39 protein-coding genes (2 of these 39 cut by a window edge) are annotated in these 57,671 nt (G+C 70.6%); 24 read left to right on the forward strand and 15 right to left on the reverse strand.

The window, feature by feature from the left end; genetic code table 11:
* The 13 genes in view from AB0N07_RS12565 to AB0N07_RS12625 are tightly spaced (at most 6 nt apart) and all read left to right on the forward strand, a layout consistent with a single transcriptional unit that may run on beyond the window.
* Window positions 1–1,293 carry the 3' portion of a right-handed parallel beta-helix repeat-containing protein gene (locus AB0N07_RS12565; protein WP_365834214.1) on the forward strand. It extends 249 nt beyond the left edge of the window, so the window shows 1,293 of its 1,542 coding nt (coding positions 250–1,542); the start codon falls outside the window, past its left edge; the stop codon is at window positions 1,291–1,293.
* A 1-nt stretch (window position 1,294) separates the two neighbouring features.
* A complete protein-coding gene (locus AB0N07_RS12570; protein ID WP_365834215.1) occupies window positions 1,295–2,575 on the forward strand; it encodes an O-antigen ligase domain-containing protein in 1,281 nt (426 codons plus the stop codon).
* Between the two features lie 2 nt (window positions 2,576–2,577).
* On the forward strand, window positions 2,578–3,822 hold the full coding sequence (locus AB0N07_RS12575) for a glycosyltransferase (protein ID WP_365834216.1): 1,245 nt from the start codon (window positions 2,578–2,580) through the stop codon (window positions 3,820–3,822).
* Window positions 3,819–5,078: a class I SAM-dependent methyltransferase gene (locus tag AB0N07_RS12580; RefSeq protein WP_365834217.1), complete on the forward strand. Its 1,260-nt coding sequence runs from the start codon at window positions 3,819–3,821 to the stop codon at window positions 5,076–5,078. Before AB0N07_RS12575 ends, AB0N07_RS12580 begins: the two co-directional genes overlap by 4 nt.
* The gene (locus AB0N07_RS12585; protein ID WP_365834218.1) at window positions 5,075–5,869 is read left to right on the forward strand and encodes a glucose-1-phosphate cytidylyltransferase; all 795 of its coding nucleotides are present in this window, start codon (window positions 5,075–5,077) and stop codon (window positions 5,867–5,869) included. Before AB0N07_RS12580 ends, AB0N07_RS12585 begins: the two co-directional genes overlap by 4 nt.
* Window positions 5,866–6,513 (forward strand): PIG-L deacetylase family protein, encoded by a 648-nt coding sequence (locus AB0N07_RS12590; RefSeq protein ID WP_365834219.1) that lies wholly within the window; start codon window positions 5,866–5,868, stop codon window positions 6,511–6,513. Before AB0N07_RS12585 ends, AB0N07_RS12590 begins: the two co-directional genes overlap by 4 nt.
* A 3-nt stretch (window positions 6,514–6,516) precedes the next feature.
* Window positions 6,517–7,542, forward strand: coding sequence for an SDR family oxidoreductase (locus tag AB0N07_RS12595; RefSeq protein WP_365834220.1), 1,026 nt, complete (start codon window positions 6,517–6,519; stop codon window positions 7,540–7,542).
* Window positions 7,530–8,813 carry a DUF4910 domain-containing protein gene (locus AB0N07_RS12600; RefSeq protein ID WP_365834221.1) on the forward strand — a complete coding sequence of 428 codons (1,284 nt, stop codon included), beginning with the start codon at window positions 7,530–7,532 and terminating at the stop codon, window positions 8,811–8,813. The genes AB0N07_RS12595 and AB0N07_RS12600 overlap by 13 nt, the downstream gene beginning before the upstream one ends.
* A 5-nt stretch (window positions 8,814–8,818) precedes the next feature.
* Window positions 8,819–10,108 carry a hypothetical protein gene (locus AB0N07_RS12605; protein WP_365834222.1) on the forward strand — a complete coding sequence of 430 codons (1,290 nt, stop codon included), beginning with the start codon at window positions 8,819–8,821 and terminating at the stop codon, window positions 10,106–10,108.
* Window positions 10,105–11,052, forward strand: coding sequence for a glycosyltransferase family 2 protein (locus AB0N07_RS12610; protein ID WP_365834223.1), 948 nt, complete (start codon window positions 10,105–10,107; stop codon window positions 11,050–11,052). The genes AB0N07_RS12605 and AB0N07_RS12610 overlap by 4 nt, the downstream gene beginning before the upstream one ends.
* Window positions 11,049–12,269 carry a polysaccharide pyruvyl transferase family protein gene (locus AB0N07_RS12615; RefSeq protein WP_365834224.1) on the forward strand — a complete coding sequence of 407 codons (1,221 nt, stop codon included), beginning with the start codon at window positions 11,049–11,051 and terminating at the stop codon, window positions 12,267–12,269. Before AB0N07_RS12610 ends, AB0N07_RS12615 begins: the two co-directional genes overlap by 4 nt.
* Window positions 12,266–12,817, forward strand: coding sequence for a dTDP-4-dehydrorhamnose 3,5-epimerase (rfbC, locus tag AB0N07_RS12620; RefSeq protein WP_365834225.1), 552 nt, complete (start codon window positions 12,266–12,268; stop codon window positions 12,815–12,817). The genes AB0N07_RS12615 and rfbC overlap by 4 nt, the downstream gene beginning before the upstream one ends.
* A gap of 6 nt (window positions 12,818–12,823) precedes the next feature.
* Window positions 12,824–14,167 (forward strand): glutamate-1-semialdehyde 2,1-aminomutase, encoded by a 1,344-nt coding sequence (locus AB0N07_RS12625; RefSeq protein WP_365834226.1) that lies wholly within the window; start codon window positions 12,824–12,826, stop codon window positions 14,165–14,167.
* Between the two features lie 2 nt (window positions 14,168–14,169).
* On the opposite strand, the gene AB0N07_RS12630 is transcribed toward AB0N07_RS12625, so the two are convergent.
* From AB0N07_RS12630 to AB0N07_RS12655, 6 genes are all read right to left on the reverse strand, one after another.
* The gene (locus AB0N07_RS12630) at window positions 14,170–14,856 is read right to left on the reverse strand and encodes a phosphatase PAP2 family protein (RefSeq protein WP_365834227.1); all 687 of its coding nucleotides are present in this window, start codon (window positions 14,854–14,856) and stop codon (window positions 14,170–14,172) included.
* Window positions 14,857–14,990: 134 nt separating this feature from the next.
* Entirely contained in the window at window positions 14,991–17,183 is a 2,193-nt protein-coding gene (locus AB0N07_RS12635) for an RICIN domain-containing protein (protein ID WP_365834228.1), read from the reverse strand.
* Window positions 17,184–17,345: 162 nt separating this feature from the next.
* Entirely contained in the window at window positions 17,346–18,524 is a 1,179-nt protein-coding gene (locus AB0N07_RS12640; RefSeq protein WP_365834229.1) for an SGNH/GDSL hydrolase family protein, read from the reverse strand.
* A 157-nt stretch (window positions 18,525–18,681) separates the two neighbouring features.
* Window positions 18,682–21,099, reverse strand: a complete 2,418-nt coding sequence (locus AB0N07_RS12645; RefSeq protein ID WP_365834230.1) for a glycoside hydrolase N-terminal domain-containing protein — start codon at window positions 21,097–21,099, stop codon at window positions 18,682–18,684.
* A 90-nt stretch (window positions 21,100–21,189) separates the two neighbouring features.
* Window positions 21,190–23,049 (reverse strand): carbohydrate-binding protein, encoded by a 1,860-nt coding sequence (locus AB0N07_RS12650; protein WP_365834231.1) that lies wholly within the window; start codon window positions 23,047–23,049, stop codon window positions 21,190–21,192.
* A 128-nt stretch (window positions 23,050–23,177) separates the two neighbouring features.
* A complete protein-coding gene (locus tag AB0N07_RS12655; protein ID WP_365834232.1) occupies window positions 23,178–24,365 on the reverse strand; it encodes an ROK family transcriptional regulator in 1,188 nt (395 codons plus the stop codon).
* A 200-nt stretch (window positions 24,366–24,565) separates the two neighbouring features.
* Here AB0N07_RS12655 and AB0N07_RS12660 point away from each other — a divergent pair, with 200 nt between their 5' ends.
* Window positions 24,566–25,123 (forward strand): ABATE domain-containing protein, encoded by a 558-nt coding sequence (locus AB0N07_RS12660; protein WP_365834233.1) that lies wholly within the window; start codon window positions 24,566–24,568, stop codon window positions 25,121–25,123.
* Window positions 25,124–25,224: 101 nt separating this feature from the next.
* Here the strand turns inward: AB0N07_RS12660 and AB0N07_RS12665 are convergent, their stop codons facing one another.
* Window positions 25,225–25,929: a hypothetical protein gene (locus AB0N07_RS12665; protein ID WP_365834234.1), complete on the reverse strand. Its 705-nt coding sequence runs from the start codon at window positions 25,927–25,929 to the stop codon at window positions 25,225–25,227.
* 336 nt (window positions 25,930–26,265) lie between these two features.
* On the opposite strand from AB0N07_RS12665, the gene AB0N07_RS12670 reads away from it, so the two are divergent.
* The 4 genes from AB0N07_RS12670 (at window position 26,266) to AB0N07_RS12685 (ending at window position 42,117) form a co-directional block, all read left to right on the forward strand.
* A complete protein-coding gene (locus AB0N07_RS12670; protein WP_365834235.1) occupies window positions 26,266–27,471 on the forward strand; it encodes a glycosyltransferase in 1,206 nt (401 codons plus the stop codon).
* Between the two features lie 579 nt (window positions 27,472–28,050).
* The gene (locus tag AB0N07_RS12675) at window positions 28,051–32,031 is read left to right on the forward strand and encodes an amino acid adenylation domain-containing protein (protein WP_365834236.1); all 3,981 of its coding nucleotides are present in this window, start codon (window positions 28,051–28,053) and stop codon (window positions 32,029–32,031) included.
* On the forward strand, window positions 32,028–41,219 hold the full coding sequence (locus AB0N07_RS12680; protein WP_365834237.1) for an amino acid adenylation domain-containing protein: 9,192 nt from the start codon (window positions 32,028–32,030) through the stop codon (window positions 41,217–41,219). The genes AB0N07_RS12675 and AB0N07_RS12680 overlap by 4 nt, the downstream gene beginning before the upstream one ends.
* A gap of 25 nt (window positions 41,220–41,244) precedes the next feature.
* Window positions 41,245–42,117 carry a TauD/TfdA family dioxygenase gene (locus AB0N07_RS12685; protein WP_365834238.1) on the forward strand — a complete coding sequence of 291 codons (873 nt, stop codon included), beginning with the start codon at window positions 41,245–41,247 and terminating at the stop codon, window positions 42,115–42,117.
* Window positions 42,118–42,246: 129 nt separating this feature from the next.
* On the opposite strand, the gene AB0N07_RS12690 is transcribed toward AB0N07_RS12685, so the two are convergent.
* The 3 genes from AB0N07_RS12690 to AB0N07_RS12700 are packed head-to-tail and all read right to left on the reverse strand — an operon-like array spanning window position 42,247 to window position 44,636.
* Entirely contained in the window at window positions 42,247–42,825 is a 579-nt protein-coding gene (locus AB0N07_RS12690; protein ID WP_365834239.1) for a DUF6817 domain-containing protein, read from the reverse strand.
* A gap of 60 nt (window positions 42,826–42,885) precedes the next feature.
* Window positions 42,886–43,959 (reverse strand): endonuclease/exonuclease/phosphatase family protein, encoded by a 1,074-nt coding sequence (locus AB0N07_RS12695; protein ID WP_365834240.1) that lies wholly within the window; start codon window positions 43,957–43,959, stop codon window positions 42,886–42,888.
* A 23-nt stretch (window positions 43,960–43,982) separates the two neighbouring features.
* Window positions 43,983–44,636 carry a M15 family metallopeptidase gene (locus AB0N07_RS12700; protein WP_365834241.1) on the reverse strand — a complete coding sequence of 218 codons (654 nt, stop codon included), beginning with the start codon at window positions 44,634–44,636 and terminating at the stop codon, window positions 43,983–43,985.
* Between the two features lie 179 nt (window positions 44,637–44,815).
* Between AB0N07_RS12700 and AB0N07_RS12705 the strand changes: the two genes are divergently transcribed.
* Window positions 44,816–46,108 carry an MFS transporter gene (locus tag AB0N07_RS12705; protein WP_365834242.1) on the forward strand — a complete coding sequence of 431 codons (1,293 nt, stop codon included), beginning with the start codon at window positions 44,816–44,818 and terminating at the stop codon, window positions 46,106–46,108.
* Window positions 46,109–46,202: 94 nt separating this feature from the next.
* Here AB0N07_RS12705 and AB0N07_RS12710 read toward each other — a convergent pair whose 3' ends face one another.
* Window positions 46,203–46,589 carry a hypothetical protein gene (locus tag AB0N07_RS12710; protein ID WP_365834243.1) on the reverse strand — a complete coding sequence of 129 codons (387 nt, stop codon included), beginning with the start codon at window positions 46,587–46,589 and terminating at the stop codon, window positions 46,203–46,205.
* Between the two features lie 227 nt (window positions 46,590–46,816).
* Here AB0N07_RS12710 and AB0N07_RS12715 point away from each other — a divergent pair, with 227 nt between their 5' ends.
* The gene (locus AB0N07_RS12715; RefSeq protein WP_365834244.1) at window positions 46,817–48,463 is read left to right on the forward strand and encodes a sigma-70 family RNA polymerase sigma factor; all 1,647 of its coding nucleotides are present in this window, start codon (window positions 46,817–46,819) and stop codon (window positions 48,461–48,463) included.
* Between the two features lie 29 nt (window positions 48,464–48,492).
* On the opposite strand, the gene AB0N07_RS12720 is transcribed toward AB0N07_RS12715, so the two are convergent.
* From AB0N07_RS12720 to AB0N07_RS12735, 4 genes are all read right to left on the reverse strand, one after another.
* Window positions 48,493–49,275, reverse strand: coding sequence for a polysaccharide deacetylase family protein (locus tag AB0N07_RS12720; RefSeq protein WP_365834245.1), 783 nt, complete (start codon window positions 49,273–49,275; stop codon window positions 48,493–48,495).
* Between the two features lie 481 nt (window positions 49,276–49,756).
* Window positions 49,757–50,464 (reverse strand): response regulator transcription factor, encoded by a 708-nt coding sequence (locus AB0N07_RS12725; protein ID WP_365834246.1) that lies wholly within the window; start codon window positions 50,462–50,464, stop codon window positions 49,757–49,759.
* Window positions 50,465–50,612: 148 nt separating this feature from the next.
* Window positions 50,613–52,064 carry a cytosine permease gene (locus AB0N07_RS12730; RefSeq protein ID WP_365834247.1) on the reverse strand — a complete coding sequence of 484 codons (1,452 nt, stop codon included), beginning with the start codon at window positions 52,062–52,064 and terminating at the stop codon, window positions 50,613–50,615.
* Between the two features lie 102 nt (window positions 52,065–52,166).
* Window positions 52,167–53,612, reverse strand: coding sequence for a glyceraldehyde-3-phosphate dehydrogenase (locus AB0N07_RS12735; protein ID WP_365834248.1), 1,446 nt, complete (start codon window positions 53,610–53,612; stop codon window positions 52,167–52,169).
* A gap of 195 nt (window positions 53,613–53,807) precedes the next feature.
* Here AB0N07_RS12735 and gndA point away from each other — a divergent pair, with 195 nt between their 5' ends.
* From gndA to AB0N07_RS12755, 4 genes are all read left to right on the forward strand, one after another.
* Window positions 53,808–55,247: an NADP-dependent phosphogluconate dehydrogenase gene (gene gndA / locus AB0N07_RS12740; RefSeq protein ID WP_365834249.1), complete on the forward strand. Its 1,440-nt coding sequence runs from the start codon at window positions 53,808–53,810 to the stop codon at window positions 55,245–55,247.
* 138 nt (window positions 55,248–55,385) lie between these two features.
* Entirely contained in the window at window positions 55,386–56,891 is a 1,506-nt protein-coding gene (locus tag AB0N07_RS12745; protein WP_365834250.1) for a cytosine permease, read from the forward strand.
* Window positions 56,888–57,445 carry an isochorismatase family protein gene (locus AB0N07_RS12750; protein WP_365834251.1) on the forward strand — a complete coding sequence of 186 codons (558 nt, stop codon included), beginning with the start codon at window positions 56,888–56,890 and terminating at the stop codon, window positions 57,443–57,445. The genes AB0N07_RS12745 and AB0N07_RS12750 overlap by 4 nt, the downstream gene beginning before the upstream one ends.
* Window positions 57,442–57,671: the start of a peptidase E gene (locus AB0N07_RS12755; protein WP_365834252.1), read on the forward strand. Its footprint extends 493 nt past the window's final position; 230 of the gene's 723 nt are visible here — the first part of the coding sequence; its start codon is at window positions 57,442–57,444; its stop codon lies beyond the right edge, outside the window. The genes AB0N07_RS12750 and AB0N07_RS12755 overlap by 4 nt, the downstream gene beginning before the upstream one ends.

Genomic DNA, 57,671 nt, shown 5'->3' on the forward strand with positions numbered 1-57,671 from the left:
AAGAACAGCCCGCCGAACACCACGTTCTGGCTGCGACCGGGCAAGCACCGGCTCGACCCCGACCGCTACGCCCAGGTCATCCCCAAGAAGGGGGACCGCTACCTCGGCGCGCCCGGCGCGGTGCTCGACGGGCGGAAGACCAACCAGTACGCGTTCGCCGGCACCGCCGAGGGCGTCACCATCGGCTACCTGACCGTGCAGGGTTTCGTCCCGCCGCAGAACGAGGGCGTGGTCAACCACGACTCGGCCGACGGATGGGTGATCGAGCACTCGACGATCCAGAACAACCTGGGTGCCGGGCTGATGGCCGGAGCCCGCCAGCAGGTCCGCGGCAACTGCCTGCGCGCCAACGGCCAGTACGGCATGAACGCCTACAAGGGCAGCGGCCGTATCAGCGGCCTGGTCGTCGAGGGCAACGAGATCGTCGGCAACAACACCGGCGACTGGGAGCGGCGCCAGCAGGGCTGCGGCTGCACCGGGGGCATCAAGTTCTGGGCCGTCGACGGCGCCGACGTACGCGGCAACTGGGTGCACGACAACCGCGGAACCGGGTTGTGGGCGGACACCAACAACAACGACTTCCGCATCGAGGACAACGTGCTGGAGGCCAACGACGGCGCCGCGCTGATCTACGAGACCAGCTACAACGCGGTCATCCGCAACAACACGATCCGGCGGAACAACTGGGTCGAGGGCCGCAAGGCGGCCGGCCGCGGCGACACCTTCCCGTTCGCGACCCTCTACCTGTCCGAGTCCGGGGGCGAACCACGCGTCAAAGCCCGCACGAACAAGATCGAGATCTACGGCAACCTGATGGAGAACAACTGGTCCGGGATCACCCTGTGGGAGAACGCCGACCGGTTCTGCAACAGCCCGGCCAACACCTCCTCCGGTGACTGCACGTTGCTGGTGCAGAAGACCAGCCGCTGCACGAAGTCGACGATCACCAAGGCTCCGCTCTACGCCGACTGCCGGTGGAAGACCCAGCGGGTGGACATCCACGACAACCGCTTCGTGCTGGACAAGTCCGTCCTCAAGTGCACGACGAAGTGCGACCGCATGGCGGTGCTCTCCAACTACGGCACCTATCCGGACTGGTCGCCCTACAAGGGCGAGGCGGTGGCCGACGCGATCACCCTCAAGCAGCACAACCGCTGGCACGACAACGTCTACGTCGGGCCGTGGGCCTTCGTCGTCCACGACCCCAGCAAGGTCCTCGACTTCCAGAGCTGGCAGGGCCCGCCCTACCAGCAGGACGCGGGAAGCACGATCAGTGGACAGGCGGGTGGTTGAGATGAGCACGCTGTCCGGCGCCGAACCGCGCCCCGCCGGCGCACCGAGGATCATCGGGATCGTCTGGGGGCTGCTGATCCTCAACACGCTCGGCTCCGCCGGGGCGAAGACCATCGTCCCGCTGCCCCGCTCCCTCATCCAGATGGTCACGATGGGCGCCCTGGTCACCGCCTTCACCCTGGCGCTCGCGATCAACCTCCGGCTGCGGATCCGGCCCAGCGCCTACGTGCTCCTCCTCACTCTGCTGCTGGTGTCGAGCGTGATCTCCAGCGCGCACCTGGAGTCCGGGTTCGGCGCGCTCTTCCGCTGCTTCCGGCTGACGCTCTTCGTCGGCACCCTGTGGCTGCTGACTTGCTGGTGGAACGGCGGCCTGACGTTCGTCCGCCACCACATCCGGATGTACTTCGCGGTGCTCGGATCGGTGGCCGCGGGACTCGCCGTCTCACCGGGCGCCGCCCTGCCCGACCTCTACGGCGGACGCCTGGTCGGCGCGCTCTGGCCGCTCACCCCGCCGCAGATCGGACAGTACGCCGCGGTGATCATCGGGCTCACCGTGCTGCTCCTGCTGGGCCGCCGGACCGACAAGAAGAGCGCGGCGGTCGTCATCGTGCCGTCCCTCGTCCTGCTCGCGCTGACCCATACCCGTACGGCCACGCTCGGTCTGATCGTCGGGCTGGTGCTGGCGATCGGCTCGCTCCTGCTGACCAGCGCCGCCGCCCGGCGCTTCTTCACCTGGACGGTGCTGCTGGCCACGGTCGCCGCGGTGGGGTTCGCCTCCGTGCTCCAGTCGTGGTTCCTGCGCGGACAGAGCAAGGAGAACTTCTCCAGCCTCACCGGCCGCGCCAAGGTCTGGGACGCCCTGCTGGCCGCGCCCCGCTCGACCTCCGAGCAGCTGTTCGGCGTGGGCCTCGGCGACAAGTCGTTCGGCGGGCTGCCGATCGACAACAGCTGGCTGGCCGTCTACAACGAGCAGGGCCTGATCGGCGTGACGCTCGTCGCGGTGATCATCGTCGTGCTGGGCGGTGTCGCGTTGCTGCGGCCGCCGTCGCTGCAGAGGGCCTGCGCGATCTTCCTGATCAGCTACTGCGCGATGGCCTCGTACACCGAGGCCGGTCTCGGCGACGCCTCGCCGTATCTGCTGCATCTGGCCCTGGCCGCCTCGCTGCTGGCGGCACCGGCCGAGGCCACCGTCCTCTCGACGCCCGAAGTCCCCCGGCTTGCGACGCCGGAACTCCCCCGACAGCGCGTCCCGCGCTGGGCCCGCCGATCGGAGGCGACCTGAGCATGCACATCCTCGTGGTGCACAACCGCTACGCCTCGGCGCAGCCGAGCGGCGAGAACAAGGTCGTCGACCAGGAGGTGGAGCTGCTGCGCGCGGCCGGCCACCGGGTCGAGATGTTCGAGCGGCGCAGCGACGACATCGCCGCCATGTCCCTCCTTGCAAAGGCCGCGGTACCCCTGACGGTGCCGTGGAACCCGGCGGTGCGCACGGAGCTCGCCGTCAAGCTGCGCACCGAGCGCCCGGACGTGGTGCACGTCCACAACGTCTTCCCGCTCCTGTCGCCCGCGGTCCTCGCCGCCTGCGCCGACGCCGGCGTGCCCGCTGTGGCCACGCTGCACAACTACACCCAGGTCTGCCCGCCCGGCACCCTGCAGCGGGACGGTCGGCCGTGCACCGAGTGCGTCGGAAAGGCGGTGCCGCTGCCGGCCGTCCGGCACGGCTGCTACCGGAACTCCCGCCTCGCCACCGTGCCGCTCGCGGTCAGCCTGTCGGCCAACCGGCGGCGCTGGTGGTCCGGCGTGGAGCGGTTCTTCTGTATCTCCGCGGCGCAGCGCGACACCCTGGTGCGGTCCGGAATGCCGGCCGAGCGGCTGGCGGTGAAGCACAACTTCGTGCCCGACCCGGGCGAGGGCCGAGCGGGCGAGGGCGAGCATCTGCTCTATCTCGGCCGGCTCGCGGAGGCCAAGGGCGTACGGCTGCTCATGGCCGCGTGGGACGGGCTCGCGGCGAGCGGCGGTGTGGGCGTGCCGCTGGTGATCGCCGGCACCGGGCCGCTGGAGGCGGAGGTGACCGCCTGGGCGGCCGGCCGGGACGACGTGCGCTACGTCGGCCTGTACGACACGGCGGAGTGCCAGAAGGCGATCGCGCAGTCCGTCGCGGTGGTGGCTCCCTCGACGTGGCTGGAGGCGTTCGGCCTGGTGGTCGTGGAGGCGATGGCGGCGGGGGTCCCGGTCGTCGCGGCCGGGCACGGCGCCTTCGTCGAACTCGTCGAGGACGGCGTGACCGGGCTGCTGCACAAGCCGGGGGAGTCCGCCTCACTCGCGTCCTGCATACGCCGGGTCACGGCCGAGCCGGAGCAGAACCGGGAGATGGGCCGAGCGGCCCGCCTCCGTTACGAACAGGGTTTCAGCCCGGCGGTCGGCCTCGACCGCCTGGTTGAGGAGTACCGCACCGCGATCGCGGGGCGGTCAGCACAGACTCGCGGCGGGGGCACCCGCGCGAGCAGGGGGGATGGGAACAGCAGATGACACGATGCCGACTGTGCGGCTCGGAGGCGACGGCGAGCGTCGTCGACCTCGGGGCGACGCCCCCGTGCGAGAGCTTTCTCGCCGCGGACCAACTCGACCAGCCGGAACCGGCGTACCCGCTGCACCTGCGGGTCTGCACCGACTGCTGGCTGGCGCAGATCCCGCCGCTGATCACGCCGGAGGAGACCTTCAAGGAGTACGCGTACTTCTCCTCGTACTCGACCTCCTGGGTGGAGCACGCCCGGACGTTCGTCGCCGACGCGATGCAGCGGGTGGGGCTCGGCACCGAAGGCTCCGACGCCTTCGTGGTCGAGGTCGCCAGCAACGACGGGTACCTGCTGAAGCACGTGGTGGACCGCGGGATCCGCTGCCTGGGCATCGAACCGTCGGTGAACGTCGGCGCGGCGGCACGGGACAAGGGCGTGCCCACGCTCACCGAGTTCCTCAGCCCCGAAACCGGCGCGGCCGTCCGCGCAGAGCACGGCCCGGCAAACCTCGTCGTGGCCAACAACGTGTACGCGCACATACCCGACGTGGTCGGCTTCACCCAGGGGCTGCGCGCCCTGGTCGCCGACGACGGCTGGGTCTCCATCGAGGTGCAGCACCTGCTGACCCTGATCGAGGAGAACCAGTACGACACGATCTACCACGAGCACTTCCAGTACTACACGGTCGCCTCCGCGATCCAGGCGCTGGCGAGCGGCGGACTCGCGCTCGTGGACGTCGAGTTGCTGCCCACCCACGGCGGCTCCGTCCGGCTGTGGGCCCGGCCCGCCGAGGTGGCGGGCGAGCCGACCCAACGGGTGGCCGACGTACTGGCCAGGGAGAAGGCCGCCGGGCTGCAGGAGCTGTCCGGGTACACCGAGTTCTCCGCCCGGGTCGCCAAGGTGCGCCGGGACCTCCTCAAGTTCCTCATCGAGGCGGCCGAGCGCGGCGAGACGGTCGTCGGCTACGGCGCTCCCGGCAAGGGCAACACCCTGCTCAACCACTGCGGCATCCGCCCCGACCTGCTCGCGTACACGGTCGACGGCAACCCGTACAAGCACGGCAGGTTCACCCCGGGCACCCGCATCCCGATCCTCGCGCCCGAGCAGATCACCGTCGACAAACCGGACTACGTCCTCGTCCTCCCGTGGAACCTGCGGGCCGAGCTGACCGAGCAGCTGTCCTACGTGCACGAGTGGGGCGGCCGGCTGGTCTTTCCCATCCCGGAACTGAGCATTGTCGAGGCCGCGTCGGAAGAGGTCACAGCATGAAGGTCGTTCTGTTCTGCGGCGGTTACGGGATGCGGATGCGCAACGGAACCTCCGACGACGTGCCCAAGCCGATGGCGATGGTCGGCCCCAGGCCGCTGATCTGGCACGTCATGCGCTACTACGCGCACTTCGGGCACAAGGAGTTCATCCTGTGCCTCGGCTACGGCGCCCACCACATCAAGGACTTCTTCCTCAACTACGAGGAGACGACGTCCAACGACTTCGTGCTGCGGGGCGGGAAGACCGAGCTGCTGTCCACCGACATAGCCGACTGGACCATCACGTTCGCGCAGACCGGCATCGAGTCTCCGATCGGGGAGCGGCTGCGCCGGGTGCGCCACCACCTGGACGGCGACGAGATGTTCCTCGCCAACTACGCCGACGTGCTCACCGACGCCCCGCTGCCTCAGATGATCGACAACTTCGCCCGGCGCGACGCCGGTGCGTCGATGATGGTGGTGCCGCCCCAGTCCTCGTTCCACTGCGTGGACTTGGGCGAGGACGGTCTGGTGGGGGGCATCACCGCGGTGAGCGACATGCCGCTGTGGGAGAACGGCGGCTACTTCGTGCTGCGCCAGGAGGTCTTCGACCACATCCCGGAGAACGGTGACCTGGTCGCCGACGGCTGCGCCCAACTGGCCAAGCAGGGCCGCCTGGTGGCGCACCAGCACCGCGGTTTCTGGAAGCCGACCGACACCGTCAAGGAGCGGGCCGCGCTCGACGAGGCCTACGCCCGGGGCGACCGTCCGTGGGCCGTGTGGGAACGGGACAACGCCGGGGTGCACGCGTGATCCGCCTCGAAGCCGGGCGCCTGGACCGCATCGTCGCCGTGGGCGCGCACTGCGACGACATCGCCATCGGTGCCGGCGGCACGCTGCTCACGCTGTGCCAGGCGCGGCCGGGCCTCCGCGTCGACGCGCTGGTCCTCTCCGGCGGCGGCAGCGAGCGCGAGCAGGAGGAGCAGGCCGCGCTGGCCGCCTTCTGCCCGGGTGCCGACCTGCGGCTGACCGTGCACAAACTGCCGGACGGCCGGCTGCCCGTGCACTGGGACGAGGCCAAGGCCGCGGTGGAGGAACTGCGCGCGCAGACCGACCCGGATCTGATCCTGGCCCCGCGCACCGACGACGCCCACCAGGACCACCGCGGCCTGGCACAGCTGATACCGACCGCGTTCCGTGACCACCTGGTCCTCGGCTACGAGATCGTCAAATGGGACGGCGACCTCGGCCGGATGGCCGCGTACCAGCCGCTGTCGACGGAGATCGCCGAAGAAAAGGTGCGGCTGCTGCAGGAGCACTACGCCTCGCAGCGCCACCGGCCCTGGTACGACCGCGAAGCCTTCCTCGGGCTTGCACGGATCCGCGGCATCGAATGCCACGAGCGATACGCCGAGGCGTTCGCCGTCTCCAAACTCACGCTCAACCTGGGGGGTTGAACCATGCGCGTACTTCTTACCGGACACCAGGGCTACCTGGGCACCGTGATGGCCCCGGTCCTCGCGGCCGCCGGACACGAGGTCGTCGGCCTCGACTCCGGCCTGTTCGCCGACTCCGTACTCGGCGAGACACCCGCGGACCCGCAGGGGCACCGGGTGGACCTGCGCGACGTCACGGCCGAACACGTGGCCGGCGTGGACGCCGTCATCCATCTCGCCGCCCTGTCCAACGACCCGCTGGGCTCGCTGGCCCCGGAACTCACCTACGACATCAACCACCGTGCCTCCGTACGGCTGGCCCGGTTGGCCCGCGAGGCCGGAGTGCGGCGCTTCCTGTACGCGTCCACCTGCTCGGTCTACGGCGCCGCCGGCGGCGACGACCTGGTGGGCGAGGACGCCCCGCTGCGCCCGGTGACGCCGTACGCGGAGTCCAAGGTGCGGGTGGAGGACGACCTGCACGCACTGGCGGACGACGACTTCACCCCGGTGTACATGCGCAACGCCACCGCCTTCGGCTACTCGCCCCGGCTGCGCGCCGACATCGTGCTGAACAACCTGGTCGGCCACGCGCTGCTGTCCGGCGAGGTGCTGGTGCTCTCCGACGGCACCCCCTGGCGGCCGCTGGTGCACGCCGCCGACATCGCCCGCGCCTTCACGGCCGCCCTGACCGCGCCGCGCGAAGCGGTCCACGACCGGGCGTTCAACATCGGCAGCGAGACCAACAACGTCACGGTCGCCGAGATCGCCGAGCAGGTCGCCGAGGCGGTGCCCGGCGCGAAGGTGCGGATCACCGGGGAGAACGGGGCCGACCCGCGCTCCTACCGGGTCGACTTCTCCCGGTTCCGCGCCGCCGTCCCCGGCTTCGACATCGAGTGGTCGGTCAAGCGCGGCGCGCTCGAACTCGCCGACGCCTACGGGAAGTTCAAGCTGACCAAGGAGGACTTCGACCAGCGCTTCACCCGGCTCGCCGTGCTGCGCGCGGCGTCCGAGGCCGGCACCGTCGACGACACCCTGCGGTGGCGCCGATGACCCGTCCCGGCGAAGAGATGCACGCCCTGGTGGAGCGGATGTACCCGCTGTGCCGGAGCATCACCGGCGACGGTGTCCGCGCCACCCTGGACATCGTCGGCGAGTACCTGCCGCTGCAGGTGCACGAGGTGCCGACCGGGACCCAGGTGCTCGACTGGACGGTGCCGCAGGAGTGGAACATCCGCGACGCGTACATCGCCGACAGCGCCGGGAACCGGATCGTCGACTTCGCCGCGTCCAGCCTGCACGTGCTCGGCTACAGCGTGCCGGTGTCGGCGACCATGCCGCTGGCCGAGCTGCGGGAACACCTGCACACCCTGCCGGACCACCCGAGCTGGGTGCCGTACCGCACGAGTTACTACAAGCCGGAATGGGGCTTCTGCCTGGCGCAGGAGACCCTCGACGCGATGCCGGACGGCGAGTACGAGGTCCGCATCGACTCCACGCTCGCCGACGGCCACCTCACCTACGCCGAGCACGTGGTCCCCGGGCAGGTCTCCGACGAGGTGATCGTCTCCTGCCACGTCTGTCACCCTTCGCTGGCCAACGACAACCTGGCCGGCATCGCGGTGGCGACGTTCCTGGCCCGGGCGCTCGCGGAGGAAACGCCGTACTACACCTACCGGTTCATCTTCGCCCCCGGCACCATCGGGGCGATCACCTGGCTGGCCCGCAACGCGGAGCGGGTGGAGCGGGTCAAGCACGGCGTCGTGCTGGCCTGCGCCGGGGACCGGGGCCAGTTGACGTACAAGCAGAGCAGACGCGGCGACGCGGAGATCGACCGGGTGATGCGGCACGTCCTGACCGCATCCGAACGGCCGCACAGCGTCAACGAGTTCACTCCGTACGGCTACGACGAGCGGCAGTACTGCTCGCCCGGGTTCAACCTCGGCGTGGGCTCGCTCACCCGGACCCCGTACGCCGGTTACCCCGAGTATCACACCTCGGCGGACAACCTGGACTTCGTCTCCCCGGAGGCGATGGCGGACACCCTCGCGGTCTGCCGCGAGGCGTTCGCCGTCCTCGACCGCAACCGCAGCTACCTCAACCTCAGCCCCTACGGCGAACCACAGCTGGGCCGACGCGGGTTGTACGACGCGCTCGGCGGCCGCAGCGACACCAAGCAGGCCCAGATGGCCATGCTCTGGGTGCTCAACCTCTCCGACGGCGAGCACAGTCTGCTGGACGTCGCCGAGCGGTCCGGGCTGCCGTTCGACACCGTCGCCGCCGCCGCCGATGCCCTGCACGGCGCCGGGCTGATCAAGGCGTGACGCCGATGACCATGGAGGGGGAGAAGACGACGGCACCGGCCGGGTCCGCCAAGCGGGCCCTGGTCGGCCGGCTGTCCTGGGGGCTGGCCGACCAGGCGGCCTCCAGCGTGTCCAACTTCGCGGTGGGCATCTACGTGGCCCGCTCGCTGGGGGTGACCGCGTTCGGCGTGTTCAGCCTGGCCTGGGTGACCTACGGCGTGGTGCTCAACGTCTCCCGCGGCCTGTCCACCGACCCGCTCGTGGTGCGCTTCAGCGGCGTCTCGGACGTGTCCTGGCGCGGTGCGGTGGCCCGGTCGACGGGTACCGCACTCGGCGTCGGCACCGCCATGGGCGCGGTGTGTCTGCTGGCCGGGCTCGGTCTCGGCGGCCGGCTGGGGCCCGCGTTCGCCTGCCTCGGCGTCATGATGCCGGGCCTGCTGCTGCAGGACGCCTGGCGGTTCGGGTTCTTCGCCGCCGGCAACGGGCGCAAGGCGTTCGTCAACGACGTCGTGTGGGGCGTCGCGCTCGTCCCCGCCATGGTCGTCGCCGCCCATGTGGGCAGCGTGGCCGCCTTCGTGCTCGCCTGGGGTGCGTCCGCCGCCGTGGCCGCCGTCTACGGCTGCCTCCAGTCCGGCATCCGGCCCCGGATGGCCGAGGCACGCGGCTGGCTTCGCGAACAGCGCGATCTCGGCTACCGGTATCTGGTCGAGAACGTCAGCCTCAGCGGCGCCAGCCAGCTGCGGGCGTACGGGCTCGGCGCGATCGTCGGGGTCGGCGCGGTGGGTGCGGTGCGGGGCGCCGAACTCCTGATGGGCCCGTTCCTCGCCGTGCTGATGGGCCTATCGCTGGTGACCGTCCCGGAAGCGGCACGCGTGCTGCGCCAGGCCCCGCACCGCCTCGGCCCGTTCTGCCTCCGGCTGGGCGGCGGGCAGGCCGTCGCCGCGCTCCTGTGGGGCGGGGCCCTGCTGCTGATGCCCGACCGGCTCGGCGACCTCGCGCTCGGGGACGTCTGGCGCTCCTCCTCGCACCTCATCGTGGCGATCACCTTCAGTGTCGCGGGCGCGGGCCTCGGCACCGGGGCGGCGGCCGGGCTGCGCGCGCTCGGCGCGGCCCGGCGCAGCCTGCGCTGCCAGCTGTTCGCCTCCGCCTGCTATGTCGGCGGCGGGCTCGGCGGCGCTGCCGTGGCCGGCACGGTGGGCTCGGCCTGGGGTGTCGCCGCCGCGACCGTCAGCGGCTCGGCCGTGTGGTGGCTGCAACTGCGGTCGGCCCTGCGTGAGCGCGACCACAACTCCGTTCCCGAAGTGAGGACCTCATGACCGCCCAACCCAGGCTGAGCATCGGCCTGCCCGTGTACAACGGCGAGGAGTACCTCGCCGAGTCGCTCGACGCCCTGCTCGGGCAGACCTACGAGGACTTCGAGCTGGTCATCTCCGACAACGCCTCGACCGACGGAACCGAGGACATCTGCCGCAAGTACGCCGCTCAGGACTCCCGCATCAGATACATCCGGCTGCCCCGGAACGTCGGCGCCACACCGAACCACAACTACGTGTTCACCCAGTGCCGCGGCGAGCTGTTCAAGTGGGCCTCGCACGACGACCTCTACGCCCGCGACCTGCTGCGGCGCTGCATCGAGGCCCTCGACGAGCAGCCCGACGTGATCCTCGCGCACGCCGACCAGGCGGTCATCGACGGCGACGGCCAGGTGAGGGTGCCGTACGAGTACACGCTCGCCACCGACTCGCCGCACGCGCCGGAGCGCTTCCGGAGCCTGCTGTTCGAGCCGGGCGGCGACGACTTCTACGGGGTGATGCGGGCCGACATGCTGCGCCGGGTCAAGCCCCTCGACAGCTACCACCACGCGGACCGCACCTTCGTCGCCGAGATCACCCTGCACGGCCGCTTCCACCAGGTCCCGGAGCTGCTGTACTTCCGCCGCGACCACCCCAACCGCGCCGAGCGGGCGAACCCGTCCAAGCGCGCCCGGTGCGTCAACCTGGACCCGCGCCGGGCGGGCCGGCTGCACCCGACGCCCCGGCTGCTCGCCGAGTACATCTGGGGCTTCGCCGCGGCGATCCGCCGGGCCCCGTTGTCCCCGGCCGACCGGCGCGAGTGCTACCGCCACATGGGCGCCTGGATGACCAGCCGGGTCCGGCCCGGCGCCGGCGAGCGGGTGGAGGACCGCGCCCCGGTCGACCCGGCCGCTCTCACCGTCTCCGTCGACGCCCTCGTCGCGGGCCGCGAGGGGCGGCGGTCATGAAGACGTCGACACGCGTGGGCGTGTTCGGTCTCCTCGGCTCCGGCAACCTCGGTAACGACGGCTCGCTGGAGGCCGTCCTCGGATATCTGCGCACCGAGCACCCGGACGCGGTCGTGGACGCCCTGTGCGGCGGACCCGAGGCCGTGACGACCCGGTTCGGGATCCCCGCCACGCGGCTGCACTGGAACCGCGCCGAGTACCGGACCGCGTCACGTGTGGGCTCGATTGCGTCGAAGGGCCTGGGCAAGCTCGTCGACGTCTTCCGCACCGCCGCCTGGGTGCGCCGGCACGACGTGGTGATCGTGCCGGGCATGGGCGTCCTGGAGGCCACGCTGCCGCTGCGGCCGTGGGGCTTCCCGTACTCGCTGTTCCTGCTCTGTGCGAGCGGCCGGCTGCTCGGCACCCGGGTGGCGTTGGTCAGTGTCGGCGCCGCCGAGATCCGCAGCCGGCCGACACGGGCCCTGGTGCGCTGGTCGGGGCGGCTGGCCGCGTACCGGTCGTACCGGGACGCCCAGAGCCGTGACGCGATGCGGGCGATGGGCGTGGACACCGCACGCGACGAGGTCTACCCGGACCTCGCGTTCTCCCTGCCGACGCCGTCGGCGGGCGCGCCCTCGGGCTCGCCGGGCACGGTCTGCCTCGGCGTCATGGACTTCCACGGCGGAAACGACGACCGCGCCCGGGCCGACGAGATCTACCGGCGCTACCTCGACGGGACGATCCGGTTCGTCCGCGCGCTGGTGGAGGAGGGCAGGCCCATCCGGCTGCTCACCGGCGACCAGTGCGATGTGGCCGTGGTCGAGGCGATCCTCGACGCGGTGGACTCGCCGCTGGTCACTGCTGCCGAGCCGGCGTCACTGGCCGACCTGATGAAGGAGATGGCAGCTGCCGACACCGTGGTCGCGGTCCGCTATCACAATCTGATCTGCGCGCTGAAGACCGGCACCCCGGTGCTCGCCCTCAGCTATGCGGCCAAGAGCGACGCGCTCATGGACCGGATGGGCCTCGGTGCTTTCTGCCACCCGGCCCGCGAGGTCGACGCCGACCGGCTGCTCGAACAGTTCCGGACGCTGGAGAAGCGATCGACTGAGCTGCGACAGGTCCTCGCCGAGCGGAACCAGGCTGCCGCGCGGCAACTGGAGCACCAGTTCGCCGCCTTGAACGCGGTCCTGTTCCCGGCGGCCGGCCGGCCCCACACCCTGCGGAAGGCTCCATGAAAGCGACCCAAGTCCCCGAGATCACCGGCGCGTACCTGTTCGAGCCGACGCCGTACGCCGACGAACGCGGCTTCTTCAGCCGCACCTTCGACGCCGACGTGGTCAGCTCGGTGGGCCTCGACCCGAACGCCTTCGTCCAGGACAGCGTGTCCCGCTCGGTCCGGGGCGTCCTGCGCGGCCTGCACCTGCGCTCCGGCGCCGGCGAGGCCAAGCTGGTGCGCTGCTCGTACGGGGAGATCTTCGACGTCGTCGTGGACCTGCGCCCGGACTCACCGACGTACCGCAACTGGGCCTCTTTCGAACTGTCCGGCGAGACGCAGAAGACCCTGTACATCCCGGCTGGGTGTGCTCACGGCTTCCAGGCTCTTACCGAAATCGCCGACACCTCTTACCGTATCGATCGTCAGCACGATCCGTCCGAGGACGTGACGATCGCCTTCGACGACCCGGAACTCGCCATTCCCTGGCCGCTGCCGGTCACGTCGATGTCCCAGCGGGACCGTGAGGCGCTGAGCCTCGCCGAGCTCCTCAAGCACCAGGAAGGGTGAAGTCGGTTGACCGCCGAACACACCGAAGCGACCCCGGAGTTCGCTCTGCCCCGGTCACGGGCGGCGAACGAGCGCCTGCACGCCATGATCCCCGGAGGCGCGCACACCTACGCCAAGGGCGACGACCAGTACCCCGAGAATCTGGCCCCCGTCATCAGCCACGGCCGCGGCGCCCATGTGTGGGACGTCGACGGCAACCGCTACATCGAGTACGGCTCCGGCCTGCGTTCGGTCAGCCTCGGTCACGCCCACCCACGCGTGACCGAAGCGGTGCGGCGGGAGATCGACCGCGGCAGCAACTTCGTCCGGCCCTCCATGGTGGAGGTCGAGGCCGCGGAGCGCTTCCTGGCCACGGTGCCCACCGCCGAGATGGTGAAGTTCGCGAAGAACGGCTCCGACGCCACCACCGCAGCGGTGCGCCTCGCCCGCGCCGCCACCGGCCGCCCGCGGGTGGCCCTCTGCGCCGACCATCCGTTCTTCTCCACCGACGACTGGTTCATCGGCACCACACCGATGTCCGCCGGCATTCCGGAGGCGACGAACGAGCTCACCGTGGCGTTCCCCTACGGGGACCTGGCGGCCACGGAGGAGCTGCTCACCCGGTACCAGGACGAGGTCGCCTGTCTGATCCTCGAAGCCGCCACCCAGACCGAGCCGCCGCCCGGATACCTGGAGGGCCTGCGCGAACTGGCCGACCGGCACGGCTGCGTGCTGATCTTCGACGAGATGATCACCGGCTTCCGCTGGTCCGAGGCGGGCGCCCAGGGCCTGTACGGCGTCGTCCCTGACCTCTCCACCTTCGGCAAGGCACTGGGCAACGGGTTCGCCGTCTCCGCGCTGGCCGGGCGCCGCGAGCTGATGGAGCGGGGCGGGCTGCGGCACTCCGGCGAGCGGGTGTTCCTGCTGTCCACCACGCACGGTGCGGAAACGCACTCGCTGGCCGCCGCGATGGCCGTGCAGAGCATCTACGCCGAAGAGGGCGTCACCGCGCGGCTGCACAGGCTCGGCGAGCGGTTGGCGGCCGGGGTCCGCGAGGCCGCGGCCGGCATGGGCGTCGGCGAGCACATCGTCGTCCGGGGCCGGGCCAGCAACCTGGTCTTCGCCACGCTCGACGGGAACGGGCAGCCGTCGCAGGAGTACCGCACCCTGTTCCTGCGCCGGCTCCTCGAGGGCGGGGTGCTCGCCCCGTCGTTCGTGGTGAGCAGCGCGCTCAGCGACGAGGACATCGACCACACCGTCGATGTGGTGGCCCAGGCCTGTGCGGTGTACCGGAAGGCGTTGGACGCCGGTGACCCCACACCCTGGCTGGCCGGACGACCCGTGAAGCCGGTGTTCCGCCGCTTGGCGTGACGTCAGCGACGCTCCAGCCGGCCGGCGTCGGCCGTGCGAACGGCCCGCCGGTCGGCCGCACGGTCGACCAGCCAGGCGGCCGCCGGTACCACCGCGAGTGCGGTGCACCAGCCGCCGAGGGCATCGGTCGGGTAGTGCGCCCCCAGGGCGACCTCCGCCCACCCCATCGCGGCGCCGGCCACCAGCGCCGCCGCGAGCACGAGTGACAGGCCCGCCGCTCTGCCGAGGCCGAGCCGGCCGGTCGCGGGCAGCGCCGCCGTGAGGGCGAGCGCGGTGAAGAAGGCGGTGTGCCCGCTCGGGTAGGACAGATTGTCGGCACCGTGGATGGTGCGTCCCACCACGTGCTTGAGCAGCGTCGCCGTCCCCACGGTCAGGCCGACACCGGCCACGACGAGCACCGCGACGCGAGGACGCCGAAGCAGCAGACACCCCGCCACCGCGGCCAGGATCACCATCACCGATCCGGCGGGCTCCCCCAGGAAGTCCAGGGTCAGAGCGACATACCGCCACGGCGGCCGTACGCTGTCCGCCGTCGGCTTGATGATCCACCGGTCCACCCTGCCGGGCTCGCCGTGACCGGCGTACAAGACCCCGATCGCGGTGACCACCAGCACGGCGAGAACCGCGATCAGCCCGAGCAACGGGCGCAACGACCAGGGCAGTACGGCAGGCGCCGGCCGGCCGGTCACACGCACACCGCGGCCGGTCGGCCTGCGCCGACTTCCGGGCCCGCTCCTGCCAGGCGATCCAACGCGAGCCCCCCGTCGTGTCCGATTCTCCTCCAGCGATCATAAGCGCCGCGTGGACACCCGTTCTGAGCCCTTTACGACTCCTGGGGATAGTTGGTCAGGTTGGCCACGTTGGTGCTGGAGTTGGACGGGCCGCCCGTGTTGTTGATGACGTGGCTGATGGTGCCGGTGCCGCCGAGGGAGACCGTCACCATGCTGGTGAAGCGGACGCCCGAATTGTTCGGCGCCTCGATGGCGTGCGCGGCCACGACACCGGGGTTGACGTTGAAGTAGCAGTAGCTGCCGAGGCCGTACGCCTGGTGGCTGGTGACCGAGTCGGCGACCTTGTAGGCGGCGTAGCCCTGGGTGGAGCCGTTCATCCAGGCCGCCTGATTCGGCGGGTCGTACGGCATCTCGTTCTGGAAGAAGTACGTGCGGCCGCCGTTGCCGGTCCAGACGGTCTGGTACTTCTGGAAGTGCTCGACGAACAGGCCGTACATCGTCACGTTGTCACCGTTGACGATCATTCCGGTGTCCGCGGTGTTGCTGGTCCAGCCGACGCCGCTGCCGTGGTCGGCGCGCCAGATCCACATGTGGTCGCCGATGACGTTGTCGCTGTTGACGATCAGGCCGGTGGTCACCTTGCCGACGCCAGCGCCGCCGACGCGGAAGTAGACGTCGTGCAGGGAGGTCGGGTCGGCCGTGTGGGAGGCGGCGGAGCCGTTGGGTCCGACCTCCAGGAGGGAGGGCGAGTTGGTGGTGCCGGCGTCGAAGAGCAGGCCCGCGATCTTCACACCGTCGACATCGGCGACCTTCATGGCGGTGATGCCGTTGTCGGGGACGAAGGTGGCCAGGCCCAGACCGAGGACGACCGTGTCGGCGCGGTTGATCTGAAGGGTCTGGTCGAGGTGGTAGACGCCGGGGGTGACCAGGAGGTTCTTGCCCGCCGCGAGAGCGGAGTCGATCTGCGAGGCGGTGGCGCCCGGCTTGACGACGTAGAAGGAGTCCAGCGAGAGCGAGGAGCCCGAGATGCCGCCCGCCCAGCTGGTGCCCGAGGAGTTGGACCGCAGGGACGGCACGAACACCTGGTAGGCGCCGTTGGCGTCGACGTACAGGAACGGCTTCTCGCGGGAGACCGGGCTCTGGGCGACCGTCGTGTAGGGCGGGTTGGGGAAGCTGGTGGCGGGGACTCCCGTGCTGCCGGTGAAGACCATGTTCCAGTTGGAGCCGGTCCAGCTGCCCAGCTGGGAGTTACGGGTCAGCCACTGCTGCTGGGTGCCCGAGTCGACCTGACCGTCGATCTTGCTGTCGGCGATGAGTCCACCGCTGGACCAGCCGCCGTCGTCCAGGGCGAGGTTGCCGCGCAGGTGCATCCGGCGGTACGGCGCCGCCTGCGAGACCGCCCAGCGGTCGCTGCCGCCGGTGGGGTTGACCGACAGGTTCTCGGCACCGCGCCAGAAGTTCTGGGTGGCGTTGCCCTGGAACCAGTCGGCCTCGGCGTGCACGGCGCCATTGACGGTCACCGCGTCGGGGGACAGGCCGAGGCCCAGCACCTGCGTGTAGAAGCCGACGTTGACGTCGGCGCTGTAGGCGCCCGGCTTGAACAGCACGGCGTAGCGCTGGGAGCCGAACTGGTTGGTCTCCTGCTGCTGGAAGATCGAGTCGAGCCTGCTCTGGATCGTCGAGGACGACATCGACGGGTCGAAGACGACCACGTTCGGGCCCAGATCGGGGTTGGCGGCCGACTGGGTCACGGGTGCGACCTGGAAGCGCTGGGCCGCGGTGCCGTTGCAGGTGTACTGCGCGAACTGCACGCTGTCGGCGGTCGAGGCCCCGGGGTCGTCGAGGCACTTGCCGCTGTTGCGGTTGACGAAGTGGTAGGCGCCGCCGCCCTCGTCCACCGGCAGCCACTGCTGGTTGGCGCCGCCGCCGTAGGCCCACAGGTGGACCACTGCGTTGTCGGCCGTGGAGACGTCGGCGACGTCCGCGACCTGGTTGGTGTCGTTGGCGTTGTTGATCCGGACGTATCCGTCGCTCGTGGCGGTGAAGCTCCACTGCTGTGCGATGGTGCCGTTGCACGAGTACTGCTGCACGACGGTGCCGTTGGCGGTGGCGGCCGCCTTGGCGTCCAGGCACCGGCCGCTCGCGGCGTTCATCACGGTCGCGAAGCCGGTGGGCAGGGCCGTGGCCGCGGCCTGCGCGGGGGCGCCGGTGAGCAGGCCGGCGGACAGGGTCAGAGCGGTGACCGCCAAGGCGGCGGATAGGGGGAGCCGTCTGGGTCTGGGCATGACGGGGCGCCCTTTCGTGGGGGGTGGGTACCCGCGCTGCGTTCACCATGTGAACGGGCCGGTATGCGCGCGGGGTTGGGGTCGCTCGGTGAAACTAAAGGTACGGACCACTTCCGTCAAGGTGTGAAGTAAGAGCTGAGGAAAGGAATTTGCCGAGGACGGTCAGCTGCGCAGGAGCCGCAGATCGATGGCGTCCGACATGGCCTTCATGCCCGCGTCGTCGGGGTGGATGTGGTCGCCGGAGTCGTACGCCGGGTCGAGGGCGGTCGGGTTCGCGGGGTCGCGCATGGTCCGGTCGAAGTCGATGACTCCGTCGAAGGCGTTGCCGGCGCGGATCCACCGGTTGACGCTCTGGCGGATCGCCTCGGCGGCGGGCGTGTAGTAGCCGTTGCCCTCGTCGGGCATCAGGGTCGCGCCGATGACGTGGACATGGGCGGCGTGTGCCTGGTCGATCAGGGTGCGGTAGCCGGCGATGAGGTCCTGGGCGGTGAGCGGTCGGCCGTCGGGGCCGGCGTTGTTGCCTATGTCGTTGATGCCTTCGAAGAGGATGACGTCCTTGACGCCGGGCCGGCCGAGGGCATCGTGGCGGAAGCGTTTGAGGGCGCTGACGCCTTGCCACGGGTTCGGGACGTCGGTGAGGACGCGGTTGCCCCCGATGCCGGCGTCGACGACGCTCAGCCTCTGCGGGCCCGGTCCGGCGCCGAGCCGGCGTGCCAGGAAGTCGGGCCAGCGGGTGTAGGTGCCGGTCGAGGAGTGGTAGCCGTCGGTGATGGAGTCGCCGAAGGCAACGACGGTGCCTCTTGCGGTCGATGACAGAACGTCGAGACCCGCCAGGTAGTACCACGAGGTCGTGGTGGTGCCGAACGCGGCGGCGCCGTCGTCACCCGTGTGGTTCCCGGAGGCGATGTAGGAGGTGTCGAAGGCGTCGGAGTGCCAGGTCGACATGCCTGTCGCACCGGGGACGTAGAGGCTGACGAGCAGGTTCTCGCCGGCGCGGACCGGGATCGGGACGACGTCACTGACCGCCTCCTCGCCGGCCGGGATCGTGAGGTGGCGGGAGCCGGCGAAGGTGACGTTGCGGATGGTCCCGCGCGTCCCCTCACCGCCGTCGGCCTGGACGGCCACGTCCACCTCGCCGACATCGAGCGCGGCGCTGCCGTACCGGTTGGACAGGGTGACGCGTGCGCCCGAGCCCGCGACGCTGCTGTGCACCACCATCCGGATGGTCCGGTTGTCGAAGGACGGGCCGCCGGTCGTCATGCCGGGCGACCAGGCACTGACCATGGTCGCCTTGCCCTGCGACGCGGAGGTGGCCGCGCCTGCCACGGTGGCGGTGCTCAACGGAACGACCGTGAGCGCCATGCCGGTCAGTGCGCCGCACACGGACAGCAATGATCTGCGGCGCGGTCGCCGTCCCGCCGCTCTTCCCTCTGCAGAGGACATCGTCGTTCTCTCCGCTCTTGTCGTGGTCTCATCGGTGGGTGGGGGCGGACCGGACTCAGCCGAAGTTGCTCAGCGTGATGGACGCTCCGGGCTTGAGGCTGATCTTCCGAGAGGTGCTGCCCGCGAAGACGGTCGTGTCGCGGCCGCCGACGCTCCTCAGCGTCAGCTGTGTGACCTTGCCGCCTCGCCACTTGAGGTCGGCGACGAAGCCGCCGCGGACACCGACGCCGGACACCGAGCCCGATGCCGCCCAGGCGGCGGGCAGGGCGGGCAGCAACTCGACGTGACCCGGCCGCGAATAGACCAGCATTTCGAGCATCGCGGAGGGGGTGCCGAAGTTCGCGTCGATCTGGAAGATGCCTCGGCCGCCTCCCATGTCCATGATGTCGAAGAGGTTCGACGCGCTGCCGTTGCTGCCGTTCACGGACGGCTTCAGGTTGTTGACGACCAGCTGGTAGGCCTTCTCCGCGTTCTTCAGCCGGGCCCAGCACAGGCTGCGCCAGGCGTTGGACCAGCCGTAGCTGTTCATTCCGCGGGCGGTCAGCAGGGCCGTCGCGCCGGCGAGGATGTCTTTCGGCGTGGAGTCGTCCGGACGGATCCGGTCGCCGGGGAAGAGCCCGAACAGCGGGGAGAGATGACGGTGCGTGGTCTCGCCGAGGTTGTCGGGCGACATCCACTCCTCCAGCCAGCCGGTCGTCGGGCTGACCACCGGCAGGTACAGGCGTTCACGCAGGCCGTCGACGGTCGTGCCGTAGGCGAGGTCCTTGCCGAGTACGCGGGTGGCGGTCCGGTAGTTGCCGAAGAGGTTCCACACCGCTTCCTGGGCGTAGGTGATGCCCTTGGCGTCCTGCGGGCCCTGTTCGGGCGACCAGTCGCTGTCGTCGACGAGGACCTCGCGTGAGGCTCCCGAGGCGTCGGTGACGGTCGTCGTGATGAGGCGGGCCTCCCAGAACTCCACGGCGCCCTTGAGGAGGGGATAGATCCTTTCGAGGTAGGCGCAGTCCTGAGTGAACTCGTAGTGCTCGAACAGGTTCTGGCAGAGCCAGGCATTGCCGGCCGGGTGCCACCACCAACCGCTGCCGCCGTAAGGGTTGGTGGAGAAGGCCACCGACCAACCTGCGACCTTTCCAGTGGAGTTGCGGAACCTGTTGGTCGAGGTGTTGAACAGTCGCCGGGTGACGTCCGTCCACGAGGGCAGCTGCGCGAGGCAGTAGTCCGCGAAGGCGTCGAAGCAGTCCGACAGGCCTGTCCGGTCGGCCATCCAGTAGTTCATCTGGACGTTGATGTCGGTGTGGTAGTCGCCCATCCAGTCCGGGGCGTTGCCGTCCAGCCACGGACCCTGCAGGCCCATCGGCAGGCTGCCCCGCGAGCCGGAGATCATCAGATAGCGGCCGAACTGCAGGTAGGCCGCCTCGAGTTCGGGGTCGGGGACGTCGTCCCGGTAGCGGGCCTGTATCCGCTGCCAGGTGTCCAGCCTGCGCTGGGTGGTGGACGACGTGCCGAGGTCGATGTCCTGCTGCTCGAACACCGGGCGGAAGTCGGCGACATGGGTGTACAGCAGAGTGCTCGCGGAGTGGCCGGCGGCGGCCAGGACCTTGGTCCGCGCCAGGCCCTGAGGGTCCACGGACGGGTCGCGGAATCCGGCGGCCGCGTCAGGGGCGTAGTTGGTGCCGCCGCTGACCACGACGGTCAGGTCCTTGCAGTTGCGGAACGAGATCGACGTACCGTCGACGGCGACCGAGCCGGTGCTGCTGTGGGCCGTGACGGCGGCGCCGTACTTCAACCCATTGGCGAAGGCAGCACCGAACGAGGCATGGCGCCCTGCCCGGTTCGCCGTGGTGGTCTCGCCATGGCTGCCGGCGAGGGTGACGGTGCCGGTGTAACTGCCGCCGCCCTGCTGGGAGAAGTACAGGACGATGACGTCGTCGGGGCGACTGGCGAAGACCTGCCGCCGGTAGGTGACGCCGGACAGGTCGTACGAGGCGCTGATGAAGCCCTGGGCCAGGTCGAGGGTACGACGGTAGTTGTCGACCGAGCCCAGGTCGTGCGCGGGGATGTCGACGGTGAGCTCGGCCAGCAGGGTCAGGGAGCCGAAGTCGTCGCGGCCGTAGGGGAATTGGCCGTCGTCCTGCAGGGTGTCGTTGCGGCCGCCGGTCCACAGGGTGGAGTCGGTGATCGTCAGCAGTTCGGCGGCGGGATCATTGCTCGCGAGCGCTCCGAGGCGCCCGTTGCCGACCGGCAGACCCTGCTGGATCATCGAGGTGGGGGAACCTGGGGCCCGCCACCACAACTGGTTCTTCGCGGCGGCGGTCGGGGACAGCAAGGGGGAGGAAGCGGGCCGGAGGGGGGCCGCCGAGGCGGTGAAGGCGGGCAGACCGCCGAGGGCGGTGACCGCGCCGGCCGTGGAGGCGAGTGTCAGGAAGCGTCTGCGGCTCGGGTGGTTGTCGGATGGCTCGGGGTGCTGAGTGTCCACGTTGTGCACTCCATGTCCGGGGGGAACGGCGCATGCGGGAACGACGGACAGGGGCCGTCGGAAGGCGGACTGATCAGGACGGGAGGTTGATCAGGCGGACTTGGGTACGTCGATCCGGTCGATGTCGGGGGAGTAGTCCCAGCCGCTGTCGAACGTGATCGTGTTGGAGCCCGCCTTCAGGGCCAACTGGACGCTGACGGTCTCGACCGTGCTCCAGTCGCCGGTGGAGGGGAACTTCAGGCTGGTGCCGTGGCCGCTGTTGGAGTAGACGCTCACCGAGCGGGCATCGCCGCTGACATAGGCGACATTGACGGTGTAGATGCCGTCCTTCTTCACCGTGATGTCGTTGAACTGCAGCTTGCTGTCGAGGTAGAGGTTGCCGACCTTCTTGCCGCCGGAGCAGGCGTCGCACGAGGCGACGGACGCGTTCCCGGTCAGGGTGTTGTTGCCGGACTCGGCCTCGTAGCGGTTGGTCGCGAGAGGAGCGCCGCCGGGCTTGACCGTGAACAGCCGGGAGCCGTGCGCGGGCAACGTCGAGGTGATCCGGTTCTTGTACGTGCCGAGGTCCTGGTGGTTCCACAGGTCGCGCACGGCGGCTGCGCCGGTGAAGCCGAACGACGCCCAGTCCGCGGTGACGGCGGCCGGCGAGTCGCCGAGGTTGAACAGCGCGACGGTGTACGTGCCGTCGGGGTTCCTGGTTCCCCAGACCTGCTGGTCGCCCATCGGGGTGACGGGACGTGCGACGGGCGAGGTGTTCTGGTCCACGGCTATGACCTCCTCGTTGGTGAGCAGGGAGAGACCGTAGCTGTCGAGTCGGGTGAGGTCGTCACCGGTGAACAAAGGCGACTTGTCGATGGCCCACAGCGTCATGTAGCTCTGCCGCTCGGCCTTGGTGAGGCCGTCCATCGCGCCGTTGCCGACGTCGACCGCGTCGAGGTCGTTCCAGCCGCCGGGGCCTGCCTCGCGGCTCCACGCGGGGGCGTCGTTCCACCGGTCGTTGACCGAGTTCTCCCAGGTGACCAGGGTGTTGCAGTAGCACTCCACGTCGGTGTCGATGCGCCATCCGTCGGAGTACTTCTTCCAGTCCGCGGCGTGGGAGATGTCGAGCGACCAGGACAGCTCCAGGTGGATCGGCCGCCCGGTGTCGACGATGGCCCGGTGCCAGGCGGCGACGTCCGCCACGTTGTTGTGGTTGTCACCGGACTTGGACGAACCGGGGCCCACCCCGTCGAGCTTGAGGAAGTCGTAGCCCCAGCCCGCGAGCAACTGCGCCTGCGAGTCGATGTACTTCTGCGCGCAGGGGTTGTCGAAGTCCAACTTGTAGGCGCTGTCCCAGCCGTTGGTGGTGCGCAGGTCCGGGTAGACGACGTCCGCGGTGGTACAGCCCGGGGCGTCGTGGACCGGCACCCTGCCGTCGCCGTACGCCCCCTTCTCCAGGCCGACGGGCAGATAGACACCGGCCTTGAGGCCCTTGGCGTGGATGTGGTCGGCGACCGACTTCATGCCGTGCGGGAAGCGCACCGGGTCGGGGGTCTGCCGGCCGTACTGGTCGAACTCGGAGGTCCAGTTCTTGTCCATCCACCAGCCGGCGTCGATGTTGACGTGGTCGTAGCCGTACTTCTTCAGCGTGGTGGCCAGGGCGTCCGCCTGCTTCAGTACGTTCGCCTCGGTGAGGTAGCTGTAGTTGCCGTCCGGGTTCAGGCCCGGGTACTGGGAGGACTGCATGCTCCAGCTGGACCAGCCCATGTACGGCTTGGCCGCTGGGCCGGCGTCCGCTGCGGATGGAGCCGAACCGGCCGACGTGGTCGCGGACTTGGAGGCGCCGGACGTGGCCTGAGCGGCGGCGGCCGGGAACGCGGTGCCGAGCCCGGCCGTGACGGCCAGGACCAGCACGGTTCTGAGGGAACGGCGCGTGAAGCCGGGGAGGGCTCTGGAGGGGGATGAGGGCATGGCTCGCCTCCTGCTTGTGCGGTGAGTGGAGTGGTGCGGCGGTACCGGGTGGGGGCGGGGGCGTCGGTGAGATCTGGGTCAGGGGAGGTCGGCGCCCGCGGCGGGCTGCGGGCTGCGGCTCTGCAGCGTCATGGCTGCTCCTCGTACGTGTCCGACCCCATGAAGGACTGGATCGCGGTGGCCGCGGCCCCGCGCGCCCACTCCTCGAAGGGCAGCGGACGTGTCATCACGTCACACTGCGAAGCGGTACCGAAGGCGGAGGCGGCGAACGCGTCCCGGATGCCTTCGGCGAAAAGGTCGTATGCGGCCAGGCCCTCCCCGGAGATGACCACGCGTTCGGGACCGAGGAGGTTCACCAGGGAGGCAATGGCCTTGCCGATGGCTTCGCCGGCCTGTGCATAGACCGCTCGGGCCCCGGGGTCTCCGCCGCGGGCCAGGCCCAACGCCTCGGCCGGTTCGGTGAGTTGCCTGCCCGTGGCCGCGCTCACCGCGCGAAGAATCGCGGGGTCCGCCGCGATCGCCTCCACACACCCGCGGTTGCCGCAGTGGCAGAGCGGACCCCTCGGGTCGAGGGACAGATGCCCGATCTCGCCGGCCACGCCGTGCGCGCCCGACACCACCCGGCCGTGCACCACCAGGCCGCAGCCGACGCCGGCGCCCACGGTCACCAGGGCGAAGTCCGAGAGTCCGACTCCGGCCCCGAACCAGTGCTCGGCGACCGTGAGCGCCCGCACGTCGTTGTCGACCGTGACCGGCAGCTCGGTAGCGGTCCCGGCGAGCTCTGCGAGCGGTACGTCACGCCACTCAAGGAAAGGCGAGTAGCGAACCAGACCGTCCGTGCGGTCCACGTCCCCCGAGATCGCGATGCCCAGCCCCCGTACCTGCACACCGAATCCGACGGCCTCGACGAGCAACTCCTGTACCAGCGCGGTGATGGCGGACAGCACAGCCTGCGGCTTTCGGCCCGTGAGGGCCACGTGCCGGGAGACCCGGATACGGCAGCACAGGTCGGCCAGCACGGCGATGATCTCGTCGCCGGTCACCTTCACGCCGATGAACAGCGCCCTTCCCGCGTCCACCGACACCAGGTTGGCCGGACGCCCCACCGCGGGCCGCGCCTCTTCGTCCGCGCCCTCGACAAGATAGCCGAGCTCCATCAGCGGCCGGACCGCCTTGGTGACCGCGGCCGGAGAGAGCTTGGTGCGCCGCCCCACCTCCGCCCGGGTGAGCGGACCGTGGGAGAGCAGCGTGGTGAACACCAGGGAGGCGGCCGGAGTCAGGGTGTGGACCGACTCGCGGGCGAAGGTCGGGCGCATGGCCGGAAACCTAAGGTCGAATCTTTTCCGCTGTCAATAAAAAAACCACACTTGCTCTGAGGCCTGGCGGAAACGGAACTGAGTCGATGAAAGCCTGGGATGCCCACTTTCAGGTCATGGAATCGAAGGTGTAGACGTCGAGCTCGTCGTGTCGGGGGCAGGACGTTGTACATCCAGGTGTCACCCGTCAGTATGGTTACGTGAATCACGCCTTTCCGTGCGGGACGCTTCCTCTGGACTTCGTCGGCACGTTGCGCGCGCGACGCAACGGCGAACCGCTCGAGAAACTCGCAACCCCCGAACTGCTCGACGACTGGTTCCTGGAGTCCGGGATGCTCGATCTGGCACCCGGCGCGAGCGAGACCGACCTCTCCGTCGCGGTGGAGCTGCGTGAGGCGGTCTACGCCCTGGTGGCGGCCCGGATCGAGCGGCGGCCGCTGCCTGCCGAGGCGGTCGCCGAGGTGAACCTGCAGGCATCGGGTCTCCCCTTGACCGTGCGGCTGGGCCCCGATGGTGCGACCCGTACCGGCACGGCTGGCCAAGGACTCGCCGCCCTCGCCCGCGAGGCCGTCGAGATGATCGGCGGCGCAGAAGCCGCGCTGTTGCGCGAGTGTTCCCGTCCCGAGTGCACCCAGGTCTACCTCGACCGCTCAAGAGGCCACCGACGGGAGTGGTGCGCCATGCGAACCTGCGGCAACCGGGTCAAGGCCGCCGCCTACCGGGCACGCCGGCACGGCGCGACGACAGCGGAGGCATAGACGGAACCGCGGAAACCCTCCGGCCAGTCCTCGACCTCCCCTTCAGGCACCGGAACAACGCAAACGCTGCCTGCCGCGGCGCTGACACTCCGCGCCGGACGTCAGCCCGCGGGAGTGTTGTAGTTGACGATCCCCTCCACCATGAGGGCGACCGCACCGGCCAGCGGGTTGGCCGTCCCCATGCACACGACGTCGGGCAGCTTGTGCGCCTCGCTCTCGGTGACCGCCACCATGCCCCAGAACGCGTTGAAGCCCGAGGGATCCGCCGGCTTGTCGGTGGCCGCCCCCACGGTCAGGACCCCTCCCACCTCGGTCACGGCCAACGCGCCCATCTGCCGCAGCGTGTCGTGATCCCGTTCCTCGGCGGCCACCACACTCCAGTCCGCGACCTCCAGCCGCCGGAAGGCGTCAAGGAGCTTGCCCGGTGTGTCCGAGCCTGTGACAACGATGTCGGGCAGCACGAGGGCCACCGGCCCCCGTGTCAGCGGCAGGGCGGACCGGATCGCCCCGTCGAGACCGGGTCCGAACGACTCCGCCTGGTAGACGAAGGCCATCTGGAAGATGTCGGCATAGCGAGCGAGATGACTCACCGTGTCGAGCTTGTGCGGCCCGAACACGACGACCAGGCGTACATGGAGTCCGCTCTTGGCGAGTTCGACGACGGCTTCCAGGCTGCGGTCCAGCACCGTGACCCCGGGAGCCAGACAGTGCAGCTCCTTCGGGTAGGGCGCACCGAAGCGTGTTCCGTGTCCGGCGCAGGGCAGGATGACCGAAACATCGGGTACGGGTGTGAACGAACTCTGCATCGCGTAGCACTCCGATTATGAGGATGAGGGGGCCTTGCACACCGCGCCGAGCACAGGCTGCCCAGATCCGGCCACCACTGAACCTCCCGTCCCACGCGCACCGTTGGCACCGGGACGGTCGTTTCCCGTAGCTCCCGAAGGCCCAAGTCCGCTGCGACATGGCCGAGTTCACCTGGGCGACCGAGCGGGACGGCCGTCGGCCGCCCGGGCCGACACGCGGCCTACACTGCTGCCGATCATTCCCGGCGACCGACACATCGCCACCGCCGACCAGCATCCTGAGCCTGGGCGGAAACGGCAGAAACGCATGCAAGAACCGACGAAAGAGGATGCTGAATGCGGGTGCTGTTGTCCACATACGGGACACGTGGCGACGTCGAACCGCTGGTGGCACTCGCGGTGCGGCTACGGGCGCTCGGCGCGGCGGTGCGGATGTGCGCCCCGCCGGACGAGGAGTTCGCCAAGCGGCTCGCAGGTATCGGCGTGCAGTGGGTGCCGGTAGGGCCACCGGTCAGGGAGTTGATGCGTGGGAAGACCCTGCCCTCGGCGGCGGAACTGGCCCGCTACCGCAACGAGTTGGTCGAGACGCAGTTCGACGCCTTCCCCGGGGCGTTCGACGGATGTGACGTGGTGGTGGCGGCGGGCCTGGGACAGGTCGCGGCGCGTTCCGTGGCCGAGGCCGCTGGTATCCCCTACGTGTACGTGAGCTATGCGGCGGTCCACCTGCCGTCACCGCACCACGCGCCGCCGCCCCGGCCGGGCTGGCCGGAACCCGAGGCCGCCGACAACCGGACCCTCTGGGAGTTCGATGCCCAGAACGTCGACGCACAGTTCGGTGAGGCACTCAACCGTCACCGGGCAGCGCTCGGTCTGCCGCTGGTGAACAATGTGCGCGATCACATCCTCACCGACCGTCCCTGGCTGGCCGCGGACCAGGTCCTGGGGCCGTGGCGGGAGACCCCCGGCCCTGACGTCGTGCAGACGGGCGCATGGACCCTCCCGGACGAACGCCCCCTCCCGGCGGACTTGGCGGGGTTCCTGGACGCGGGCAGCCCGCCGGTCTATGTGGGCTTCGGCAGCATGTCCCCGGCCGAAGGCATCGGCGGTATGGCCGTCGATGCGATCCGCGCACAGGGTCACCGCGTGCTCGTGTCCCGTGGCTGGGCGGACCTCGATCTCCTCGACGACGGGGACGACTGCTTCGCCATCGGTGAGGCCAACCATCAGAACCTGTTCCGCAGGGTGGCCGCCGTGGTCCACCACGGCGGCGCGGGTACGACGCTGACGGCGGCCCGGGCGGGCGTGCCGCAGGTGGTCATACCTCTCCAGCTGTCCGACAACCCGTACTGGGCCGGCCGGGTGGCGGCTCTGGACCTCGGTGCGGCCCTCGACGCTCGGGCCACGACCGCCGAATCCCTGGGCGTCGCACTCAAGACCGCGCTGTCGCCCGAGACCCGGGCGCGTGCGAAGTCCCTGGGAGCCCGGCTCCGTACCGATGGAGCGGAGGTGGCCGCGCACCGGCTGCTCGACGAGTCGCGGTGAACGGCGCCGGCTTGTAGTACGCGGGCCGGTCCGGGCGCAGGGCCCCGTGCGGGGCGAACCCGTCCGGGGCTACGGCATGGGGAGGGCGGCGGCACCGCGGTTGATCACCCTGCCGCGGCTGGCGTCCGGGCTCATGGACGACGGCGTGTACGTGGTACGCCGTCCCTGACGGAGAAGGCGCACCACGACCGGAGTGGACCATTGGTCCCGCGTGGTCCACTACGTGTGGATGGACCCTTGATGTCGCATGCCGAATGTAAACAGGATTCCGCAATTGAATGGGTGTGGCACTGGTCACAGTTGACCGCTCAATCGGAGCGCATTTAGCATCATCGCAAATGAGCCACCGTGCCAGGCGGTCGAATAAATACGAGCGTCCATAACCTTCGCTTTGCGCACACTTCGGGAATTCACTCAACGGTGTCACAAGGGCGTTGAACAGGCAGGACAGTCCGCCGACTCGGCATTGCCTTCAGGTTGCACGCCGATCGCAGGGCACGCATTCTCGACGCCGGTCCGATACTCCGGGAACGCCGGAACTGTTTTCTGTCACGCTTCTCTTCTCGTGAAGGGTAATCCGTGTCTTTGCCCCGAATCGCAGTCAGTAAACATTCCGGCGAAGAAACAGAATCCGCGCCCTTGTCGCTGGCGCAGGAGCGTCTGTGGGTCATGGCGCGCATGGACGGGGACGCCGGCGCCGCCTACAACGAGCCGATGCCCTTCGACATCCGGGGGCCGCTGGACCGGGACCTGCTCATCAAGGCGCTGGATCTGCTCGCGGCCCGGCACGAGGCCCTGCGTACCCGGCTGGTCCCCTTCGAGGGGTCGGCTCTCCAGGTCGTCGATCCGCCGGACACGGGGTTCCCGGTGACCTTCGAGGATCTGACGGATCTGCCGGACCGGGCCGAACGGCTCGCGCGCATACGGGCAAAGGTGGAGGGCGCCCCGTTCCGCCTGGGTGAGGAGCCCATGGTGCGCGGCTGCCTGATATCGCTCCAACCGCACCATCACGTACTGGTCCTGACGGCGCATCACCTCGTCTTCGACGGCTGGTCCCGGTCCCTGCTGCTGAGGGAGCTGGGCCTGGTGTACTCCGCGCTCCAGCAGGGGCAGGAGGTCTCGCTGCCCGCACTGACCTGGCAGTACAGCGATTACACGCGCCGGCAGTGGGAGTGGATGTCGACAGACGAGCCCCTCGCGCACGCCGACTACTGGACCACCGCGCTGGCCGGCACCCCGGCCGTGGTCTCCCTGCCGACCGACCGGCCCCGCCCGCCCGAACAGGACTTCCGCGGCGCCCGGTTGCCCGTGACCGTCGACGAGGGCCTGACGCGGGCCCTGCGCGCGCTGGCCGCCGACAACGATGTCTCCCTTTACGCGACTGTTCTCACCGGCTGGTCCGTGCTGCTGTCCCTGCTCTCCGGGCAGGACGACATCGTTGTCGGCGCCCCCACCTCCAACCGCCGACGCGGGGATGTCGAGGGGCTGATCGGCTTCTTCGTCAACACCGTCGCCGTGCGCGCGGACCTCTCCGGCTCGCCCGGTGTCAGGGATGCCCTGAAACGGGTGAACCAGCGGATCCGTGACGCCCTGCACCACGTCGACCTGCCCTTCGAGCGAGTCGTCGAACTGGTCAACCCACCGCGCAGCCCCGCCTGCACCGTCCTGTTCCAGACCATGTTCGCCTGGGTTCCCTCCATGCGCAGGGAACTCCAACTGCCGGGTCTGAGGGTCGAGCTCCGCGAAGACGCCGCCCACGTTCCCGCGAAGTTCGACATGGTCCTGGCCCTGGCCGATGAGGGCCGGCACCTCACCGGTGAGATCGACTACGCGGTGGCGCTCTTCGACCGGACGACGGTCGAACGGTACCTGCGCCAGTTCCTGCGCGTGCTGCGCCTGATGACCGAGCGGCCCGACGCCGAGATCACCGACCTGACGCTGCTCGACGAGGACGAACAGCGGGCGCTCCTCGCCGACTTCAGCACGGGGCCCGCGGTGCCCGACACCCCGTCGCCGGGCGTGCTGGAGCGCTTCGCCGCGCAGGCCCGCGAACGCCCCGCGCAGTGTGCGGTGGTGGCCCACGACGGGGAGCTGGACTACGCGGTACTCGACCGCCGGGCCAACCGCCTCGCCCATGCGCTGATCGCCCGCGGTGCCGGCCCCGACCGTGTGGTGGGCCTGCACGCCGGACGGACCACCGACCTCGTCGTCGGTGCCCTCGGGATCCTCAAGTCCGGAGCCGCCTACCTGCCCCTCGACCCCGGCCAGCCCCCGGAGCGGCTCGCGGCCATGGTGAGCGACGCCGCACCCGTCCTGGTGCTGACCGACCGGGGGGACGACGACGGACAACCGTGGGAGCGCCTGACGAAGGTGGAGGCGGAGGGGACGCACGACGAGGCACCGGACGTCGCCACGGACCCGGCCCGGCTCGCCTATGTCATCTACACCTCGGGATCGACCGGCCGCCCCAAAGGTGTGGCGGTGACGCACGGCAGCGTCGTCAATCTCCTCGACCACTGGCGTGAACTCATGGGGGACGCCCCCGGCGAGGCATCCTCGGCCTGGTCGAGCATCGGCTTCGACGCGTCGGTGCACGAACTCCTCGTCCCGTTGACCACCGGGGCCGTGCTCCACCTGGTTCCCGACGAGCTCCGCGGTGACCCCCGGGCGTTGCTGGACTGGATGCGCGAACGCAAGGTAACCCAGGCGTTCCTGCCGCCGTCCTACGTCCTGTGGATCGGCGAGGATCCGGCCGCACGCCTGGCCGGCTCGAGCCTGCGCCAGCTCCTCACCGGAGTGGAATCCCTGCCCGAGAACACCCTGCACCGCATGCGTGAGCTGCTGCCCGGCCTGCGCGTCTGCTTCGGCTACGGCCCGACCGAGGCCACGCTCTACTCCACCGCCTACACCGACCCGCAGCCGTACGAGCGGCCGTGTCCCATCGGACGGCCGCTGCGCGGCACCCGCCTGTACCTGCTCGACGGCCGGATGCGCCCGGTGCCCGTGGGAGTTCCCGGAGAGGTCTACCTCGGCGGAGCGAGTCTGGCCCGTGGATATCTGAACCGCCCCGACCTCACCGACGAACTCTTCGTGCCCGACCCGTTCGTCCCCGGTGAACGCCTCTACCGCACCGGCGACTTGGCGCGCTGGCTGCCTGACGGCAACGCCGAGTACGTCGGCCGCCGCGACGACCAGCTCAAGCTGCGCGGCTTCCGTATCGAACCCGGCGAGGTCGAGGCGGCGCTGCTGGCGGTCCCCGGGGTGCGGGAGGCCGTCGTCCTGGCCGATCGCGACGCACCCGGCGGCCCCCGGCTGGTCGCCGGCGTGGGATGCGACGCCGGGGCCGCGCGGATGCCGTACGAGTGGCGGGCGGCCCTGGGGGACCGTCTGCCGGACTACATGATCCCCGCCGTGGTGGTCGAGTTCCCGCGTCTGCCGTTGAACCGCAGCGGCAAGGTGGACCGGAGCGAGGTGCTGCGCGCCGCGGCCGCGTCCCTCGCGGGGCGGGTCAACGCGGCCGCCCCCCGCGACCATGTGGAGATGGCGCTGTACCGGGTCTGGCGCGAGGTGCTGCTGCACCCGGACATCGGAATCGGTGACAACTTCTTCGAGCTGGGCGGAACGTCGATATCGGCGATCAAGATGGCGTCCGCCGTGCAGGAGGAACTCGGCGTCGCCCTGCCGGTCCGGGACGTCATGCTGCACCCCACCATCGAGGCGCTCGCCGAGCGGGTGCGCGGCAACGGCCGCGGCGCAGCGCAGCCCGGCAGTCTCGTCGAGTTCCGTGCGGGCGACGGCCGACAACGTGTGGTGTGTGTGCACCCGGCCGGTGGCACCGCGTTCTGCTACCTGCCGCTGTCCGCCGAACTGGCCGACGACATCGGCGTGGTGGGGCTCCAGGCGCCCGGCATCAATCCCGGCGAGTCCACCCTGCCCGGTGTCGAGGCGATGGCCGAGGAGTATCTGCGGCTCGTCGGCCCCCGTGCCGACGAGGCACTGGTGCTGTGCGGGCTCTCCTACGGCGGCCTGGTGGCGTACGAGATGGGGCGCCGTCTGAGGGCCGCCGGACACGAGAAGGTGAGCGTGGTCCTCCTCGACACGCACGGTGCCCAGGACGACGGGCAGCGGGCCGCGCTCGCCCCGGTCGGCATGGCGGAGTTCCGGGACAAGCTGGTGCGCTTCAACGGCATGTATCCGGGCATCGACGACGACCAGGTGGCCCGGTACCTGAACGTCTACAACCACCATCGCGAGACGGCCCGCGACTACGCCGTGCCCGTGTCGTCCGCCCGTGTCGTGCTGATGCAGGCGACGGCCGTGGAGGACGACGACGCGGACGTCGAGGACGCCGCCGCCCGTCTCCGCGCGTTCTGGCGGCGGCGCGCCGGCGGTGAGTTCGTCGTCGAGCCGGTCGCCTGCGGCCACTGGGACATGCTGGAGAGCGCCGAACTGCCCCGCGTCGCCGCCGTCCTCACCGCCGAACTGCACCGGATGACTGCCGCGCCCGGCCAGGGCCGGACCGAGCGCACGACACCTTCAGGCACGTCGGAGGCACGATGAAACCGCGCGTCGAAACGTCCCCCGCCGACGTGGCCGAGGACCCCGGCGCCCCGGCCGGGATCGCCCTGGAGATTCACCGCCGAGCCCTTCGCGCACCACGCGCCGAGGCGGTCGTCGACGGCGACGTCAGCCTCGACTACGGGACGCTGAACGCGGCGGCCGCCCTCGTCGCCCAGGAGCTGGAGCGCCGGGGCGTCGCCGCGGGGCAGGCGGTGGCGGTGGCGCTGCCGCGGTCGTGGCGGCTGGTCTGCGTGATGCTGGGCATACTGCGGCTCGGGGCACAGGTCGTGCCGCTCGACACGCAGAGCCCCGCCGAACGCCGTCACTTCGTCCTCCGGGACTCCGCCGCGGTCGCCCTGGTGCACGAGACGGCCGGGAGCGCCACCGAACTCCCGCAGGACGTACAGACGCTCGCGGCACACGCCCTGCTGCCCGGACTTCCGGACGCCGCTGCCGCCGTACCGGCTCCGTCCGCCCCCGGCGAGGTGTCCTTCCTGTTCTACACCTCCGGAACGACCGGACAGCCCAAGGGAGTCGAGGTCCGTGACGCCGGAGTGCGGCGACTGGCACAGCCCGGCTACATCCGCGTCGAACCCGGGCTGCGCTTCGGCTGCCTGGCCAACCCGGCGTTCGACGCGCTGAGTTTCGACGTCTGGGTGCCCCTGCTGACCGGCGGCTCCTGCGTGATCCTCAGCGACGGTGACCTGCAGACCCCCGAGCGGTTCGCCGCGGCGCTGCGGCGCGGCCGCGTGCACACCTTCTTCATCACCGCGTCGCTGTTCAACGCGATGGCCACGGCTGTGCCGGACTGCTTCGCCGAGGCCGGCCAGGTGCTCGTGGGCGGCGAGCAGCTCAACCCCCGGGTGATACGCCGCTGGTACCGGGACAACCCAGACAGCGCCGCCCGCCTGTTCAACGCGTACGGGCCGACGGAGTCCACCACCTTCGCCCTGTGCCATCCGATCCCGCCGGACTTCGACGGGGACGTGGTGCCGATCGGCCGGCCCTTGCCGCAGAGCGGCGCGGTCCTGGTCGTACCGGGCCAGGAGCGGGTCGCCGCGCCCGGCGAGGTCGGCGAACTCCTCCTGAGCGGAGCCGGACTCGCCGCCGGATACCGCAACCTTCCCGAGGAGACCGAGCGCCGTTTCGTGCGGCTGCCGTGGCTCGACGGCGGCACGGAGCGCTACTACCGCACCGGCGACCTCGCACGGGCCGACCACGAGGGCCTGGTGGCGTACGTCGGACGCATCGACCGCCAGGTCAAGGTCCGCGGCTTCAGGATCGAGCCCGGCGAGGTGGAGTTGCGCGTGCTCACCCACCCGGCGGTCCAGCGGGCCCACGTGTGCACGCGCCGTGCGGGCCCGGAGGGGCCGAGCGAACTGCTGGCGTTCGTCGTCCTCCAACAAGAGCTGTCCTACGAGGAGTTCGAACGTCACCTGGCAGCCCGTCTGCCCGTCTACATGCGCCCCCATCAGATCCATCTCGTGGCCGAGATACCGCTGAACGCCAACGGCAAGGTCGACCAGGCCGCTCTGCTGCGGCAGTCCGGCCGGCCCTGGCGGCCCGCCGCCTCCGGCCCCGACGCACCGGCCATGACGGAGCCGGAGCGCCGGGTCGTCGCTCTGGCCGAGGAGATACTCGGCACCACCGGCCTCGGGCCCGGTGACCGCTGGATCGCCTGTGGCGGTGACTCCTTGAAAGCGCTTCGGTTCTGCTTCGCCGTACGACAGCGCTGGGGCCGCGAGCTGACGCAGGCGGCCGTCCTGCACGGCGACCTGGCCGCCGTCGCCCGGTCCCTCGCCACGGCCCGTCCCGGCGAGGAGAGCGCGGTGCCGGCACCGGTGGTCTCCGGCGCCCGCTCGGCCCCCGCCACCAGCGAACAGCAGCGGCTGTGGCTGCTGCAGCGCCGCGCTCCGGGCTCTCGGGCCTACTCCGTCCACCAGGTCTTCCGCGTGGACGGACCCGTCGACACCGCCGCCCTCCGGCGAGCACTGCGCGTCCTGGTGGTACGGCATGAGGCGCTGCGGACGGGTTTCACCCTCGGCCCGGACGGCCTGGAGCAGGGTGTCGGTGAGCCGTACGACCCCTGGCACGAGCCGGGCCACGGGCGGGCCTGGGACGAGGAGGAAGCGCGCACCTTCGCCGACACCTTCTTCGCCGAGCCCTTCGACCTCGCCGTCCCCCGCATGCTCCGTGCCTGCTGGCTGCCGGGCGACGGCGGCGGCAGGCTCCTGCTGCACCTGCACCACATCGCCGTGGACGGCTGGTCGTTGAGCGTCCTGCTGCACGACCTGTCGGCCGTCTACGCCGGACGCGGCCGTGACGAGGAACCCGCTCCGACCCCGCTGGACTTCGCCGTCTGGCAGCGCGACCGGTTCGCGAGCCCGGCCTACCGGGCGCAGCGCGGCGAACTCCTGGCGTTCTACCATCAGTTGGCCGAGCCGCAGGAGCCGCTACCGGACCGGGACACGGATCCGGCCCCGCGGGCGCGTCTGCTGCACACGCAGCTCGACGCCGTTCGGCGGGACCGAGTGGGCGAGTTGTGCGCCGAGTTCGGACTGACCCGGTTCCAGATCCTGCTGAGCGTGTTCTCCTGGTGCCTGTACGGCGTGAGGGGCCTGGTCCGCCCGCGCATCGCCGCCCCGGTCGCGGGCCGCCCGGTGCGCGAGTTCGAGAACAGCGTGGGCATGATGGCGAACACCGTGCTGCTGCCGCTGACCGTCGCGCCCGACGAGGACCTGCGCTCACACCTCGCCCGCACCGGCACCGGCACGGGGCAGGTGCTGGGACGCCAGGACGTGGCGCTCACGGATGTCCTGACCGGCTGGGAGAGCGTCGGCGACAGCACACCGTTCGACTTCCTGTTCGTCCTGGAGAACACCGACTTCGGGGCGCTGCGGCTGCCCGGCTGCACCGCCCGGCCCCTGTGGTGGGCGGCACCGGAGGCCAAGTGCCCGATGACGGTCTCCGTGGTCGAGCACGCGGACGGACTGGACGTGTTGTGGGAGTACGCCGAGGACCGGTTCACCGACGAGGACGTCGAGGCGATGGCGCAGCTGCTCGGGCGGGGCGTGGACGCGCTCGCGGCCGGTGGCGGCTCCCCTGCGCGTGAACTCGTCGCGCCCTACCGGCGGTCCCTTCCGCGGCACGGGCGCGGACCCGCCCCGGAGCCCGGCTTCAGCACGGTCGCCGAAGGCTTCGGCCGGCAGGTCGCCCGCACTCCGCACGCCCCCGCCGTCGTCACGGCCGACGGCGCCACACTGAGCTACGCGGCCCTCGACGCCCGTGCCGCGGCCCTCGCCGCGGAACTGGCCGACCGCTACCCGATCCCGGCCGACAGCACTCCCTGCCGGGCGGCCCTGTACCTGGCTCCCTCCGCCGAACACGTGGTGGCGCTGCTGGCGCTGGCCCGGCTGAACGTCACCGCCGTCCCCCTCGATCCCTCCTACCCGGCCGACGTGCTGCGCCGCGTCCTGGACCAGACCGACCCGCTGTGCGTCCTGACCACGCGGGACAGCTCGCCGGCGCTGGAGACGCTGCTCCCGGACGGTGTGGCGCGCCACCTCGTCGTACCGCCGCACGACGACGCCCACCCCTCGCACACGCCACCGCACAACGGCGCCCGCCCCCTGTACACCCTGTTCACCTCCGGATCCACCGGCGTCCCCAAGGGCGTCCAGATCCACGACCGCACCCTGTGCGATCTGATCAGGTGGCAGTCCGGTCCCGGCGGCCTCACCGCCCCCGCGGCCACTCAGCAGTTCTCGATGCTGGCGTTCGACGTGTCCTTCCAGGAGATCTTCGGGACCCTGTGCACAGGTGGCACCCTCCAACTCATCCGTCCCGAGTGGCGTCAGGACGCTCCCGCACTCCTGGACCGGCTGGAGTCCGCGGGCACCGAGCGCATCTTCATGCCCTACGTGGCCCTGCAACTGCTCGCGGAGTACGCCGTCCGCCTGAACAGGTATCCCTCCCGGCTGCGCGAAGTGGTCACCGCGGGCGAGCAGTTGGTGTGCACGGACAGCATCCGGCGCTGGTTCGCCGGCCTGCCCGGTGCGCGCCTGTTCAACCACTACGGGCCGACCGAGACACATGTGGTCAGCGCCCTGTGCCTGGAGGGAGATCCCGGGCTGTGGCCCGAGCGGCCCGCCATCGGGCGCCCGGTGGCCGGCGCCGATCTGCGGGTGGTGGACGCCCAGGGCGACCCGGTCCCGGCCGGGTGTCCCGGCGAGCTGCTGATCGGCGGGACCATGACCACCCGCTGCTACCTCGGCGAACCCGCACGCGACGACACGCGGTTCGTCGAACTCCCCGGCGCGGGACTGTTCTACCGCAGCGGTGACCGGGCGTTCTTCGACCGTGAGGGCCTGCTGCACTACGCGGGCCGCGACGACCAGCAGATCAAGGTGAGCGGGCACCGGCTCGAACTCGGCTCCGTCGAGGCGGCCCTGCTGCGCCATCCGGCGGTGGTCAACGCCGTCGTCGCAGCCGAGGGCGGCCGGCTGACGGCGGGCCTGGAGGTCCGTGGCGACGCACCGTCCGCCGACGACCTGACCGCGCATCTGTCCGCCCTGCTGCCCTCCTACGTCCGTGTGGACCGCTTCCGCAGGCTGGAGAGGCTGCCCCGCACACCCAGCGGCAAGCTGGACCGGCAGGCGGTCGTCCGGGCACCGGGGGAGGAGATACGCCGCTGCGTCATCGCCCGCGCGGGCCTGTCCGCCGAGGAGGAGCGCCTCAGCGCCGCCTTCGAGGAGGTCACCGGTTCGGTGATCGCACCGGACCAGACCTTCTTCGAGGCGGGTGCCTCCAGTCTCGCTCTGATGCGCTTCCACCTGCACTGCACCACGGCACTCGGTCTGCGCTTCGGCGTCGCGGACCTGTTCGAGCACGTCACCGTCCGCTCCCTGGCCCGCCACCTCACCGCCCCGCAGCCCCTCACCCCGTCAGCCACGAAGGACGACGGGGCCCTCGACCCCGGCGAGCCGGTCGCGGTCGTCGGCATGGCGGTACGAGTGCCCGGCGCCCCGGACCTGGGCGCCTTCTGGGAGCTGGTCGTCTCGGGGGGCACCGGAATCCGCCGCATCGACGCGCCGGAGGGAGTCGTCGGCGCGCACAGCACACTCGACGGCATCCTCGACTTCGACCCGGGCCACTTCGGCATCAGCCCTCAAGAAGCACGTGTGATGGACCCCCAGCAGCGTCACCTGCTGATGGCCGGCGTGCAGGCCCTGGCACACGCCGGAGTGGCGGACACCCCGGCCACGCGGGTGGGCCTGGTGGCCGGTGCCGGGGAGAACACCTACTTCCAGTCCCTGCTGCGCGAGGCGGACCCCGACCGGCTGCCCGACGGCTTCCAGCTCGCGCTGCACCATGAGAAGGACTTCCTGGCCACGAAGGTGGCGTACCACCTCGGGCTGACCGGTCCCGTCTTCAGCGCCCAGACAGCCTGCTCCAGCTCCCTGGTCGCCGTGCACCTTGCGGCCGGTCTGCTCAGGCAGGGCGAGGCGGACGTGATGCTGGCCGCGGGAGTGCTCATCGACCCCGGGCTGACCGGCGGCTACCGCTACCGCTCGCAGCACATCTTCTCCGCGGACGGCGACTGCCGGCCCTTCAGCGACGACGCCACCGGCACGGTCGGTGCGAGCGGCGTCGGCGTCGTCGTCCTCAAGACGCTGCGGCAGGCGCGCCGCGACGGCGACACCGTCCACGCGCTCATCACCGGCTCCGCGATCAACAACGACGGTGCGGCGAAGATGAGTTACACCGCGCCGTCCCTGGCCGGACAGCGGGAGGTGATCCGAAGCGCCCTGTCCCGCGCCGGACGCACCGGCGCCGACCTCGGCTATGTGGAGGCCCACGGCACCGGCACCCGGCTGGGCGATCCGATCGAAGTGGCGGCGCTGCGGCAGGCGTTCGACGTGAGCGAGTCCGGCCGCTGCGCACTGAGCTCCGTCAAGAGCCAGCTGGGCCACCTGGGCGCGGCCGCCGGCGTGGTGGGTCTCGTACGCGCGGTCCTCGCCGTGCGCTTCGGGATCCTCCCGCCCAACCTCAACTTCCGAGCCTTCAATCCGGAGATCGGCCCCGATCCCACTCCCTTCCACGTCCCGGCCGAAGCCACGCCCTGGCCCGAGGGACGTCGACGGGTGGCCGCGGTCAGCAGCTTCGGGATCGGCGGCACCAACGCCCACGTCATCGTGGAGCAGGACACCTCGCCCGGACCGGTGGCCGTCCGCGAGGTACCCGAGTGCCTCGTGCTGTCGGCCTCCAGCGCGGACGCGCTCGCCGCCGACGCCGCCCGGATCGCCGACCACCTCCAACGGCACCCGGAGCGCCTCAGGCCGGTGCTGCGTCATCTCCAGGCCGGGCGGGTCGCCCGCCGCCTGCGGGCCGCGGCCCCCGTGGCGGACGCCGCGGCGGCCGTGAGCTGGCTGCGCACGGTGGCCGCGGCAGGGGTGCCGCTGGGTGCCGCGGACCCGGACGCCGTGGCGGTCCGCGCGGCCGGCCGCACGGCCCACGAGCTCGCTGAGGCCTGGATCGCCGGACGCCCCGTCGAGTGGGGGGCCGGTGCCGCTCCGGCACCCTGGGACTTCCCGCCCCCGTCCTTCTCCCTCGCGGAGTACGACTTCGACCGGCTGTCCGAGGCCTCGCGCGAGACCCCGGCCGCCGCACCCCGGCGGCTGCCCCGGAAAAACTGGCTGCACCAGCCGCACTGGGTCCGGCTGCGCCGTGCCACGCTCGCGGACACCGCCGGGCCGGCGGGCCGCGCGTCCGCCGTGGTCGTCGTAGCCTCGAAGAACACTCCGCAGGCAGCGCTCGCGCCCTTCCACGCGGTGGCGTCGCGAGTGATACGGGTGCACCCGGCCGCCGCCTTCGCCCGCAGAGGACCGGACGCCTACGACGTGGACCCCGCCGATGCGGCGTCCGTGCGCCGGCTGCTCGACGCGCTGTCCGAGGACGGCGATGCGGCCTTGACCGACATGGAGTGGGTGCACGCCCTGCCGCTCGACGTGTCGGGGCCGGTCGGTCCCGGCACCCTGGAACACGCCCGTCACACCTGCCTGGACAGCACGGCGGCCCTGGCCCAGGCCCTGACCGCGCGGGCCGGTTCCCCACGCGTGTGGTGGCTGTCGTACGGAGCCCGGCCCGCGGCGGGAGCGGTGGAGCGGCCCGAACTGGCGCTCCTCGCCGGGCCGGTCGAGGTCGCCCCGCAGGAGTCCGCCCTGAACGGCCACTGGCTCGACCTCCCCGACGGCGACCTCACCCGCTGGGCCGGACCTGTGGCCGCGGTCGTCGCGGGAGCACGGGAGGCCCGTCGTTCCGGCGGATCTGCCCTGCCGCGCCAACTCGCGCTGCGGCAGGGTTACTGGTGGCGGCCTGACACCCTGCCCGTACCGGAACCGGAAGATACACGCTCCCTCGTGCCGTCCGGTGCGCACACCGTCCACCTGGTGCTCGGCGGCACGGGCGGCATCGGCCGCGCCATCGCCGCCTGGCTGCTCGAACACACCCGCGGCCGGGTCCTGTTGCTGTCGAGAAACCCGCGGCTGCCCGAGCAGCTGAGCGGATGGGCACACCGCATCGACCTCGTCCCGGCGGATCTCGCGACCATGCCCGTTCACGACGTGGCGGCGGCCGTCGGCGCCCACACGTCACGGCTGGACGGTGTCGTCCACGCGGCCGGTCTCGGACACGGCGGGCTGCTCGTACGACGTGACGCGACCGCGATGCGCGAGGCCGCCGCGGTCCGCGAGCGGGGCGCACTCGTCGTCGAGCACCTGATCGGGGCCTTCCGCCCGGAGATCGCGGTCTACTGTTCCTCGATGTCCGCCTTGCTCGGCGGCATCGGCCAGAGCGACTACGCGGCCGGCGCGAGCCTCCTCGACGGCTTCGCCCACCACCGGGCCACGGAGACGGAGACGACCGCCCGGATCGCCATCGACTGGGACATCTGGAACGAGACCGGAATGGCGACCCGGGTCCTGGACACGGACAGCCGCCATCAGGCCCATCTCGCGGTCGGTCTGACCGTCGAGGAGGGCAAAGCGGTCTTCGGCCACGCCCTCGCCCTGCAACTGCCGCAACTCCTCGTGTCGACGACGGACATCGATGTCTCCCGGGCCTTCTACGCCCCTGCCGGCATCGCGGACCGGTCCACGGCACCCGGGCAGGCGCGGGACACCGCCGCCGCCGACGGTGCCGGGGAGCGAGCGGACGCCGTGGCCCGGGTGGTCCGGGATCTGCTCGGCGTGGCCGAGCTGAACCCCGAGGACTCCCTCTACGACCTGGGCGCCGACTCGCTGACGCTGATCAGCCTGATCGCGCGGATCGAGGACGACTACGGCGTCGAGGTCGACCTCGCCTCCCTGAGCCACCGCGTCAGCCTCACGGAGGTCCTGAAACACGTCGAGGCGGCCCTCACCTCCGCCGAGGCGGGCACGGGCGCCTCCCGGGTCGCACTCGACATCTGGCAGGAGGGAACCGGTTCGGCCGTCCTGTGCCTGGTGCACCCCGTGGGCGGAGACGTCCAGGCCTACCGCTCCCTGGTGGCAGCGCTCGGACCCGGGCCGACGGTGTGCCTCATCGCCGATCCGGCACTGCGCGACGCCGAGATGCCCGCGTGGTCACTGGCCGAGCGGGCCCGGCACTACGACGCGGCACTGCGTGAGCGCTTCGGTGGCCCGGACCACCGGCTCCACCTGGCCGGATGGTCCTACGGCGCACGTGTGGCGATGGAGATGGCGTGCCTCGCCGAGTCGGCCGGCCAGCCGCTGCAGGCGCTCCACCTGCTGGATCCGCCACCGCCCCGGGCACAGGAGCTGGTCGCCGCCTACGACGAGGAACACCTGGAAACGCTGTTCGCCGCCGAACTCAGCGCCCAGGCCTCCTCGTTGCCGGCCGAGCACGCACAGGCGTACGCCGAGAGACTGGCTCGCTGCTGCCGCGCGAACCTGCGCAGTCTCGGGGAACATCGCGTACGGCCGCTCGTCTCGGTCCCCACGTATCTGTGGCTGGCCGGACACCCCACGGCGGGCATGCCCGCCCCCGCCACCCCTCAAGAGCCGCAGCACCAGTGGAACAGCTGCCTGCCCCCGTCGGCGGTACTCACACACCTGCCCACCGACCACTACGGCATCGTCGCGGCACCCCATGTGGACACAGTGGCCGAGACCATCAGGGCGAGCCTGTAAAACCCACCCCCCTTCGGAGGTTGACATGGAGTCGTACGAGCGCGAAGCGCTGGAAGCGGTGACCACACGTCCCGTGCACCCCTACCGCACCCTCACCGTCGAACGGATCACCCCCGTTCTGGGCGCGGAGGTCTCCGGCGTCGACCTGTCGCGGGAGATCCCTGCGGAGCAACTGGAGGAGATCCGGACCGCCTTCCGCGACCACCACGTCCTCGTCTTCCGGGACCAGACGATCACCACAGAGCAGCACAAGCGCTTCGCCGCCGCCTTCGGCGAACTGCGCCCCGTCAACCCACCGCCGCCGAACGGCGATCCCTTCATCCTGGAGATCCGCACGACATCGGCCGCGGCGAACGTGGCGGGCAACGGCTGGCACGCGGACGGCACCGCCGACGCCGAACCCTCCCTGGGCTCGATGCTCTACATCACCGAGATACCCGAGCCGGGGTGCGGCGGCGACACCCTGTTCGCCAACATGCACCTCGCCTACGACATGCTCTCACCGGCGATGCGCGCCCTGCTGGAGCCGCTGACCGCGATACACGACGGCGCGCAGGCACTGGCCGGATACCCACTGCCCCCGGACTACGTCGTCCCCAAGAGCGAACACCCGCTCATCGCCCGGCACCCCGAGACCGACCGCCGCCTGCTGTATGTGAACAAGGCCTACACCAGCCGCATCCCGCAGCTCTCCGCGGACGAGAGCCGGGCCCTGCTCGACCTGCTCTTCGACATCATCGCCCGCAGGCCGGTCCTGCACTGCCGCGTCCGCTGGACCCCGGGCACGCTCGCCTTCTGGGACAACCGGTGCGTCCAGCACCACGCGACGTACGACTACTACCCCTACGCCCGCTACGGCCAGCGCGTCGCCATCAACGGCGGTCCCGTCAAGGGCTGATGGCTTTCACAAAGGACGGAGCCGTCGCTTCCGATGCTCGTACTTGCCGGTGAACTTGTTCGCGGTACATGGAACCGTTGCCGGGCAGGGTGGACGGGTCCTTCTCGGGGAAGGAGCGCGGGGTGGAGCCTACGGCAGCTGCCCCAGTTGCCGGTCGACGGCGTCCTGCGCGGCAGGGGACAGCAGCGAGCCGGCGCGTTTGAGGAAGCCGTACAGCCCGGGGCCGTGCTGCTCGGCCAGTTCCGCGTTGTGTGCCAGTACGTCGAGTTCGTTGGCGGCCGTGATCTCGAGGAACGCCCTCAGATCGTCGGGGGAGGGTTGGTGCTCGCGGCCGGTGAAGCGGTCCCGGAAGGCGACCGCCGTGCTGCCCTCGATCCGTGGGTAGACGGTGGCGCGGTCGCAGCTGGCGTACAGGTACACCAACTCCTCCGCCGCCTCACCGATCAGGGCGATGAGCGTTACCCGTTCGGTGAGCGGCAGCAGAGTCGTGGCGAAGCCGTCTGTTCCGTAGGTCGCGTGACACAGTCCCGCTGTCTGGACGTCGGGGCCCGCTCCCCATGCGGCCAGCAGCCGCTGAACCCGCAGCAGATGCTGGAGCAGGGTGCCGCCCGGATGAGGCAGTCGGTCGGCTCCGTGGCGGCGCAGGAATCCCTCGATGGCTGACTGAGTCCTTCCCTCGATCGAGGGGTGTTGCCGGGCCGGTGGCATGGTCGGACGTCCTCTCACGCGGGGGGATCTCGCAGCGAAGGCCAGCCTATTGCGCCGTGTTCACCAGCTGATCCCGGCCGCCACCGGCAGGTGGTCGCTGCCGGTGGCCGGCAGCACCCACGAGCTGTCCGGCTTCACACCGCGGACCAGGATCTGGTCGATCCGCGCCACCGGGAACTCGGCCGGCCAGCTGAAGCCGAAGCCGTCCCCGGCCACGTCCTGGGCAGAGCGCAGCTGCGAGGTGAGGCCGGTGAAGGCGCGGTCGTCCGTGGTGCCGTTGAGGTCGCCGAGCAGCACCACCCGCTTGCTCTTCTCGGTGGCGACGGCCTTGCCGAGCATCTGCGCGTTCCTGTCCCGGGAGACCGTCGCGAAGCCTCCCCTGGGATTCACCCGTGCGGATCCCAGGTGGGCCACGTACACCGCCAGCGGACCGTGGTGCGTGGCCACCGTGGTGCGCAGCCCCCGGTTGTAGGCCAGCTTGACGGCGGCCGGTTTGGTGGCCGCCAGCGGCCCGTAGTCCATCCCGATGTCGACCGGCCGGCTGCCCGAGATCGGCAGCTTGCTCCACAGCCCGACCGTGCCCAGCACCGTGTGGTACGGGTACGCCTTCGCCAACCCCTTCTCGTAGACACCCTGCGCCTGCGGGGTGATCTCCTCCAGCGCCAGAAGGTCCGCCCCGGAGGCGACCAGGTCGCGGGCGGTGCCGGCCGGGTCGGGATTGTCGGCACTGACGTTGTGGCTGGCCACAGTGAGATCGCTGCCCGCGTGGGACTTGTCGCCGAGCATCCCGCCGAAGAGGTACAGCCACACCGTCACCGGCACCAGCAGCGCGGCCACGGCGGAGGCGGAGCGGCGCCAGAGCGCCCCGGCCAGCAGCACCGGGACGAACACGCCGAACCATGGCAGGAAGGTCTCCACCAGGCTGCCGAGGTTCCCGACCCGGTTCGGGATCTCGGCGTGCAGCAGCATGAGCAGGCCGAGCAGCAGTGCCGACGCCGCGAGGACCGGGCCGCGCTTCCAGGGCTCGGGCCGGGACCCCCGGCGGATCGTCCGCCGGATGGGCGCGCTCCAGGCATGGGAGCCGGTGTCCCGGCGACCGCCCTGTCCGGTCTCTGCCGTGTCCACCTGCGTCATCGTCTGTCCTCGCTCACTGCCGGTCACTGCTGCATCCTCGGGTCCTCGGTGGGGTCGGCATACATGGGCGGGCAGCCACGAGCGACCGCACTGGGCCGCAGCTCGTAGTGCCAGGTTTCGTTCCTGTAGATCTGGCACAGCCCGTATTCGGCGCCGTGCCGGGACAGCCACGCCGTCGCATCCGAACGCCCGAGGTCGACCGCGTCTCCCGACACGTGCGGAGAGGTCGCCGCGGTGGCCACCCATCGGGCGGCCTCGTTCTCGGATCCGTACTCGGCCACGGCCTGTCGAAGCAACTGGTTCTGGTACGCCTTCGAACGCCAGCCGCTGTTGACGTAGAACTCGATTCCGTCGTGCGCGGCAGCCGACGCCGCCCGGCGCAGGGCCTTGAGCAGATCCGGATCGAGCTTGGCCACAGCCGGAATCGCGTCGTCGAAGACCGTCACACCGTCGGGGACGATCCCGTCGGCCTGACCCAGCGCACCACTGTGCTCACCGCTATCGGCATCCGAAGGTAATGCGGCCGACGGAGGCGAAAGCGACGAGGAGGACGAGGACTTCGGCACCTGGTGGCCGAGGACCGCGGTGATCACCGCTATGACGGCCATCAGGCCGACGACGAGCAGCCCGCGCGTCCGGCGGTTCGCTGTGGGTGCCGATGGTGGGGTTCGAGTCATGCCACCAGTCAAGGCGGCACGGTGTTGCCGGCACGTATGTGGTTTTCGATACGCCGACGATATGCCGGCTCGGAGCGTAAATGGCGTGCGTGTGCGAGGAGTTGAGGACGAAGCTTGTCCGACGGAAGCCATCGGGGGCATGCCGAGCCTTCCCGTCTTCGGTCGTACGAGAGGTCCCTGTGCCGTTCTCTCCCTCCGCCGTGTCCGATTCCGGTCGACCTGCTCCGTCAAGCCTGTGGCGGGACGGCGACTTCCGCCGGCTCTGGGTGGGCCAGACGGTCTCCCAACTGGGCGAGCAGGCAAGCCTGGTGGTTCTGCCGCTCCTTGCCGTCCTGACGCTCAACGCCGACGCCGGCCGGCTGGGCGCCCTGCGCGCAGCGGGGCAGGCGCCGATCCTGCTGCTGTCGCTGTTCGTCGGCGCGTGGGTGGACAGGTGGCGGACCCGTACGGTGATGGTGCTGACGGACGCCGGTCGGGCCCTGGTACTGGGTGCCGCCGCCGTGGCCGGCCTCCTCGGACGGCTCGGCCTCCCGGCGCTGCTCGTGGTTGCCGTCGCCGTCGGGGCGTTGTCGGTGTTCTTCGACATGGCCTACCAGGCGTCTTTGGTACGGCTGGTGGACCGCGCTGAGCTGGTACGGGGAAACAGCGCGATCGAGGGCAGCCGGTCCGCTGCGCAGATCGGCGGTCCGGCCCTCGGTGGTGCGTTGGTGTCCGTGCTGTCGGCGCCGATCGCTGTCGCCTCCAGCGCGGTGTTCTTCGCCCTGTCGTTCCTGTCGATCCGACGGATGCGGCGTCGCGAGTCGGTCCCGGAATGCCCGGAACGTCCTCCGCGGCTGTGGCGGCGGATCCAGGAGGGCCTGCGCTTTGTCGCCGTTGACGCCTTGCTGCGGACCGTGTGCCTCGCGTCAGCCGCCTTCCAGTTGTTCTTCGCGGCTGCGATGACCGTCTATCTGCTGTTCCTGCCACGGGACCTGCACCTGTCGGGCACCGCGATCGGACTCGTCCTGGCGGCGACGGGGCCGGGCGCGCTCCTGGGCTCGCTGCTGGCCGCCCGTCTGTCGGGCCGCTTCGGATACGGCCCGGTGCTCGTGTCCGCGGCAGCGCTCGGCGACGGCGTGTTCCTGGTCGTGCCCGCACTGCACGGTTCCCCTGCGGTGACGGTTCCCGCGCTCGTCGCACTCAACTTCGTCTTCGGGACCTTCAGCCAGCTGGTGAACGTCACGATCATGGCCGTACGGCAGACCGTCACTCCGGACGGGATGCAGGGCCGCACGGCCGCGACGATCAACTTCGTCGGCATGGGGATGACCCCGCTCGGCTCCCTGCTCGGCGGCTTTCTCGCGGAAGTGCGGGGCGCGCACACGAGCCTCCTGGTGACCGCCGCAGGCATGCTGCTGTCGCCGGCGCTGATGGCCCTCTCCCCGCTCGCCCGCCTGGGACCGCAAGGTGCTCGTGTCGTTGACGGCGCTTGAGGAAGACGTGAAGGGCGGAGAGGGAACAACCCTCTCCGCCCTTCCGCCCGGTGGTCCGAGGCCCGCACGTCATGCCCGAACGGTCAGCCGCGGCCTACGCGTGCCCGAACCAACTGCCGCCCCACACCGCTCGGGTTCCGGCAGGACAGGTCAGACGGAAGTCCCACCGGCCGGAGTAGGAACGCCGGAACTCATGACGGCCGTCGGTGCAGTCCACATACACCGGGTACGTGTGGCTGTCGCAGGTCAGGTAGACATTTCGGTTGCCGTCGGTGCGCCCATTGAAGCAAGCCACGCCAAGCTCGCTCTCGTCCGGCGACGAGGCGCGCTGCACGAAGTCGAGCAGCGAGTGCTCCAGTGGGGCGCTGTCCTGGATGGTTCGCCCGTCGACGTTGGTGGCCTGGGCTTGCGCATCGCCGGACGTGCCTGCCGCGCCGGCCGGCACGGACGTGCCTGCCAGCGCAGTGACAGCGATCGCCACAGTGGCTGCAACGTTCCTCATGGACGTCAAGTTCTCCTCCACAGAAGGGACAACTGGCTACAGATGCAACGGAAGGTAGCGAATTACTCTCGGCACCTCCAGCCAGACATCCACCGGAACGCCACTGGTTGACTGAGCATGTGTCCGAAGAACTGTTATCCGAGAGCCACCCACCGGTCTCCCAGGTATCGGGCAGGATCGTTCGGCGTCGAGGACAGGACAGTTTCATGGGTACACAGCGCGCGGTGGAGCCGACGGCGCTGGTCGCCGCCGCCCGAGGGGGCGACCCGGAAGCTCAGGACGCCCTGGTCAGTGCGTACCTCCCGCTGGTGTACAACATCGTGGGCCGGGCGCTGAACGGCTCGGTCGACGTCGACGATGTGGTGCAGGAGACCATGCTGCGTGCCCTGGACGGACTGGGCGGTCTGCGCACTCCCGAGAGTTTCCGTTCCTGGCTCGTGGCGATCGCGATGAACGAGACCCGCAAGCACTGGCAGGACCGGCAGTTCGCCCCGGGCACCGTGGAGGAGGCCGAGGAACTCGCCGATCCGGGCGCCGACTTCGTGGACCTCACCCTCGTACAGCTCCAGCTCTCCGGCCAGCGTCAGGAGACCGCGCGCGCCACTCGCTGGCTGGAGCCCGACGACCGGGGACTGCTTTCGCTGTGGTGGCTCGAGTGCGCCGGAGAGCTGACCCGCGCCGAGGTGGCTGCCGCACTTGAGTTGTCGCCGCAGCACACTGCCGTACGGGTGCAGCGGATGAAGGCGCAGCTGGAGGCGGCCCGTGTGGTGGTGCGGGCGCTCGACGCGCAGCCGCCGTGCCTGGAACTGCGCGGCATGCTGGGCACCTGGGACGGGCGGCCCTCGGCGCTGTGGCGCAAACGAATAGCCCGGCACGCCCGTGGCTGTGGGCGGTGCTCCGGCCTGTGGAGCGGGCTGATGCCCGTGGAGGGGCTGCTGGCCGGGCTGGCACTGGTTGCTGCGGCGCCCTCGCTGCTGACGGGCGTGCGCGCCGCCTACGGAGGGACGGCCGAGGCCGGGATGGCGTTGCCCGCCACAGGGCCGCGGCCCTCCGGCAGCCGTACCGGATCGGGCCCGGAAGCCGGACACCGCGCGGCGCGCGGGCGGGCGGGATCCCGGAGCGAGGTGCGCCGACGCCGGCGCAACCGGCGCAGGGCCGTCGGCGGCACGGTCGTCGCGGCCTGTGTGGCAGGCGGCGCCTTGTGGTACTTCGGCACGGACCCCGGGGCCGGCAGCGAAGGGGCGAGCGCCGAGCACATCGCGGGCGCCCCCGGCGCGGACCTGTCGGAATCCAGTGCCGTCGAGACACCTCCGTCGGCCTCCACCTCTCCGTCTCCCTCCGCGTCACCTACGAAGAAGGCAAGCGCGTCGAAGAGCCCGCGCCCCGCGAAGAAGGACGCCCCGGCTCCCCGCCCCTCCGCTCAGCCCTCGCGGACGGCGACCGGCACACCCGAGGCGTCGTCGACGCCGTCCGGCACCGTCGCGCAGGTGGTCGCCCTGGTGAACAAGGAACGGGCGGCGGCCGGCTGCGGCGCGCTCACCGAGGACCCGCAACTGGAGAAGGCCGCTCAGGGCCACTCCGACGACATGGCCGCCCGCAACTTCTTCGACCACACCAACCCCGACGGCCTCGACCCCGGGCAGCGCATCAGCGCCGCGGGCTACAAGTGGTCCACGTACGGGGAGAACATCGCCCAGGGACAGCAGACGCCTCAGGCGGTGATGCAGGCCTGGATGAACAGCCCCGGCCATCGCGCCAACATCCTCAACTGCTCGTTCAAGGACATCGGCGTGGGCGTCCACAACGGGTCGGGCGGGCCGTGGTGGACGCAGGACTTCGGCGCCAGGCTCTGACGCGCCAGAGGCAGTTGCCCGGCCGGGGTTCAGCGCACCGGGAAGCCGAAGGAGCGCCCCTGCTGCTTCAGCCAGGGCAGGACTTCGCGCAGGGCGGCCACCGTCTGGGAACGGTCTCCGCCGGCGTCGTGGAAGAGGATCGTCGGGCCGTTGGACAGCTCGTTCTTGACGGTGGCGACGATGGCGGCGGTGCCGGGGCGTTCGAAGTCCTTGGAGTCCACGTTCCAGCCCAGCGGCCGCATCCCCTGCGCGGCGGCGAGATGCCTGCTGTAGGGGGTGAAGGCACCGCCCGGGGCCCGGTAGTACAGCGGCCGGACGCCCCCGGATGCCTTGGTGATCATGGCGGCGGCGTCCAGGATCTCCTTGGACTGGTAGGAGTCGGGCTTCTTGTCCATGGTGGTGTCGTGCGACACGGTGTGGTCGCACAGCCGGTGCCCGGCCGCCACCACCGCCTTCACCAGGTCCGGGTGCGCCTGGGCCTGAGTGCCGACCATGCAGAAGGTGGCTTTCACACCGTTGTCCTTGAGCACCTGCAGGACCTGCGGTGTCCAGACCGGGTCCGGCCCGTCGTCGATGGTGATGTTGACGCCCCGGGCGCCCTGGTCCGAGGCGTGGACGATGCTCACCGCCACCGGGGTCGTCCGGCCGGCGCCGGCCGCCGCTGAGGAGGGGTGGGCCGAGGCGCCCGAGTGCTGCCCGCTGAAGGGGCCGGCCTGTGCGGTCCATACCGAGGTGGCCGCTGCCACCGCCGTCACCCCGACCGCCGCCGCGAATACCCGGCCGTGCCATCCCCGCCCGCCATGCCGCGCCATTTCTGCCCCGCCCTTGTCATCCCGGTGTTGCTTGTTGCATCTGTCAGGACGGCAAAAGGTTGCTCCGGGATCCGTCTGTTACTGATCACGGACAATTCCGCGGGAGTTCCGAGACGCACGACCGGCGCATGGGGGCGGAGCAGGGGCGATGCCTGCGCCGGAGACCCAATTCTGCAATGCCCGGGCGGGGTTGGCCCGACCGACCGGCCGATGTCGCGCGTGACGGCCGCAACGAGGAACGACCGGTACGGCGAGGACCGCTGCAAGCCCGGTGCGGAGCCGGCCGGCGTGGCCGGAGCCGGTGTGGAGCGATGCGCACCGGTGCTGTCTGCGGAAGCAGGGCGAGTTGACCCGGCTCACCGTCAACGCGCCGGGTTAGTAACGGATTTCTCTCCGACCACCTCTCCGCAGTCGACAGCGCCGAACCGTCCTCGGCTCCGCTGCTGACGGCCCGTGGTGACCGCCGCTGTAGAACGCCTCCTCAGGCCGCCGGCCGAATCAGCCCGGACTCGTAGGCGAAGGCCACCGCCTGGACGCGGGCGCGGGCGCCGATCTTGGCGAGGATGTGGCTGACGTGGGATTTGACGGTCGTCGGGGCGATGGACAGGCGTACGGCGATCTCGGTGTTGGACCAGCCGGAGGCGACGGCGGTCAGGACGTCGCGTTCACGTTCGGTGAGGGTGTCCAGTCCGATCTCCCGCCCCGCGGAGCGGGAGGCCGGCTGCTCGCGGACCGCGTCGATGAGCGCACGGGTCAGGGCGGGGGTGATCGCCGCGTCTCCGGCGGCCACCACGCGGATGGCCGCGGTCAGTTCGTCCGGGGCGGCGTCCGTGAGGAGGAATCCGGCGGCCCCGGCGCGCAGGGCGGCGTAGGCGTGCCTCTCGTGCGGGGGCGAGGTCAGAACCAGGACGCGGGGAGGAGGCCCGCCCGCCGTGGCGTCCTCGGAGCCCGGGAGGAACCGCGGGAGGTGCGCGGGGCGTGCGATGCGCCGGATGGCTTCGATGTCGTCGGTACCGGCGAGGTGGCTGTCCATCAGGACGACGTCCGGACGGAGCGCGGAGCACATGCCGACCGCCTCGGCTGCGCTCGCCGCTTCGCCGACCACGGTCAGGTCGGGCTCGGCAGCCAGGAGCATGCGCAGGCCGACGCGTTGCAGGGACTGGTCGTTGACGATGAGTACGGAGACCATGTCTGTCCTTCCCGCCTCTAAACGAAACGGTTTCGTTCACTTTGGGGCCAGGATAGCCCCCTTCGTTAGCGAAACGGCATCGTTCTCCTTATGGTCTGGGTCACATCTCCCGACCGTCTTGGACGGACGTCGCTTCCCGGGGGAGCGGTCAGGGCTCGCGGTGCTCGTGTGCCGCTTGTTCCAGCGCCTCCGCCTCGGCCTCGGCCAGCCGCTGCTCGGCCTGCACGTCGATCGAGCGGGTCAGCAGCCAGTAGAGCGCCGCGGCGACCGGCAGTCCGATGAACAGCGAGATGTCGGCTCCGTCGAGTGCGTGCGCGACGGGGCCGGTGTAGAGGGTGCCGACGGAGAAGAAGGGGATCATGACGGCGAAGCCCACCAGGTAGGCGATGATGCCGTGCCAGCCCCAACGGCCGTAGATTCCGCGGGGGTTGAAGATCTCGGCGATGGCATAGTGGCCGCGGCGCACCACGTAGTAGTCCATCAGGTTGACCGCGGTCCACGGGATGAACAGATAGAGCACCAGCAGCAGGAAGTTGTTGAAGTTCTCAAGGAAATGGGAGGTCGCGGCCAGCGCGCCGACCAGCGAGAGCGCAGCGGTCAGCCCGATGGTCACCAGCCGTACGCCGAGCGTCGGGCGCACCCGCTTGATCGAGTCGATGGCGCTGATGAGGGTCAGCGAGCCGCCGTACATGTTCAGCGCGGTGACGGAGACCAGGCCCAGGACGGCGAAGAGCAGCACGATCGCGCCGAACCCGCTGAAGATCTTGTCGCCGGCCGCGTTGATCGACTTGATCGTCTCGAAGTCCTTGCCCGCCCAGGCGGCGAGCAGCGCCCCGAGGACCATCAGCCAGATGCCGCCGAGCGCCGAACCGAAGTAGGTCCAGTAGAAGGTCTTGCGGACGGTCACGTCCGGCGGGAGGTAGCGCGAGTAGTCGGAGACGTAGATGGCCCAGCTGATCTGGTAGCCGGCGACCACGCCGAACTGCGCGAGGAACGGTGTGGCCTTGAAGGCGCCGAGGTCGAAGGAGCCCGCCGGGTAGTGCAGCGTGACCAGGACGCCCACGGTGAAGATCCCGAAGACGACCAGGAAGGAGTACGTCAGGAACTGTTCGGCCTTGTGGATGACGTCGTAGCCGACGAGCGCGATGACCAGGGCGACGGCGGTGACCACGACCACCCACAGCTTGACGCCCCCGTGCACCGTGGTGTGCATCGCCTCACCGGCGAGGATCGTGTTGAAGACGTTGAAGCCCGCGTACTGCACATAGGCGAACAGCCACACCAGCAGGGCGCCCACATAGCCGAACTGGGGCCGCGACTGGATCATCTGCGGGAGGCCCAACTGCGGGCCCTGGGCCGAGTGGAAGGCCATGAAGAAGGTGCCGAGGACGGTGCCCGCCACGATCGCGACCAGCGACCAGATGAGGTTGCCGCCCTCGGTGATGCTGATCAGGCCCACCGCGAGGGTGGCGATCTGCGCGTTCGACATGAACCACAGAGGGCCCAGATGCCACAGCTTGCCGTGGCGCTCGTCCAGTGGGACGTAGTCGATGGAGCGGATCTCCAGGCCCGACACCCGCGGTTCCGACGAAGTGGTCACGGCACCTCCAGCGTGATGACCCGCTCCTGTGGCCGGATTCATTCCCCGGAGGCGTCCGGTCAAGCGGTCATTGCCGACCCTTGACCGGACGGTTCACCGAGGTCAGGCCGCCGGGCTGGGGAACGTCGGGTACTCCACCCCGGAGACGTGCTGGACGACACGGATGACCTGGCAGGAGTAGCCGAACTCGTTGTCGTACCAGAGGTAGAGGATGGCGTTGTCGCCGTCCACCTTGGTGGCACCCGCGTCGATGATCGATGCGTGGCGCGAGCCGATGAAGTCGCTGGAGACCGCGTCGGGAGCGGTCGTGAAGTCGATCTGGCGCCTCAGCGGCGAGGTCAGTGACACGTTGCGCAGGTAGTCCAGTACTTCCTCGCGATCGGTCTCGCGGCCGAGCCGCAGGCTGAGGATCGCGATCGAGACGTCCGGCACCGGGACGCGGATCGAGCTGCCGGTGATGGGCGCCTTGAGGTCCGGCAGTGCCTTCGCGACGGCGGAGGCGGCACCGGTCTCGGTGATGACCATGTTGAGCGGCGCCGAACGGCCGCGGCGGTCGGCCTTGTGGTAGTTGTCCAGCAGGTTCTGGTCGTTGGTGAACGAGTGGACGGTCTCCACATGGCCGCGCAGCACGCCGTACTCGTCCGCCATCGCCTTCAACGGCGGCACGATCGCGTTGGTGGTGCAGGAGGCGCAGGACAGGATCTGCTCGTCCGGCTTGATCGTGTCGTGGTTGACGCCGTGCACGATGTTCGGGACGTCGCCCTTGCCCGGAGCGGTCAGCACGACCTTGTCGATGCCGGGGCGCAGGTGCTGCGAGAGGCCCTCGCGGTCGCGCCACTTGCCGGTGTTGTCGATCAGGATGGCGTTGCTGATGCCGTACGCGGTGTAGTCGACCTCGGACGGGTCGTTCGCGTAGATCACCTTGATCGCGTTGCCGTTGGCGAAGATCGTGCTGCTCGCCTCGTCCACCGTGATCGTGCCCTGGAACTGGCCGTGGATGGAGTCGCGGCGCAGCAGCGAGGCCCGCTTGACGATGTCCTGCTCGCCGCCGCCGCGCACGACGATCGCGCGCAGCCTGAGGCCGTTGCCGGACCCGGCCTTCTCGATCAGCAGGCGGGCCACCAGGCGGCCGATGCGCCCGAAGCCGTACAGGACGACGTCACGGCCCTCGCCGCGCTCGATCTTGTTGGCGCCGGTCGCGCCCGCGACGGCCTCCGCGGTGAACGCCTCCACCGACAGACCGCGGTCGTCGGCCTTGTACGTCGCCGCCAGCATGCCGATGTCGATCTGTGAGGGACCGAGGTCGAGCGCGGTGAGCGCCTCCAGGAACGGCAGGGTCTCGGTGACCGAGAGCTCCTCGCCGGCGATCTGCCGGGCGAACCGGTGCGTTTTGAGGATGCTGACCACCGACTTGTTCACCAAGGAGCGGCTGTGCAGCAGGACCGTCACGTCCCGCTCGCGGTGCAGCTTCCCGATGATCGGGATCATCGACTCCGCGATCTCCTCGCGGGTCTTCCAGTTGGTGAACGAGTCGTCGTTGACAGTCACAGATCCATCTTTCGAGCTAGGCGGCGCTCATATGTTAATCCCTGTTTGATCGATCGTTTGAGCGGGGTTCGTCACACCGCTCCTCACACGCGCACAGACCCGGAATCGAGACGATCCGGCCGCCCGTCCGTACCTGACGGGCATGGGGCTCGCCCGCCCCGCAACCGCCACCGGACCGACCGAGGGACGTACACCATGAACGCAACCGCAGCCATCGGCGTGACCGGCCTGGGCGTGATGGGCCGCAACCTGGCGCGGAACTTCGCCCGCAACGGCTACACCGTCGCCGTCCACAACCGCACGGCGGGCCGCACCCGCGCGCTCATGGAGGTGTACGGCGACGAGGGCACGTTCGTCCCCGCGGAGACGCCCGCGGACTTCGTGGCCGCCCTCCAGCGCCCCCGCCGAGTGATGATCATGGTGCAGGCGGGGGAGGCCACCGACGCGGTCATCGACGAGTTCGCCCCGCTCCTCGAACCCGGAGACATGATCATCGACGGCGGCAACGCCCACTTCGCCGACACCCGTCGCCGGGAAGCCGCCCTGCGCGGGCGCGGCATCCACTTCGTCGGCACCGGCGTCTCCGGCGGCGAGGAGGGCGCCCTCGAAGGCCCCTCGATCATGGTCGGCGGCTCGGCGGAGGCGTACACCGTCCTCGGCCCCATGTTCGAGACCATCAGCGCCAAGGTCGGCGGCGAACCGTGCGCCGCGCACATCGGCAGCGACGGCGCCGGACACTTCGTCAAGATGGTCCACAACGGCATCGAGTACGCCGACATGCAGCTCATCGCCGAGGCCTACGACCTGCTGCGCCAGGTCGCCGGCTACACCCCCGCCGAGATCGCCGAGGTCTTCAGCCACTGGAACAAGGGCCGGCTCGGCTCCTACCTGATCGAGATCACCGCCGAGGTGCTGGCCCACACCGACCCCGTCACCGGCGCCCCGTTCGTCGACGTCGTCGCGGACGCCGCGGGCCAGAAGGGCACCGGCCGCTGGACCGTGCAGACCGCGCTCGACCTGGGCTCGCCGGTCACCGCCATCGCCCAGGCCACCTTCGCCCGCGCCGCCTCCGGCCAGCGCGACCTGCGCGCCGCCTACTCGGGCCTGCCCGGCGGCACCCGGCCCCCGCTCAGCCGTACCGAGGCCGAACGCTTCACCTCACAGGTCGAGCACGCCCTGTACGCGTCCAAGGTCATCGCCTACGACCAGGGCTGGAAGATGATCCAGGACGCGGCCGCCCAGTACGGCTGGAAGATCGACCTCGGCACCGTCGCCCGGATCTGGCGCGGCGGCTGCATCATCCGCGCCTCCTTCCTCGACCGCATCCGCGCCGCCTACGCCTTCGACCGCGACCTGGTCAGCCTGCTCGGCGAGATGGAGTTCGCCATGGAGATCACCGACGCGCAGGTCCCCTGGCGGGAGATCATCGCCTCCGCCGCCCGCCGCGGCATCCCCGTCCCCGCCTTCTCCGCCGCCCTCGCCCACTACGACACCCTGCGCGCCGACCGCCTGCCGGCCGCCCTCCTGCAGGGCCAACGCGACTACTTCGGCGCCCACACCTACCACCGCACCGACTGCCCCGGCACCTACCACACCCACTGGACCGCACCGGAACGCTCCGAGACGACGGCCTGACCACAAAGGCCCGCACCGGGCCCCTGAACTCTCCCTGAGGGTCCCGGTGCGCGAACCGGTACGTCCTGTGCCGCCTTGACGCCCCGACCTGCGCCGACAAGGCTTCGGGCAACACCCGCCCGGACAGCTAGGACGACGATGGCAGACTCCCCGGACACTCCCGACAACAGAGCCGCGGGCCGGCCGCTCCAGGTGGAGACGCACGGCCTCGACGTCATCGCCGACGCCGAGCGCAAGGGCACCCCGCGGAATCTGTTCTGGCCCTGGTTCGGCGCCAACGTCTCCATCCTGGGGCTGAGTTACGGCGCCTTCGCGCTCGGCTTCCGGATCTCCTTCTGGCAGGCGCTGACCGCGGGCGTCATCGGCATCGTCTTCTCCTTCCTGCTCTGCGGGTTCATCGCGGTGGCCGGCAGACGCGGGTCGGCGCCCACCATGGTCCTCAGCCGCGCCGCGTACGGGGTGCGCGGCAACCGCCTGCCCTCGGTGATCTCCTGGGTGCTCACCGTCGGCTGGGAGACCGTGCTGTGCGCCCTGGCCACCATGGCCACCGCCACCGTCTTCGGACGGCTCGGCTGGGGCGGCGGCACCGGGACCCAGGTCGTCGCGCTGATCGTGGTCGGCGCCCTGACCGTCATCGGCGGTGTGATGGGCTTCGACCTGATCATGCGGCTGCAGACCGTGATCACCGTGGTGACGGGCGTCCTGACCGTCGTCTACATCGTGCTGGTCGCCGACCACATCCACTGGAGCACCGTCAGCGCCCTCCCGGCGGGCTCCGCCCAGGAGTTCATCGGCGCGCTGGTGTTCATGATGACCGGCTTCGGCCTCGGCTGGGTCAACGCCGCCGCCGACTACTCCCGCTATCTGCCCCGCAGTTCGTCGAACCGGGGCGTCATCGGCTGGACCACCTTCGGCGCATCAGTGGCCCCGCTGCTCCTGCTGGTCTTCGGGCTGCTGCTGGCGGGATCCTCCACGAAACTCGACACGGCCGTGGCCGCCGACCCGATCGGCGCCCTCACCACCATCCTGCCGACCTGGTTCCTGGTCCCCTTCGCCGTGGTCGCGGTGCTCGGTCTGGTCGGTGGCGCGGTCCTCGACATCTACTCCTCGGGCCTCGCCCTGCTCTCGGCAGGCATCAGGATCCCCCGCCATCTGGCCGCCCTCGTCGACGGCGTCCTGATGATCGCCGGCTCGGTCTACATCGTCTTCTTCTCCGACAACTTCCTCGGCCAGTTCATGGGCTTCCTGACCACCCTCGGCGTCCCCATCGCCGCCTGGTGCGGCATCATGCTCGCCGACCTCGCCCTGCGCCGCCGCGACTACGACGAGGCAGACCTCTACCGCCCCGCCGGCCGCTACGGCGACGTACCGCCCGCCCCGCTGCTCCTCACCCTCGCCGCCACCGCCCTCGGCTGGGGCCTGGTCACCAACTCCGCGGCGAGCTGGCTCAGTTGGCAGGGCTATCTCCTCGAACCGTTCGGCCTCGGCGGCAAGTCCGGCGCCTGGGCCTACGCCAACCTCGGCGTCCTCGCCGCCCTCGCACTCGCCTTCCTCGGCACCCTGGCCCTGGGCCGCGCCCGCGTCCACGCACAGGAGGCCGAGGCGCCGAGCCAGGCCACGGGGGAGGAGGTGCCCATCGCATGACCCCGTCCACCACCGGACTGCTCGCCGTCATCGACATGCAGCGCGTCTTCGCCGACCCCGAAAGCCCCTGGGCCACCCCCCGCTTCACCGAGGCCGCGGCAGGAGTACGACGCCTGCTGCCGGCCTACGGCGACCGGGTCGCCTTCACCCGCTTCCTGGCGCCCGCCGAGCCGGACGGTGCCTGGCAGGCGTACTACGAGCAGTGGCCCTTCGCCCTCCAGCCGCCCGACGCCCGACTCTGGGAACTGACCGACGAGTTCGCCCACCGGGCACGGCATGTCGTCGACTCCACGACCTTCGGCAAGTGGACACCGGAACTCGCCCGGCACACCGGCCCCGGGAAACGCCTGGTCCTGGCCGGCGTCAGCACCGACTGCTGCGTCCTGTCCACCGCGCTCGCCGCCGCGGACGCCGGTGTCGAGGTACTGGTCGCCGCCGACGCCTGCGCGGGCGCGGACGACGACTCGCACACCAAGGCGCTGCAGATCATGGACCTGTACCGCCCGCTGATCCGCGTGACCACCGTCGCCGAACTCCTCGGGGAGGCGGAGTGAGCGAATCCCCCCTCAAGCAGCGCCGTCTGGCCCTCCTCGGCGGCGGCTTCAGCCTCGACGACGACGGCCTGCTGGACGACTGGCTGCTGGGCCACGCGCGCACCACCCGACCCCGTGTCTGCTTCGTGCCCACCGCCAGCGGGGATGCCGCCGCGTACATCGAGCGGTTCTACGACGTGTTCCGGTCACGCCACACCGGTGAACCGTCCGTGCTGCCTTTGTTCCG

Origin of the sequence: Streptomyces sp. NPDC051172, from assembly GCF_040682555.1 — a bacterium.
In the GTDB taxonomy this organism is placed as follows: Bacteria; Actinomycetota; Actinomycetes; order Streptomycetales; family Streptomycetaceae; genus Streptomyces.

What these genes read in the sequence shown, in the direction of transcription:
- AB0N07_RS12745 (WP_365834250.1), top strand. Translation starts at nt 55,386, where the DNA reads ATGGCAGACTCCCCGGACACTCCCGACAACAGAGCCGCGGGCCGGCCG.
- AB0N07_RS12655 (WP_365834232.1), bottom strand. Translation starts at nt 24,365, where the DNA reads ATGCGCCCGACCTTCGCCCGCGAGTCGGTCCACACCCTGACTCCGGCC.
- AB0N07_RS12695 (WP_365834240.1), bottom strand. Translation starts at nt 43,959, where the DNA reads ATGACGCAGGTGGACACGGCAGAGACCGGACAGGGCGGTCGCCGGGAC.
- AB0N07_RS12615 (WP_365834224.1), top strand. Translation starts at nt 11,049, where the DNA reads ATGAAGACGTCGACACGCGTGGGCGTGTTCGGTCTCCTCGGCTCCGGC.
- AB0N07_RS12575 (WP_365834216.1), top strand. Translation starts at nt 2,578, where the DNA reads ATGCACATCCTCGTGGTGCACAACCGCTACGCCTCGGCGCAGCCGAGC.
- AB0N07_RS12585 (WP_365834218.1), top strand. Translation starts at nt 5,075, where the DNA reads ATGAAGGTCGTTCTGTTCTGCGGCGGTTACGGGATGCGGATGCGCAAC.
- AB0N07_RS12715 (WP_365834244.1), top strand. Translation starts at nt 46,817, where the DNA reads ATGGGTACACAGCGCGCGGTGGAGCCGACGGCGCTGGTCGCCGCCGCC.
- AB0N07_RS12685 (WP_365834238.1), top strand. Translation starts at nt 41,245, where the DNA reads ATGGAGTCGTACGAGCGCGAAGCGCTGGAAGCGGTGACCACACGTCCC.
- AB0N07_RS12680 (WP_365834237.1), top strand. Translation starts at nt 32,028, where the DNA reads ATGAAACCGCGCGTCGAAACGTCCCCCGCCGACGTGGCCGAGGACCCC.
- AB0N07_RS12605 (WP_365834222.1), top strand. Translation starts at nt 8,819, where the DNA reads ATGACCATGGAGGGGGAGAAGACGACGGCACCGGCCGGGTCCGCCAAG.
- AB0N07_RS12725 (WP_365834246.1), bottom strand. Translation starts at nt 50,464, where the DNA reads ATGGTCTCCGTACTCATCGTCAACGACCAGTCCCTGCAACGCGTCGGC.
- AB0N07_RS12700 (WP_365834241.1), bottom strand. Translation starts at nt 44,636, where the DNA reads ATGACTCGAACCCCACCATCGGCACCCACAGCGAACCGCCGGACGCGC.
- AB0N07_RS12570 (WP_365834215.1), top strand. Translation starts at nt 1,295, where the DNA reads ATGAGCACGCTGTCCGGCGCCGAACCGCGCCCCGCCGGCGCACCGAGG.
- AB0N07_RS12650 (WP_365834231.1), bottom strand. Translation starts at nt 23,049, where the DNA reads ATGCCCTCATCCCCCTCCAGAGCCCTCCCCGGCTTCACGCGCCGTTCC.
- AB0N07_RS12595 (WP_365834220.1), top strand. Translation starts at nt 6,517, where the DNA reads ATGCGCGTACTTCTTACCGGACACCAGGGCTACCTGGGCACCGTGATG.
- AB0N07_RS12690 (WP_365834239.1), bottom strand. Translation starts at nt 42,825, where the DNA reads ATGCCACCGGCCCGGCAACACCCCTCGATCGAGGGAAGGACTCAGTCA.
- gndA (WP_365834249.1), top strand. Translation starts at nt 53,808, where the DNA reads ATGAACGCAACCGCAGCCATCGGCGTGACCGGCCTGGGCGTGATGGGC.
- AB0N07_RS12580 (WP_365834217.1), top strand. Translation starts at nt 3,819, where the DNA reads ATGACACGATGCCGACTGTGCGGCTCGGAGGCGACGGCGAGCGTCGTC.
- AB0N07_RS12635 (WP_365834228.1), bottom strand. Translation starts at nt 17,183, where the DNA reads ATGCCCAGACCCAGACGGCTCCCCCTATCCGCCGCCTTGGCGGTCACC.
- AB0N07_RS12720 (WP_365834245.1), bottom strand. Translation starts at nt 49,275, where the DNA reads ATGGCGCGGCATGGCGGGCGGGGATGGCACGGCCGGGTATTCGCGGCG.
- AB0N07_RS12665 (WP_365834234.1), bottom strand. Translation starts at nt 25,929, where the DNA reads ATGCAGAGTTCGTTCACACCCGTACCCGATGTTTCGGTCATCCTGCCC.
- AB0N07_RS12750 (WP_365834251.1), top strand. Translation starts at nt 56,888, where the DNA reads ATGACCCCGTCCACCACCGGACTGCTCGCCGTCATCGACATGCAGCGC.
- AB0N07_RS12670 (WP_365834235.1), top strand. Translation starts at nt 26,266, where the DNA reads ATGCGGGTGCTGTTGTCCACATACGGGACACGTGGCGACGTCGAACCG.
- rfbC (WP_365834225.1), top strand. Translation starts at nt 12,266, where the DNA reads ATGAAAGCGACCCAAGTCCCCGAGATCACCGGCGCGTACCTGTTCGAG.
- AB0N07_RS12610 (WP_365834223.1), top strand. Translation starts at nt 10,105, where the DNA reads ATGACCGCCCAACCCAGGCTGAGCATCGGCCTGCCCGTGTACAACGGC.